The organism is Arthrobacter sp. TJ-254, assembly GCF_058269175.1.
This window is the reverse complement of sequence record NZ_JBZCNF010000001.1, coordinates 1-55,946: the sequence shown is the minus strand read 5'-3', so window position 1 is coordinate 55,946 and position 55,946 is coordinate 1. Positions and strand designations below refer to the sequence as shown.

Annotated in this window: 59 protein-coding genes (1 of these 59 running past the window's edge); 45 read left to right on the top strand and 14 right to left on the bottom strand. The window is 63.5% G+C overall.

Going from position 1 to position 55,946, the window contains the following annotated elements; all coding sequences use genetic code 11:
* Positions 1-502: the 5' portion of a LysR family transcriptional regulator gene (locus AC4D14_RS00295; protein ID WP_490899574.1), read on the bottom strand. It extends 392 nt beyond the left edge of the window; 502 of the gene's 894 nt are visible here — the first part of the coding sequence; its start codon is at positions 500-502; the stop codon falls past the left edge of the window.
* 207 nt (positions 503-709) lie between these two features.
* Between AC4D14_RS00295 and AC4D14_RS00290 the strand changes: the two genes are divergently transcribed.
* The 5 genes from AC4D14_RS00290 to AC4D14_RS00270 all read left to right on the top strand — a co-directional run bounded on the left by AC4D14_RS00290 (position 710) and on the right by AC4D14_RS00270 (position 4,214).
* Positions 710-1,447: a LysE family translocator gene (locus AC4D14_RS00290; RefSeq protein ID WP_490899573.1), complete on the top strand. Its 738-nt coding sequence runs from the start codon at positions 710-712 to the stop codon at positions 1,445-1,447.
* A gap of 372 nt (positions 1,448-1,819) precedes the next feature.
* The gene (locus AC4D14_RS00285; protein ID WP_490899572.1) at positions 1,820-2,305 is read left to right on the top strand and encodes a hypothetical protein; all 486 of its coding nucleotides are present in this window, start codon (positions 1,820-1,822) and stop codon (positions 2,303-2,305) included.
* Between the two features lie 160 nt (positions 2,306-2,465).
* A complete protein-coding gene (locus AC4D14_RS00280; RefSeq protein ID WP_490899571.1) occupies positions 2,466-2,900 on the top strand; it encodes a hypothetical protein in 435 nt (144 codons plus the stop codon).
* 116 nt (positions 2,901-3,016) lie between these two features.
* Positions 3,017-3,508, top strand: a complete 492-nt coding sequence (locus AC4D14_RS00275) for a hypothetical protein (RefSeq protein ID WP_490899570.1) — start codon at positions 3,017-3,019, stop codon at positions 3,506-3,508.
* A 262-nt stretch (positions 3,509-3,770) separates the two neighbouring features.
* Positions 3,771-4,214, top strand: coding sequence for a DoxX family protein (locus tag AC4D14_RS00270; protein WP_490899569.1), 444 nt, complete (start codon positions 3,771-3,773; stop codon positions 4,212-4,214).
* Positions 4,215-4,508: 294 nt separating this feature from the next.
* On the opposite strand, the gene AC4D14_RS00265 is transcribed toward AC4D14_RS00270, so the two are convergent.
* Positions 4,509-5,714, bottom strand: coding sequence for a low temperature requirement protein A (locus AC4D14_RS00265; RefSeq protein ID WP_490899568.1), 1,206 nt, complete (start codon positions 5,712-5,714; stop codon positions 4,509-4,511).
* Positions 5,715-6,709: 995 nt separating this feature from the next.
* On the opposite strand from AC4D14_RS00265, the gene AC4D14_RS00260 reads away from it, so the two are divergent.
* Together AC4D14_RS00260 and AC4D14_RS00255 are read left to right on the top strand one after the other, a co-directional pair.
* Positions 6,710-7,981, top strand: coding sequence for an aspartate aminotransferase family protein (locus tag AC4D14_RS00260; RefSeq protein ID WP_490899567.1), 1,272 nt, complete (start codon positions 6,710-6,712; stop codon positions 7,979-7,981).
* 107 nt (positions 7,982-8,088) lie between these two features.
* A complete protein-coding gene (locus tag AC4D14_RS00255; RefSeq protein WP_490899566.1) occupies positions 8,089-9,579 on the top strand; it encodes an NAD-dependent succinate-semialdehyde dehydrogenase in 1,491 nt (496 codons plus the stop codon).
* A gap of 285 nt (positions 9,580-9,864) precedes the next feature.
* Here the strand turns inward: AC4D14_RS00255 and AC4D14_RS00250 are convergent, their stop codons facing one another.
* Positions 9,865-10,518 carry a GntR family transcriptional regulator gene (locus AC4D14_RS00250; RefSeq protein WP_490900458.1) on the bottom strand — a complete coding sequence of 218 codons (654 nt, stop codon included), beginning with the start codon at positions 10,516-10,518 and terminating at the stop codon, positions 9,865-9,867.
* Between the two features lie 598 nt (positions 10,519-11,116).
* Here AC4D14_RS00250 and torT point away from each other — a divergent pair.
* From torT to AC4D14_RS00200, 10 genes are all read left to right on the top strand, one after another.
* Positions 11,117-12,370 carry a TMAO reductase system periplasmic protein TorT gene (gene torT / locus AC4D14_RS00245; protein WP_490899565.1) on the top strand — a complete coding sequence of 418 codons (1,254 nt, stop codon included), beginning with the start codon at positions 11,117-11,119 and terminating at the stop codon, positions 12,368-12,370.
* A gap of 67 nt (positions 12,371-12,437) precedes the next feature.
* The gene (locus tag AC4D14_RS00240) at positions 12,438-13,952 is read left to right on the top strand and encodes a sugar ABC transporter ATP-binding protein (protein ID WP_490899564.1); all 1,515 of its coding nucleotides are present in this window, start codon (positions 12,438-12,440) and stop codon (positions 13,950-13,952) included.
* A gap of 7 nt (positions 13,953-13,959) precedes the next feature.
* Positions 13,960-15,018 carry an ABC transporter permease gene (locus tag AC4D14_RS00235; protein ID WP_490899563.1) on the top strand — a complete coding sequence of 353 codons (1,059 nt, stop codon included), beginning with the start codon at positions 13,960-13,962 and terminating at the stop codon, positions 15,016-15,018.
* Entirely contained in the window at positions 15,015-16,421 is a 1,407-nt protein-coding gene (locus AC4D14_RS00230; protein WP_490899562.1) for an acetyl-CoA carboxylase biotin carboxylase subunit, read from the top strand. The genes AC4D14_RS00235 and AC4D14_RS00230 overlap by 4 nt, the downstream gene beginning before the upstream one ends.
* Positions 16,418-17,434 carry a carboxyltransferase domain-containing protein gene (locus AC4D14_RS00225; RefSeq protein ID WP_490899561.1) on the top strand — a complete coding sequence of 339 codons (1,017 nt, stop codon included), beginning with the start codon at positions 16,418-16,420 and terminating at the stop codon, positions 17,432-17,434. Before AC4D14_RS00230 ends, AC4D14_RS00225 begins: the two co-directional genes overlap by 4 nt.
* A gap of 10 nt (positions 17,435-17,444) precedes the next feature.
* Entirely contained in the window at positions 17,445-18,413 is a 969-nt protein-coding gene (locus AC4D14_RS00220; protein WP_490899560.1) for a 5-oxoprolinase/urea amidolyase family protein, read from the top strand.
* Complete coding sequence (locus AC4D14_RS00215; RefSeq protein ID WP_490899559.1) at positions 18,413-19,195, top strand: LamB/YcsF family protein; 783 nt, start codon at positions 18,413-18,415, stop codon at positions 19,193-19,195. The genes AC4D14_RS00220 and AC4D14_RS00215 overlap by 1 nt, the downstream gene beginning before the upstream one ends.
* Positions 19,196-19,241: 46 nt before the next feature.
* On the top strand, positions 19,242-19,955 hold the full coding sequence (locus tag AC4D14_RS00210; RefSeq protein ID WP_490899558.1) for a GntR family transcriptional regulator: 714 nt from the start codon (positions 19,242-19,244) through the stop codon (positions 19,953-19,955).
* A gap of 1 nt (position 19,956) precedes the next feature.
* Positions 19,957-20,160: a biotin/lipoyl-binding carrier protein gene (locus AC4D14_RS00205; RefSeq protein ID WP_490900457.1), complete on the top strand. Its 204-nt coding sequence runs from the start codon at positions 19,957-19,959 to the stop codon at positions 20,158-20,160.
* Positions 20,161-20,338: 178 nt separating this feature from the next.
* The gene (locus AC4D14_RS00200) at positions 20,339-21,643 is read left to right on the top strand and encodes an aminotransferase family protein (RefSeq protein WP_490899557.1); all 1,305 of its coding nucleotides are present in this window, start codon (positions 20,339-20,341) and stop codon (positions 21,641-21,643) included.
* A gap of 188 nt (positions 21,644-21,831) precedes the next feature.
* On the opposite strand, the gene AC4D14_RS00195 is transcribed toward AC4D14_RS00200, so the two are convergent.
* A complete protein-coding gene (locus AC4D14_RS00195; RefSeq protein WP_490899556.1) occupies positions 21,832-22,089 on the bottom strand; it encodes a hypothetical protein in 258 nt (85 codons plus the stop codon).
* A gap of 221 nt (positions 22,090-22,310) precedes the next feature.
* Positions 22,311-22,919 carry a TetR/AcrR family transcriptional regulator gene (locus AC4D14_RS00190; RefSeq protein ID WP_490899555.1) on the bottom strand — a complete coding sequence of 203 codons (609 nt, stop codon included), beginning with the start codon at positions 22,917-22,919 and terminating at the stop codon, positions 22,311-22,313.
* A gap of 234 nt (positions 22,920-23,153) precedes the next feature.
* Between AC4D14_RS00190 and AC4D14_RS00185 the strand changes: the two genes are divergently transcribed.
* The 5 genes from AC4D14_RS00185 to AC4D14_RS00165 all read left to right on the top strand — a co-directional run bounded on the left by AC4D14_RS00185 (position 23,154) and on the right by AC4D14_RS00165 (position 26,793).
* On the top strand, positions 23,154-24,176 hold the full coding sequence (locus AC4D14_RS00185; protein ID WP_490899554.1) for an aldo/keto reductase: 1,023 nt from the start codon (positions 23,154-23,156) through the stop codon (positions 24,174-24,176).
* A 102-nt stretch (positions 24,177-24,278) separates the two neighbouring features.
* Positions 24,279-25,133: an alpha/beta fold hydrolase gene (locus AC4D14_RS00180; RefSeq protein WP_490899553.1), complete on the top strand. Its 855-nt coding sequence runs from the start codon at positions 24,279-24,281 to the stop codon at positions 25,131-25,133.
* A complete protein-coding gene (locus tag AC4D14_RS00175) occupies positions 25,126-25,740 on the top strand; it encodes a TetR-like C-terminal domain-containing protein (protein ID WP_490899552.1) in 615 nt (204 codons plus the stop codon). The genes AC4D14_RS00180 and AC4D14_RS00175 overlap by 8 nt, the downstream gene beginning before the upstream one ends.
* A gap of 19 nt (positions 25,741-25,759) precedes the next feature.
* On the top strand, positions 25,760-26,155 hold the full coding sequence (locus AC4D14_RS00170; RefSeq protein WP_490899551.1) for a hypothetical protein: 396 nt from the start codon (positions 25,760-25,762) through the stop codon (positions 26,153-26,155).
* Positions 26,156-26,535: 380 nt separating this feature from the next.
* Positions 26,536-26,793, top strand: coding sequence for a hypothetical protein (locus AC4D14_RS00165; RefSeq protein WP_490899550.1), 258 nt, complete (start codon positions 26,536-26,538; stop codon positions 26,791-26,793).
* 48 nt (positions 26,794-26,841) lie between these two features.
* On the opposite strand, the gene AC4D14_RS00160 is transcribed toward AC4D14_RS00165, so the two are convergent.
* Positions 26,842-27,732, bottom strand: a complete 891-nt coding sequence (locus tag AC4D14_RS00160) for an enoyl-CoA hydratase/isomerase family protein (protein ID WP_490899549.1) — start codon at positions 27,730-27,732, stop codon at positions 26,842-26,844.
* Between the two features lie 119 nt (positions 27,733-27,851).
* Between AC4D14_RS00160 and AC4D14_RS00155 the strand changes: the two genes are divergently transcribed.
* From AC4D14_RS00155 to AC4D14_RS00145, 3 genes are all read left to right on the top strand, one after another.
* Positions 27,852-28,247 carry a winged helix-turn-helix transcriptional regulator gene (locus AC4D14_RS00155; protein ID WP_490899548.1) on the top strand — a complete coding sequence of 132 codons (396 nt, stop codon included), beginning with the start codon at positions 27,852-27,854 and terminating at the stop codon, positions 28,245-28,247.
* 474 nt (positions 28,248-28,721) lie between these two features.
* Positions 28,722-29,687 (top strand): ABC transporter ATP-binding protein, encoded by a 966-nt coding sequence (locus tag AC4D14_RS00150; protein WP_490899547.1) that lies wholly within the window; start codon positions 28,722-28,724, stop codon positions 29,685-29,687.
* A complete protein-coding gene (locus AC4D14_RS00145) occupies positions 29,684-30,523 on the top strand; it encodes an ABC transporter permease (RefSeq protein ID WP_490899546.1) in 840 nt (279 codons plus the stop codon). Before AC4D14_RS00150 ends, AC4D14_RS00145 begins: the two co-directional genes overlap by 4 nt.
* 160 nt (positions 30,524-30,683) lie before the next feature.
* Here the strand turns inward: AC4D14_RS00145 and AC4D14_RS00140 are convergent, their stop codons facing one another.
* Positions 30,684-31,361: a TetR/AcrR family transcriptional regulator gene (locus AC4D14_RS00140; protein WP_490899545.1), complete on the bottom strand. Its 678-nt coding sequence runs from the start codon at positions 31,359-31,361 to the stop codon at positions 30,684-30,686.
* A gap of 373 nt (positions 31,362-31,734) precedes the next feature.
* Between AC4D14_RS00140 and AC4D14_RS00135 the strand changes: the two genes are divergently transcribed.
* A complete protein-coding gene (locus tag AC4D14_RS00135) occupies positions 31,735-32,712 on the top strand; it encodes a CPBP family intramembrane glutamic endopeptidase (protein WP_490899544.1) in 978 nt (325 codons plus the stop codon).
* A gap of 185 nt (positions 32,713-32,897) precedes the next feature.
* On the opposite strand, the gene AC4D14_RS00130 is transcribed toward AC4D14_RS00135, so the two are convergent.
* On the bottom strand, positions 32,898-33,314 hold the full coding sequence (locus AC4D14_RS00130) for a nuclear transport factor 2 family protein (protein WP_490899543.1): 417 nt from the start codon (positions 33,312-33,314) through the stop codon (positions 32,898-32,900).
* Positions 33,315-33,836: 522 nt separating this feature from the next.
* Between AC4D14_RS00130 and AC4D14_RS00125 the strand changes: the two genes are divergently transcribed.
* Entirely contained in the window at positions 33,837-34,343 is a 507-nt protein-coding gene (locus tag AC4D14_RS00125; protein WP_490899542.1) for a MarR family winged helix-turn-helix transcriptional regulator, read from the top strand.
* Between the two features lie 88 nt (positions 34,344-34,431).
* Here the strand turns inward: AC4D14_RS00125 and AC4D14_RS00120 are convergent, their stop codons facing one another.
* The 3 genes from AC4D14_RS00120 to AC4D14_RS00110 form a co-directional block, all read right to left on the bottom strand.
* A complete protein-coding gene (locus tag AC4D14_RS00120) occupies positions 34,432-35,382 on the bottom strand; it encodes an NmrA/HSCARG family protein (RefSeq protein ID WP_490899541.1) in 951 nt (316 codons plus the stop codon).
* Between the two features lie 171 nt (positions 35,383-35,553).
* Positions 35,554-35,832: a DsbA family oxidoreductase gene (locus AC4D14_RS00115; protein ID WP_490900456.1), complete on the bottom strand. Its 279-nt coding sequence runs from the start codon at positions 35,830-35,832 to the stop codon at positions 35,554-35,556.
* 143 nt (positions 35,833-35,975) lie between these two features.
* Positions 35,976-36,506 carry a CGNR zinc finger domain-containing protein gene (locus AC4D14_RS00110; RefSeq protein ID WP_490899540.1) on the bottom strand — a complete coding sequence of 177 codons (531 nt, stop codon included), beginning with the start codon at positions 36,504-36,506 and terminating at the stop codon, positions 35,976-35,978.
* Between the two features lie 90 nt (positions 36,507-36,596).
* Between AC4D14_RS00110 and AC4D14_RS00105 the strand changes: the two genes are divergently transcribed.
* From AC4D14_RS00105 to AC4D14_RS00075, 7 genes are all read left to right on the top strand, one after another.
* The gene (locus AC4D14_RS00105) at positions 36,597-37,457 is read left to right on the top strand and encodes an alpha/beta fold hydrolase (RefSeq protein WP_490899539.1); all 861 of its coding nucleotides are present in this window, start codon (positions 36,597-36,599) and stop codon (positions 37,455-37,457) included.
* A 286-nt stretch (positions 37,458-37,743) separates the two neighbouring features.
* Complete coding sequence (locus tag AC4D14_RS00100) at positions 37,744-38,301, top strand: small multidrug efflux protein (protein ID WP_490899538.1); 558 nt, start codon at positions 37,744-37,746, stop codon at positions 38,299-38,301.
* A gap of 46 nt (positions 38,302-38,347) precedes the next feature.
* The gene (locus AC4D14_RS00095) at positions 38,348-39,010 is read left to right on the top strand and encodes an NAD(P)H-binding protein (RefSeq protein ID WP_490899537.1); all 663 of its coding nucleotides are present in this window, start codon (positions 38,348-38,350) and stop codon (positions 39,008-39,010) included.
* A gap of 103 nt (positions 39,011-39,113) precedes the next feature.
* Positions 39,114-39,899, top strand: a complete 786-nt coding sequence (locus AC4D14_RS00090) for a MerR family transcriptional regulator (protein WP_490899536.1) — start codon at positions 39,114-39,116, stop codon at positions 39,897-39,899.
* Between the two features lie 60 nt (positions 39,900-39,959).
* The gene (locus AC4D14_RS00085) at positions 39,960-40,922 is read left to right on the top strand and encodes a DUF5996 family protein (RefSeq protein WP_490900455.1); all 963 of its coding nucleotides are present in this window, start codon (positions 39,960-39,962) and stop codon (positions 40,920-40,922) included.
* A 212-nt stretch (positions 40,923-41,134) separates the two neighbouring features.
* Entirely contained in the window at positions 41,135-41,284 is a 150-nt protein-coding gene (locus tag AC4D14_RS00080; protein ID WP_490899535.1) for an SDR family oxidoreductase, read from the top strand.
* A gap of 287 nt (positions 41,285-41,571) precedes the next feature.
* Positions 41,572-42,156 (top strand): DapH/DapD/GlmU-related protein, encoded by a 585-nt coding sequence (locus tag AC4D14_RS00075; RefSeq protein WP_490899534.1) that lies wholly within the window; start codon positions 41,572-41,574, stop codon positions 42,154-42,156.
* Positions 42,157-42,303: 147 nt separating this feature from the next.
* On the opposite strand, the gene AC4D14_RS00070 is transcribed toward AC4D14_RS00075, so the two are convergent.
* Positions 42,304-42,873 (bottom strand): TetR/AcrR family transcriptional regulator, encoded by a 570-nt coding sequence (locus AC4D14_RS00070; protein WP_490899533.1) that lies wholly within the window; start codon positions 42,871-42,873, stop codon positions 42,304-42,306.
* A 55-nt stretch (positions 42,874-42,928) separates the two neighbouring features.
* On the opposite strand from AC4D14_RS00070, the gene AC4D14_RS00065 reads away from it, so the two are divergent.
* The 5 genes from AC4D14_RS00065 (at position 42,929) to AC4D14_RS00045 (ending at position 49,368) form a co-directional block, all read left to right on the top strand.
* Positions 42,929-43,432 (top strand): DUF4188 domain-containing protein, encoded by a 504-nt coding sequence (locus AC4D14_RS00065; RefSeq protein WP_490899532.1) that lies wholly within the window; start codon positions 42,929-42,931, stop codon positions 43,430-43,432.
* 471 nt (positions 43,433-43,903) lie between these two features.
* Positions 43,904-45,088 carry a sensor histidine kinase gene (locus AC4D14_RS00060; RefSeq protein ID WP_490899531.1) on the top strand — a complete coding sequence of 395 codons (1,185 nt, stop codon included), beginning with the start codon at positions 43,904-43,906 and terminating at the stop codon, positions 45,086-45,088.
* Positions 45,089-45,147: 59 nt separating this feature from the next.
* A complete protein-coding gene (locus AC4D14_RS00055; protein WP_490899530.1) occupies positions 45,148-45,891 on the top strand; it encodes a response regulator in 744 nt (247 codons plus the stop codon).
* 125 nt (positions 45,892-46,016) lie between these two features.
* Positions 46,017-46,796, top strand: a complete 780-nt coding sequence (locus tag AC4D14_RS00050; protein ID WP_490899529.1) for an ABC transporter ATP-binding protein — start codon at positions 46,017-46,019, stop codon at positions 46,794-46,796.
* Between the two features lies 1 nt (position 46,797).
* The gene (locus AC4D14_RS00045; RefSeq protein WP_490899528.1) at positions 46,798-49,368 is read left to right on the top strand and encodes an ABC transporter permease; all 2,571 of its coding nucleotides are present in this window, start codon (positions 46,798-46,800) and stop codon (positions 49,366-49,368) included.
* A 233-nt stretch (positions 49,369-49,601) separates the two neighbouring features.
* Here AC4D14_RS00045 and AC4D14_RS00040 read toward each other — a convergent pair whose 3' ends face one another.
* Entirely contained in the window at positions 49,602-50,267 is a 666-nt protein-coding gene (locus AC4D14_RS00040) for a response regulator (protein ID WP_490899527.1), read from the bottom strand.
* On the bottom strand, positions 50,264-51,481 hold the full coding sequence (locus AC4D14_RS00035; protein WP_490899526.1) for a sensor histidine kinase: 1,218 nt from the start codon (positions 51,479-51,481) through the stop codon (positions 50,264-50,266). The genes AC4D14_RS00040 and AC4D14_RS00035 overlap by 4 nt, the downstream gene beginning before the upstream one ends.
* Before the next feature lie 291 nt (positions 51,482-51,772).
* Here AC4D14_RS00035 and AC4D14_RS00030 point away from each other — a divergent pair, with 291 nt between their 5' ends.
* The 6 genes from AC4D14_RS00030 to AC4D14_RS00005 all read left to right on the top strand — a co-directional run.
* A complete protein-coding gene (locus AC4D14_RS00030; RefSeq protein ID WP_490899525.1) occupies positions 51,773-51,952 on the top strand; it encodes a hypothetical protein in 180 nt (59 codons plus the stop codon).
* Positions 51,953-52,174: 222 nt separating this feature from the next.
* On the top strand, positions 52,175-53,353 hold the full coding sequence (locus AC4D14_RS00025; protein ID WP_490899524.1) for an AI-2E family transporter: 1,179 nt from the start codon (positions 52,175-52,177) through the stop codon (positions 53,351-53,353).
* Between the two features lie 213 nt (positions 53,354-53,566).
* Complete coding sequence (locus AC4D14_RS00020; RefSeq protein ID WP_490899523.1) at positions 53,567-54,328, top strand: ABC transporter ATP-binding protein; 762 nt, start codon at positions 53,567-53,569, stop codon at positions 54,326-54,328.
* Positions 54,315-55,118 (top strand): hypothetical protein, encoded by an 804-nt coding sequence (locus AC4D14_RS00015; protein WP_490899522.1) that lies wholly within the window; start codon positions 54,315-54,317, stop codon positions 55,116-55,118. Before AC4D14_RS00020 ends, AC4D14_RS00015 begins: the two co-directional genes overlap by 14 nt.
* A gap of 71 nt (positions 55,119-55,189) precedes the next feature.
* Positions 55,190-55,426, top strand: coding sequence for a hypothetical protein (locus AC4D14_RS00010; RefSeq protein WP_490899521.1), 237 nt, complete (start codon positions 55,190-55,192; stop codon positions 55,424-55,426).
* Position 55,427: 1 nt separating this feature from the next.
* Positions 55,428-55,946: serine hydrolase domain-containing protein (locus tag AC4D14_RS00005; protein ID WP_490899519.1), on the top strand; the 519-nt coding region annotated here is incomplete at its 3' end.

Here is a 55,946-nt window from a genome sequence, read left to right as displayed (position 1 = left end):
GTTCTTCCTCGGCCAATACATGCCGCTGGTAGCCCTCGACAGTGAGGGGATCCGCATCGAGTGCTTCGTTGCGGATCTCGATGTCCGGCTGTCGGCGCCCACCGCCCGGGTGCAGTTCGTTGATGCTGATCTCCACCACGGTCCCGGGTGAGACGGTCCGCAGGACGCCGACGACATGCGGCATCCACGCCTGAGCGACCGATGCGAAGCATGAGAATGTAATCCGCTCCGCCCTTCCAACCCGAAGGTCTGCCACCGTCCGCTCAAGGCGCTCCAGATCAGCAAGCGCCCGGCTGCTTTCCTCCGCCAGATGAAGCGCGGCCGGCGTGGCCTCGATGCCACGGCCGCTCTTCTCGAAGAGAACCAGCCCGGTCTGCCGGGCCAAGACGCGCAGGTGCTGGCTCACCGTCGCGGGTGTGAGATGCAACCCTGCCGCAGCACCATGGACAGAGCCGGCAGATATAACGGCGCGGAGAATGACGAGCTTATGAGGATCCAGCATTCATTTATCGTACGGCGATAACTACCAATCCAAAGGGATTACTTGCTTGTGCCACACATTGTGGGCCTGTCATGGTGGACATGAGGGTGCGGCTACCGTACGTCTCCACACCCCCTTCTTCCGCACTAAACACCTCTGCTCGAGAGGCAGAATGGCGTCATCGTCGCCGGCATGCTTGCTCGACGCTGCCCCCGAAAGGCCGCTCCCGTGAACGCATCGAACTACCTCGCCCTTCTCGGCGTAGCCGTCATCCTCGCCATCACCCCAGGACCGGACACCCTGCTGACCCTGCAGCACGCCCTGCGTAGGCGGAGCGCTGGACTTTTTGCAGCCCTTGGTACCGCATCAGGAATCTTCGTGTGGGCAGCCCTGGTCGCTGCCGGTGTCGCAGCCTTCCTCCAGGACTCGCCCGTGACCTTCCACATCCTTCGCGTACTCGGAGGTGCCTACCTCTTCTACCTCGGCTACCGCGCCCTCACGGCGCACATCCGCACCCGGACCACAGCCACGACGCCGGCAACGGCAACGACAGGCATCGCTATCGGAGCGCAGGGACCACGCACCAATACCCTCATTGCGGAAGACCCCGCTGACACCCCTGCCGCTGACCTTCAGCCACGGGGCGCCATGCCGACCGGCTGGTCAGCCTTCAGTGCAGGAGTGTTGTGCTGCCTCACCAATCCAAAAACAGGGCTGTTCTTCCTCGCCCTCATACCGCAGTTCACACCCACCAGCGCGGGCCCCCTCTACGTTGTGGCAGTGATCGGCGGCACCGTAGCAGCAGTTATCGGCGGGTACCTCGTCATCGTCGCCCTAGGGGCACACACCGCCGGTACCTGGCTCAACCGCCCCACCGTCACCCAAGGGATCCAGCGCGTCTCCGGCCTGGTCTTCATCGCACTCGGGCTCATGACCACCATTCCCGTCCTTACCGCACTGCTTTAACCGACCATGATGTTCGCTTCAACCGACAACGATGTTCGCGCGGACGGCAGACACTCGCCCCAAGAGAGACCTCCCATGCTGTCCCTTGTGGCACGCTGACTGGCTTGGCCGATAACCGTCGATGTGCTGAGCACGGTCAACCCGCTGCGCGAGCAAGGCGTCGTGCGGTCTGTCTCGGACGAGATTGACCGGTGACGGCGACTGGTTTCAGCATGCCGACAGGCGCGGTATGGAGCCTGCACGCCTGCTGTGCAGTTTCTGGATGGAGCCTTTGAATGGTGTTGCGGTCAGGTCTCGCCCATTCCCCTGCTGGCCCGGACCTGCATACGGTCGAAGGACGTAAGCGGAACCGAAAGTCCTCGAGGAGCAGCCGTGCACCCCATCTCGAACCCACCTGACCGACCGCCCACTCGGCCCCGTCGACCCCGCGCCGCCGTGCTGGCAGGGGTCCTCGCCGGTGCAGCACTCGCACTCACTGCCTGTGCCACCGGGGGCGAGGACAACTGGAACTCGACGGCGGTGGGTGATGACAAGAGCGTGGGAGCGGTGGACCTGCGCAGCGTCCTTCTCGTCACCGCCGCAGAGGGTGGCCCCGCCCGGATCCTGGGCACCTTGGAGAACAACTCAGAGACGCCGGTTGAGGTCACCATCAGCGACGCAGACGAGCAAAGGATCGTCGTCGTGCCGGGGCAGGGCAGCCTTCCCTTGGATACGAACCCGACGCTGCTGCACAGCGCCGGGGACGCCCCGGGTGCACGGACGACGCTGACCGCCGAAACCAGTGAAGGTACGGTCGACCTCCTCGTGCCGGTGGTCGATGGCACCCTGGACCCGTATCGGCCCTATCTGCCGGAGTGAGGCCGCCGGCTCACCGGTGGACGCTGCTGGGTTCCGTACTGCCCATGAAGCACCCCTGCCGGAACCGTGAAAGCCCCGGTTGAGAAAGCGGCTTTCAAACGGAAAGCCGCACATGGGCGTAGCGCCGGGACAGGCTCCTTGGAGTGTGCGACAGTGATTCATGACTGCCCTTCTTCGCGCGTTGCCCGGCCTGATCGCCCTGGTGCTGTCGTTCCTCTGCGGATACCTCTGGACTCAGTTCGGACAGCTGAACCTGTTCACGGTCTCGCATATCGGTTCGGCCGTCGTATGCGTGAGCGTCCCGATCGCCTTCGTCTTGGCGGGCCGGAAAACAAGGTGCCGACCCACGCAGCTGAAACTCGGCGCCATCCTCCTTGGGATCGCCGGAGTGCCAATGCTCATAGCCAACGGAATCTACCTCTTCTCATTCCGCACTCCACAGGCAGCCGTTGCAGATATCGGCGGCTTCCTCCTCATGCTGCTGGGCTTGGCAGGTCTCCTCGCCACCTCACTGGCCTTCACCATCGCGCTGCCCCTCACACGTCCAATCAATGCGGTTCGGCCCGCGAACAAACAGGTGGCCTCCAGCCTGTGAACCCTGCGGCCCTGCGGGGCAGTGGGGCGTCCGCCACGTCGGCTGGCAACGCAACGTTACGGGAACGAATTCCAGCCGTAGGGGAACTTCGCGCAACCGGCACCCACAATGGGGTCATGAAGTTCCCTTCGAGGTATTCCGTCAGAACGGTCGAGGGGCGGTTCGTGGGTGCCTTCATGGTGGGGTCTGCGCTGTTCGCCGCCGCCAGTGGATGCTCCTCCGATTTGTTCGCTGAACCGCCATGCTTCCCGCCCGAGTACTCTGTCACTCCCACCACGGCCGGTCCGGGAGATCTGGTCACGGTCGAGGCGCCCGGGGCCGACTGCAACCCCCGCTACGGAGAGAACGCCCAGATCCAGGTGATCGTCACCGATGAGCAAGGTGCGGAGGTGATCAACACGACGGCGCCCATGACCGATGCCGGCGCATTCACCTACACCTTCCCTGTCCCGGCCCAGATGGCGGCTGGAGAAGCTGCCGTTACCGCGATGCCGCACGATGTTGACTGGTGCGACGACACCGGCAGGAACAACCGCGCACAAGGAACCGTGAAACTGGAACGGGCATCCTGCGCAGAGCCGGTCAAGCCGCTCACCATCACGCGCTAACCCGTCCAACTCTGCGCGTCAGGGCACCGTCCGTTCATACCGGCCGCTGGCTGGCCCGGGCCGGTCCTGCTGACGGCGGCGTTCCGAGCAATCAAGGCCCACCGGCGGTGGTCAGGCCACCATGCGCTGGGGACCTTCGCCCACATGAGTCGGTCCCGGCTGGGCTCCAGAAGCACCCGAGCGGAACGCCTTCACATGATGTATCTCACGGGATGACACGATCAGTAAAAGGTTCAACTATTTCGTTGTTAGGGTCATTAGTATGGTTTTCTCTCCCCTCCCCAAATCTTCAGCTGCCCTCGGGCAAATCATCCTCCGCGTCGTCCTTGGCCTTACCTTCGCTCTGCACGGCTGGCAGAAGGTCAATGAGTGGACCATCGCCGGCACCCAGGCGGCCTTCTCCGAGATGGGCATCCCGCTGGCCGTCATCGCCGCCCCTTTCGCCGCCGCCGTCGAACTCGTTGGCGGTATTCTGCTCATCGTCGGCCTGGGGACCCGCGTTGTCGCCGCCCTTCAGGTGCTCATTGCACTCGGCGCCCTCGTACTCGTTCACCTCTCTGCCGGCTTTTTCGTCGCCGAGGGCGGCATCGAACTCGTGCTGCTGCTTGGGGCGGCCGCTCTGTTCTTTGCCCTGGCCGGGGCCGGCCCTCTGTCGGCGGACCGCGCCATCGCCACGCGGAACACCCGCGTGAAGGTGTCCGCCTGAACCGTCCCTGAACCACATTGAAGGAGCCGGGAGATTTTTCCCGGCTCCTTCAATGTCCAGCCGCCTAAGGAGGCCGGCATGTCTCCGAAAACCCGGCTGTATGGAGCAGGAGTTGTCGAGCAGCCGCTTCGTGGTGCCGGCCGGGTTGTTGAGGAGGTCCGCCGCCAGTTACGACGGCGGAATAATGGCTTTGAAAGCCCCAGCGCCGGGAATCGGGAATGCCTTGCGGGCGGCCGCGAAGACCTCTCGAGACTCCTCTTAATCACCCGCATTCCCCAAGTCCGGCCGAGACGTCTAGTCGATGGTGGCGGAGTCGTCTTGGTTCTCATGCCTGTTGCTCTCGCCGCGGGACCGGGTGCGGTAGTCCCACACGATGACTGCCAGCAGCACGGCGTTGCTGGCCCAATTCATGGCCAGCGGCGTAAGGGCGTTCGAGGCGGCGAAGAGGCCGGCGAGCGCGAGGATTCCGGCGATATGGGATGCCAACCACGGCCTGCCGATGGCTCGTTTGAACAGGAGGTTGCCGAGCAGATAGACGGATGATGCCGTCCAAATCAGCAGGTTCGTCGGGATGTACTGGTCCTCAGTTCCTATGTTGTCGCCGGGATGAAGCAGGACGAGTTCATCTGCGACTGCAGTGAGGACTAGACCGAGCACGAGGACCACGGGGGCATAGGTGTAAGCCGATCGGGCGACCATGCCCGAGTTCCGGGACGCGTTGATGAAGCGCCGGCCCCGGCTCTCGTCGTGGGCGAAGTACAGCAGCCACATCAGGACAGTACTTGCGAAAGCCGAGAGGAAGGCGCTCACCTGCGTCGGATTGCCCTCGAGCTCGCCGAATGCAGTGCCCGTGACGATGATCGATTCCCCCAGGACCACAATGATGAAAAGTCCCGTGCGTTCGGCCATGTACTCCCCGGAGACGGTCCATGCGGACGGCGCTGTCGATCCCAGAACCGGCAGCCCGTAGCGGAGCAGGGGTGCCAGCAGGTCGATCGCGATTGCCGCGGCCCAGAAGTACAGGCGTTCCTCGGATGGAGCGAGGCCGCCGAGGATCCAGAACACGCCCGACATTGCGAACCAGATCGACGTTCGGATGTAGTTGAGGCTCACCACCGCATCATGATGACGTAATGCGGCAGCCACAAAGATTGCGCGGCCGAGTTGCAGGCATACGTAGCCCAGCGCGAAGATCAGCCCCTGACCTTCGTCGAATGCCTCCGGTATGGCGCTGGACATCAGCAGGACTATCAGCATCGCGGCGATGAGCACCACCCGGATCAGCGACCGCTCAGGACTCAACCAGTTCATCGACCAGGTCGTGTATACCCACACCCACCACATGGCCATCGTCAGCACGAGGGTCCGGGCGAATGTTCCGCCGTCTGGGTGGTCGATGAGCCCGTGGGCGATCTGTGTGATGGCGAAGACGAAGACGAGGTCGAAGAACAACTCGACAAATGACACCCGGTGCGACTCAGCGTTCGAGCGTGAACGCATGAGGGAGGGTCTGGGCGTGGAGGACGGCATTGGAGTCCTAGGTATGCGATGGTCGGACGGGCAGCATGCCATTCCACAGTAGGATCCGGCAGGCGAAGTGCAAAACCCTCGTGCCAATCAGCGAATGCCGCTACGCGACAACCATTCCCCGGGTTCACCACAGTCACAGATCGCAGGTGTCACCGGTCAGAGCAGTGCGTGGACAAAACCGCCGCGCGAACCATAGAAGAAGGAACGAGGCCGGTGGAACTCCTGTTACCGCTCAGCGTGCTGCTCGACCATAACGACGGCCTAACCGTTCAAGGGCGCAGGGCATCACTGTGACCCGCGTGCTGACGGAGCAGTTGAACACCATGACCAAAATCTCAGCTCAACCACCCGCGAGTCACGCGCCACATCAGGGGTTACGCAAGGAGCCACGGGGACGCTCTCACGGCAGTCCGAAGGACGATCCCCTTAGTGGACGATTCGAACTTTATGACGACGGGGTCTTGGTGGCGTTCGTGCCATACATGCAGCGCGGTTACGACATCGTCCTCTTGCCGAGCACCGTGCGGATTTGGTCCACGGAATTTTTAGCCGACGTCGAAGCGGTGACGGACAGGGCCCCTATGACCTCCCCTTGGTACACCATCTCGTCCGCTGCCGCCGCTGAGGTGCTCGATGTAGACCCGGCTTACGTCCTGCCCAGCGCAAAGGTCAGTGAGCGGATTGGCGAGCGACGGTAAAGGCTTCTCGCAACAGTCCGGATTCCTTGGAGTCGATCCGTACCGGACATCCCACCGCCGGAGCAGATCACCCCCTGGCCCGACAGCGAGCGCGTTCCCGTCCCCCGAAACCTCGAGGACGTCATCGCCTGGTCCCGGCCGCTGGAATGAAGGGCCGAAGTCCTGGCCGGGGTCTGCCCCGAACTGCGAACTGCGGCGTCAAAGACGCGCCGCTTCACACCATGCAATTGTTGACAATAAGATAATCGGGCCCGCACCATGGGACACATGACTTCCCTTAGCCCACTTCTGAAGCAAGCGACCCCACTGGTGGTTGATCACGCCCTCGGCAGCTGGCTACACGCTACTGATGGAAAGTCGTATCTTGATTTCACGACCGGCATCGGTGTGACGAGCACGGGTCATTGCCATCCGCGGGTAGTGGAGGCTGCCCGCGATCAGGTCGGGAAGATCATCCACGCGCAGTACACCACGGTGATGCACAAGCCTTTGCTGGCGCTGACCGAGAAGCTTGGTGAGGTACTGCCCGAAGACATGGATTCGTTGTTCTACGCCAATTCCGGATCAGAGGCGGTTGAGGCTGCGATGCGTTTGGCCAGGATGGCCACGGGTCGGCCAAACATTGTAGTGTTCCAGGGCGGTTTCCATGGTCGGACGGTTGCGGCGGCGTCGCTGACCACTGCCGGAACGAAGTTCTCCGCAGGGTTCTCCCCGCTGATGTCGGGGGTGCACATGTCAGTCTTCCCGTATGCCTACCGGTACGGCTGGGATGAGGGGGCAGCAGTGGAATTCGCCTTGAAGGAACTGGACTACCTGCTCCAGACCCGCACCGCGCCCGACGATACTGCAGCATTCCTGATCGAACCGGCCCTCGGTGAGGGTGGGTACCTGCCCACCCCGGCAGCTTTCCAGGAGGGACTGCGCGAACGGGCCGACCGGCACGGCATCCAGCTGATCTTCGATGAAGTCCAGACAGGCGTGGGCCGCATGGGCAAGTTCTGGGGACACCAGTACTCCACCGCCACCCCGGACATCCTGATCACCGCCAAGGGTATCGCCTCCGGTTTTCCGATTTCCGCAATCGCCGCCTCCTCCGAACTGATGTCCAAGGGCTGGCCCGGGTCCCAGGGCGGAACCTACGGCGGGAATGCGGTCGCTGCCGCCGCTGGCGTCGCCACCCTCGACGTCATCCGTGACGAAGGGTTGGTGGAGAACTCACGGATCCGCGGCGAGCAGCTCCAGGCCGGACTCAAAGAAACTCAAGCCCGCTTCCCCGTCATTGGCGACGTCCGCGGCAAGGGCCTGATGCAAGGCATTGAATTCACCACCGAAGACGGCCGCCCCGACGCCGCCACCGCAGCAGCAGTCCAACAGGCCACCACGAACCACGGCCTGCTCACCCTCACGTGCGGCCCCGCAGGCAACGTCGTCCGTCTCATCCCCGCCCTTATCGTCACCGCCGAAGAAATCTCCACCGGCCTCAAACGCTTCGAAGACGCCATCGCCACCGTCACGGCGGCCGTTTCCGCGAAATATTGAGTTCACCATGACGGATGCTGTTCGCTCCCCTGCAGGCCCAGCAACGGGCACCCGCCGAACAGGCGCACCGGATGCCGGTCCCCTTCCAAACAAGAAAAGGATCACCCATGAGCATTCAGCCAGCCTCCTCCCGAACTTCGCAAGAGGCGCTCAAAGCCGTCGCAAACGTCAGCAAGAACCTCTACATTGACGGAGAGTGGACCGAAGCATCTTCCGGTGCCCGGTTCGATGTCATTAATCCTGCCACCGAGGAAGTCATTGCCAGCGTGGCTGACGGGGGCCCCGAAGACGCACGCCGTGCGATCGAAACCGCCGGCCGGGTCCAGAAACAGTGGGCTAAAACCCCTCCCCGGGAGCGCAGCGAAATCCTGCGTCGCGCCTTCGACCTGATCATGGCCCGCCAAGACGAACTGGCTTTGATTATGACAACGGAGATGGGCAAGCCCTTTGCCGAGTCCAAAGGCGAGGTGGCGTACGCCGCCGAGTTCTTCCGCTGGTTTTCAGAGGAAGCCGTCCGCATCGACGGAGACCTGACCACCACCGGCGACGGCAAGAACCGCATCCTCGTCTCGAAGGAACCCGTTGGGCCCTGCGTCTTGGTGACGCCGTGGAACTTTCCGCTGGCAATGGGCACCCGGAAAATCGGCCCTGCCATAGCGGCCGGCTGCACCATGGTCTTCAAGCCTGCCAACCTCACTCCACTGTCTTCGCTGGCACTGGCGGACGTCCTGGCAGAGGCTGGCCTGCCGAAGGGTGTTCTGAACGTGATCACGACCTCCAAAGCCTCCGACGTGGTTACCCCATGGATGGAAAGCGGCATTGCCCGAAAGGTTAGCTTCACCGGGTCTACCGGCGTCGGCATCCGCTTATTGGAACAGGCTGCCAAAAACGTCATGCGTTCTTCAATGGAATTGGGCGGGAACGCTCCTCTGATTGTTTTTGAGGACGCGGACTTGGACCGCGCCGTTGAGGGCGCCTTCGCTGCGAAGATGCGGAACATGGGTGAAGCCTGCACGGCCGCCAACCGAATTTTCGTCCAACGCTCCGTGGCCGCTGACTTCTCCGTCCGTCTCGCACAGCGACTGAGCGCCCTGAAGGTCGGTGACGGCGCAGTGAGCGGCACGGATGTCGGCCCCCTCGTGGAGGAAAAGGCGCTTAACAAGGTCCAGGAGCTCGTAGATGACGCCGTCTCCAAGGGCGCCAATGTGGTTTGCGGCGGCTCCCGCCCGGAGGGCAGCGGCTACTTCTACTCCCCAACAGTGCTTTCCGAGGTCAGCCCCGACGCCGCGCTGATGAGCGAAGAAATCTTCGGTCCGGTGGCGCCCGTCATCCCCTTCGACACCGAAGAGGAGGTGGTGCGGCTGGCGAACGATACCCCTTGGGGCCTTGCCAGCTATGTGTTCACCCAGGACCTGGACCGTGCCTTCCGCGTCGGCGAGGATCTGGAGTCGGGCATGGTTGGCCTTAACACAGGCATCGTTTCCAACCCAGCGGCGCCGTTCGGTGGCATCAAGGCCTCCGGACTGGGCCGCGAAGGCGGACGCGTGGGCTTGGATGAATTCTTGGAGATCAAGTACATGGCCATCCCGCGGGTCTAGGGATTGAGCCTTCCCCTACCTTCCGTTATTTTCCGCGCACCAACCTACTCTCACCACGCCACTCCAGCTAATGGCTTCCTCACTTTCCCGCAGGATATCTGGAAAGTGAGGGAGCGCTGGCGTAAACGTGAGGAAGACTCACACTCCCACGCCGGTTCGACGCCGGGTGGAACTACCTTCTGCTCCAGCGTGCATCTCCTCCGGCGGGCAGGTTTTTGTGCCTCAAAGACGACACGGCTCGAGGCTTGGCGGCCCTCGCAGGAATCGTCAGGAAGCCCAGGGAAACTAAGGAATCAGCCGCATCAGTGCGTCTTCCATGTGCTCGGCCATAAGCTTCTCGGCGAGGTCTGAATCTCTCTTGGAGATGGCTTCAGCGATGCCTTTATGCTCGGCGATGCGCTTGTCAGCCGTAGCGTACGTACTTTTGAGGGCGTTGAGGCACATCCGCGTCTCCGTCAGGAGAGTGTCGTGCATCTTCTTCAGCCGCGGGCTGCCGGCGAGCTCAACCAAGAGGGCATGGAAGCTCATGTCCGCTTCGGTCATAGCTTCGCCGTTGGGGCTTTCCGCCGCATCCTCCATGGCATGCACGGCTTTCATTAGCTGGGCCGCGTTGCCCTCCGGGTTTGTGCTGGCCACACGGCGGATGGCGGCTGCTTCGACCGCGGTTCGGGCCAAGTACACATCCCGGAAGTCGTCCTCGTCCATGCTGACGACAAAGAGACCCCTGTTCCGGTAACTGATGAGGAGCCCTTCCTGGGTGAGCCGCTGCATGGCCTCCCGCAGGGGCCCCCGGCTGACTCCCAGTTCTTTAGCAAGCTCGGCTTCGCCGAGTTGGATGCCCGGAGCGAAATCACCTCGGGCAATTGCATCACGGATCCGACGGGCGATAATGGCCGGCGTAGACTCCTGCACAATCGGGTCCAGCACTCCCCTTTTCATCCTGTTTCCACCCTTGCTGCAATGAGCTTCACCAACAATTGCTGGTTGAGCTGAGTAACCTGCGCTGTCCATGTCATATGTCTTAAGTCGACAATTTCACAGTTTACTCCGTGGCTGGTAGCCCAAAACTGGCGTGGGACGGGGCGCCAAGGGAGCCGGTTCCTGGTGCGGTGCGCAAGGGGCTTCCCACTCGCACAGCAGTCGGTGGCCATCTTCCCGACGGCACACCCGTAGGAATATCGCGCGGGAACACCATCCCCAGTATGGGATCCTAGGAGATGATTCGTTTCCCCGTTCGTGTCGACGTTCCCGCATGGGATAAAAATCGCGGCCTGGCGCGCCTTCCGGGGACACCGCCCCGTGACCAGGATGTGACGTTGGCAGGCCCTGCAGAACCGGTCATACCCATCACCGACTCACCGTCAACAGCGAACTCATCCGCATACTTGCTACAGCAGCTACATGGTCACCCCGACCCGGGCCGCTTCTCGGTGCACCTGACCCCGATCCGGCTAGGCGACACGCTCTGATGGGCACCGCACTGCTGTACCTACTGAGGCCAAAAAGAGACGCGCAAGCAGCATAGAAAAATGTTGATGTGACCCAACTCACGGGCTATGCTGACAGCACCGCTGCAGATTGTGTACAAAAGGCAATCGACCGGATGGCATCTGCGGCGCGGCCTTCGGCTAACTGGGAGAGACACATGAAGCTGAATAGGAAAGCCAATACCATTGGAGCGCTTGCGCTGGCGGCGACCTTAGCGGCAACCGGATGCGGGGCAATGGGAGGCTCCGAGAACGGCCAGACTAGCGAGACCACTGACGCCGGGTCGGCACAGGATTGGACCGCGCCGGCCATCCACACTGCCGCGGACGGCCAGACTACCGAATCGGAATACACTCCCATTGCACGAGACAAGGTTTCCGAGCAATGGAAGCTCTGCGTGCTGTTCCCGCATATGAAGGACTCATACTGGGCCGCAACGAACTACGGAACGCTGATCGAAGCGCAGAGGGATAACCTCGAATACAGCATGTTTGAAGCCGGAGGTTACACCAACCTCGACAGGCAGTTAAGCCAGATGCAGGACTGTATTAACGGTGGTTATGACGCCATTATTCTAGGCGCCATCAACGCTACGGGTGTTTGCCCTCAAGTTGCCGCCGCCCTAGAGAAGAAGATTCCCGTCGTGGATTTCATCAATGGAACCGATTGCCCGGAGTCCGAGGAAAACCCGCTCTTTTCCCACGCACTGGTGAGCTTCCATGATCTTGCGGTGACGACGGCCGAGTACATCATCGAGGACACTGCGGGGTCGCCCGCAAGCGTAGGCTTCTTCCCTGGACCCGAGGGCGCCGGATGGTCGGACGCCGCGGTTAAGGGTTTCGAGGACACGATCGAAGGAACCAAAGTGGAGATCGCGGAGATGCGCCGCGCTGATCCCGGCTTGGAAATCCAGCAGAACTTGATCGAGGACACCCTCAAAATTCACCCGGATATCACCCACATCGTGGGAGTGGACATTGCGGCCGAAGCGGGCGTGAATGCCGTCCGCAACGCCAACAAGACGGGAGAAATCGATGTCTACGCCTTCGATATCATCCCGCCTGTTTACGACGCTGTTGTGGCTGGCGACGCCGTAGGGTCCCCGACGGATTACACAACAATTCAGGGGCGTATGGCGGTCGATCAAGCAGTCCGCATGCTTGAAGGTGAGGAGCTGCAGGCGCCCACCTCCGGACCGGTGCCCATGATGATCACCCAGGAGAATGCCGCCGACGTGCCGTACACCGAGATGTTTGCGCCCCGGGACTTTAAGACGGTGACGAGCTGGACACCCGAGAGCTGATGCGGCGGCGAAGCTAAGCTGCAGTGCCCTCGGTGGACCGCCGGCATGGGAAGAAAGTGAGGCAGGTTTGGAACAGGAACCGGTCGTTTCCCTCAAGGACATCGTCAAGACGTTCGGAGCCGTAAAGGCGCTTACCGGCATGTCCCTCGACCTCTACCCCGGCGAAGTCCACATCCTGCTGGGCGAAAATGGCGCGGGGAAATCGACTCTCGTCAACATTCTCCTTGGCAACTACCAACCCGACAGTGGGACGATCACGGTTCGGGGTACCGAAGTTGTCCACCATTCGCCGGCCCGTGCCCGGAAACTCGGCATCAACGTCGTCCTGCAGGATTTCAGCTTAGCTCCAACGCTGTCGGTGACCGAGAATCTGTTCCTTGGCCGCGAGCTGAAAAAGCTCGGTCTCGTCGACAACGCAAAAATGAGGGCCATCGCCCGGGAAAAAATCGGACAGCTCGGGGGCACGATAGATCCGGAGGTGGAGTGTGGTTCGCTGCCCAGGGCCGAGCAGCAGCTTGTTGAGATCACGAAAGGACTCCTGGGAACTCCCGGCATCCTCCTTCTCGATGAGCCCACTGCTGCGATTAGTGAGCGGGAAGCCGACAGGCTGTTCAAGATCATTGACCGGCTCCGGGACGAGGGGTGGGCGCTTCTCTATATCACCCACCGGATGGAGGAAGTCCGGCGCCTGGGTGACCGGGTGACGGTAATGCGGGACGGCCGGTTCATCTCGACCAATACTCTCGACGAGTTTTCCGAGGAGAGGCTGATAAATGACATGGTCGGCCGTGAACTGGCAGCTGTTTACCCGGATAAGGCGGAAACGAACGGCCCACCGCTGCTGGAGGTCGAAGATCTGTCGACAGCCGACGGCAAGGTCGCTCACGCATCCCTGCGGGTCTGCCAGGGCGAAATTGTCGCTGTGGCCGGCCTCGTGGGCTCGGGGAAAAGCGAACTCGCCAAGGCCATCCTCGGCCTACTGCCCCTTTCAAGCGGGCACGTATTGGTTGGAGGCAAAAAATATACCCGACCGAATCCTCGAGACATGATTCAGTCGGGTATCGGTTTCATGCCGGAGGACCGCAGGCGGGAAGCTCTCGCGCTCGATCTCAGCGTCCAGGAAAACATTGCGCTTGAAGTCAACCGAGCGAAGAAGTACAGCACTCTTGGGTTGATTTACGGATCAAGAATCCGGGTCCTGGCCCAGGCTTTGGCCAAGCGGCTGGACATCCGGCCGCGGTCCGTCACAGCAGAGGTCCGGGCTCTGTCGGGCGGCAATCAACAAAAGGTCGTTCTGGCCCGTGCCCTGACCCGAGAGCGCAAGGTTTTCGTAGTAGCCGAACCTACATCCGGGGTGGATGTGGGGGCCCGCCAGGAGATTTACGCCAACCTGCGCCAACTGTGCCGCGATGGCGCCGGCGTCCTGATGATCTCTTCTGATCTCGAGGAGGTCGTAGGACTCGCCGACCGGGTCTATGTGATGAACGGAGGGCGGGTGCAGATCGAGCTCGTTGGGAACCAGATCACGAACGAAGCCGTAGTTGCTGGTGCCTTCGGGCATGCAGCAGGCGCGGCAGCATAGGACTGTCATGTCAACAACCGAAGTCAAAAGCTCTGCGGCCGCCGCAGGCGCGGGGCAGAAGGAGAACCGCCAGTACTGGCTCAGGTTCTTCAGCAACGTCGGCCCGTTGCCGCCGTTGCTACTCGTAATGGTGGTCGTCTTTGCCCTGGCAAATGACCGTTTTCTGCAGCCCGATAATCTACTCTCCGTATCCCAGCAATCCGTGGCCCTGCTGCTGATCTCTCTAGGACAGATGTTGGTACTCGTCACCGGTGGGTTTGATTTGTCAGTGGGAGCAACCGTTGCCCTGTCGTCAGTCGTTTCCGCCACAATGATGAAACTGGTTTACGGCGGCGTACCTGAATTTGCGGGTCAGTCCATGGTCATGGGATTTGTCGTATGCCTCGCCGTCGGCGTCGTAGTGGGGCTGGCAAACGGGCTCGGAGTGGCTTTCCTCAAGGTCAATCCGTTCATTGTCACACTTGCCACTGCCACGATCGTTGCGGGCGTCACCATGGTCTTCAGCGGGGGAGCAACGGTTTCCGGTCTACCGCGAGAGTACATTGTCGGCCTCGGGGCCGGGTTCACCTTAGGCATTCCAAACCTGGTACTCCTTGCTCTTCCGGTCCTGATCCTTGTCTTCGTCGTATTGAAATGGACAACTTTCGGCCGTCACCTGTACGCGATTGGCGGCAACGCCCTGGCGGCCAAGACCGCGGGGATCCAGGTGCGGCGGAACTTGATCACCACGTACGTGATCTGCGCGGTTCTGGCCTCCCTAGCCGCTTTCCTCCTGACCGCCCGCAGCGGTTCGGGACAACCGACTTTCGGCGGTGCTTTTGCGCTTCAATCCATAACGGCGGCCGTCATTGGAGGAGCGTCCCTGCAGGGCGGCAGAGGCGGCGTTGGCGGTACGGTCCTGGGGGTCATTTTCATCATGTTGCTCGGTAACGGTATGAACTTCATGCGGCTCGATACCAACATGCAAAGCATCGCCCTGGGTTTGGCTCTCATTCTCGCGGTCGTGGCAGACCGTTTCCGGGCTTCAGCCAAGGCCCGCCTCATTGCTAGAGGTGTCACGTCATGACGGAGCCGGTCTTCGAATCGCTGATGGTCGCCAACCGGGGCGAGATTGCCCGGCGGATCATCCGGACGGCGAACGCCCTCGGCATCAGGACAATAGCGGTCTGCTCGGACGTCGACGTGGAGCTTCCCTTTGTGAAGGAAGCCTCCGAATTTGTCCCCCTGGGTGCGGCCAATCCTGCCGAATCCTACCTGAATGTCGACAAACTGATAGACGCAGCCCGGGCTGTCCGGGCTTCGGCCATCCATCCGGGCTACGGTTTCCTCGCCGAAAATCCCGGCTTCGCACGGCGGGTTATCGAAAGCGGCATCGCGTGGGTCGGGCCTTCGCCGGAATCGATGGAAATGGTGGCGGACAAGATCAACGCCCGAAACCTGATGCAGGCCGCCGGCGTGCCGGTGGCGACAGGATCCGCCGAAGCGGTAAGCGACCCCGCAGAGGCAGTCGTGATCGCCAACTCTGTCGGCTATCCGGTCATCGTCAAACCATCCGGAGGCGGAGGCGGCATCGGAATGATAGTTGCCGACAATGACGAAAACCTGCGGGCAGCTTTCGATACTGCACGGTCGCGTGCAGAGCGCTTCTTCGGTGACTCGCGGATCCTCATTGAACAGTTCATTCAGCAAGCCCGCCACGTGGAGGTCCAGATCCTCGGGCTCCCCGACGGCAGGGTCATAGCGCTCGGGGAGCGAGACTGCTCGGTCCAGCGCCGCCACCAGAAGGTCGCCGAGGAGTCTCCGTCTCCCGGAATCACACCCGAACTCAGATCCCGGATGCTGGATGCTGCGGTAAGAGCGGGGACTGCTGTCGGCTACCGCAATGCCGGTACCGTCGAATGCCTGGTCGATCCCGTGCGGCAGACCTTCGTTTTCCTGGAAATGAACACCCGACTGCAAGTGGAGCACCCTGTCACCGAAGCCGTGTTTTCCATTGACCTTGTCGAGGAACAACTCCGCGTCGCCGCCGGCCGGGACGTTGGGTTCGACACCGACAACCTCCAACCATCAGGCCATGCCATAGAGATGCGCATCTATGCCGAAGACCCTAAACGCTTCCTGCCATCGCCCGGGCACATCAGTGAGTGGACGGAACCAACAGGAGAAGGTGTCCGCGTCGACAGCGGCTATGCAGCCGGCAATACCGTGACCACCGCCTACGATCCGCTCTTGGCAAAACTCATCGTCCGGGGGCAGGACCGGGAAGAAGCACTCGCACGTGCCGGGTCCGCCGTCGCAGCCTTCCAAGTATCGGGGCTAAAAACCAATCTCCCCTTCTTTCGGATGCTTTTGAACGATCCGGCATTCAAGTCAGGCCGCTACAGCACCGGCATCGTGGCCGACGTGCAGAAGCGGGCTGCGGAGTCGATAGCAAAAGGCGAGACCGATCAGGAGGAGTACGCACGATGAAGCCCCACGAGGTTTCCAACCAGTACATCTCTGAACAGTGGGCAGGGGTGCCATCCGCACTTTACGAGCAACATGCGGCCACTGACGGCAAACCTGCTGTCACGTACCGGATCGCCGGCGACAGTTATCTCCTCGTTGAATTCGGTGGCATGCATTTTGACCTGAACCTCAACTTCTTTGTCCACAACATCAACACCGAGGTCAACCAGTCTCGCCCTCCGGGACTGGTCGAAACATCCCCCGGTTTCCGTTCCATACTGCTCTCGTATGACCCGGCGGAAACAAACGTCGCGAACCTGGTTCTGGCACTGGATGAGGCCTATGACAATGCAGCCGGTACGGAAAATCTGGTCCTCCCCAGCCGAAGAGTGAATCTTCCCGCTGCGTTTCACGATTCGACGTCCAAGGCAGCTGTTGCCCGTTATGTTCGCAGCATCCGTTCTGATGCCCCCAACTGCGTGAATGACAACAACGTCGATTACACGATCGCCTACAACGGGCTTCGGGACGTTGACGAGCTGATTGAAGTCATAACAGGGACGGACCTCTGGGTTGGATTCATCGGGTTCTTCCCCGGACTACCCTTCACTTTCCCGTTGGATCCGAGGAAGGTCCTCTTCGCTCCCAAATACAACCCCACACGTACCTGGACAGCGGAAGGAGCCATCGGTCTGGGCGGACCGTGCTACTCGATCTACCCCGTGGAATCGCCGGGCGGTTACCAACTGCTCGGCAGAACGCTGCCCGTGTACGACATCCAACAGCGCAATCCTGCTTTTGCCCAGTCGCCTTTGCTGCTGCGCCCATGTGACCGCATTAGATTCCATGCCGTCTCCGAGCAGGAACTAGCGGATTACTTCGAAACCGTCCACCGGGGCGAATACGTCTATGACATACAGGACGAGGACTTTGACGTCGGCACCTATAACGCTTGGTGCGCCTCGCTCGTGGCCGAAGCCGCAGACTTCACCGCCAAGCGGGACACCGCTGCCGCGGCAACCGCCGTCCCGTGAGGAGTCACACATGTCCATTGAAGTTCTTCAATCCGGCATCCAGACAACCGTCCAAGACTGGCCTGGACGAATCGGAATGCTGTCACGCGGGTATTTTCCCGCGGGTCCGATGGATGATTTCGCCTTCCGGCTCGGCAATGTCGCCGTCGGCAACAGCCCTGACGCTGCCGGTCTGGAAATCACACTAGGCAAGACCAAATTCCGGTTCCGGTCCCCCGCCACCGTGGCAGTAACCGGCGCCGCCGGCGAAGTGACAGTCGATGGTAGCCCGGTGCCACAGTGGGCCGCTGTCAACGTTTCCGCAGGTGCCGAATTGAAAATCGGCCTGGCGGTATCCGGGTTCAGGTTTTATCTGGCGGTCAGAGGAGGAATCGATGTCCCCCAAGTCCTCGGTTCCCGGTCCACCTACACCATGGGTTCGCTTGGAGGCGTTGAAGGGCGCGCGCTCGTCAAGGGAGATGTCCTGGAGATCGGAAGTTCGGATACCTCACCAATAGCGGAACTGCCGCAGGAAAGGATCCCCGAGTACCGGCACGACTGGGAACTGGAAGTCGTGCCAGGGCCATTTGCTACGCCTGAATTCGTCACGGAAGCGGACGTCGAGAACTTCTTTTCACGCTCATGGACCGTTGACCAAAATTCAAACCGTACCGGTATCAGGCTGGACCCGGCGAGGCTGCAGTGGGCCCGGTCCGACGGCGGTATTGCCGGCGGGCACCCATCCAACATCCTCGACACCGGCTACCCTCTCGGCGGGATCAACCTCAATGGCGACACTCCCGTGATCCTCGGACCTGACGGGCCAACTTCTGGCGGCTTTGTCGTATTCGGAGTCGTACCCAAGGCGAGCCTATGGAAGACCGGCCAGATGCGGCCGGGGACAGATACGATCCGGTTCAAGCCAATTTCCATCGACGACGCCTACGCATTGGACGAGGAACGATCCATGCTCATGTCTGCAGCAGGAGGGACCGAATAATGGACACAGCCATCGAAATCAACTGCGACATGGGAGAAGGCTACGGCCGCTGGCGCTTCGCGCCGGACGAAGAATTCATGCCCTATATCAGCGCCGCTAACATCGCCTGCGGCTTCCACGCCGGGGATCCGAGAATCATGCGCCACACGGTCCGTGCGGCAGTCGGCCAGGGCCTGCAGATCGGAGCGCACGTCTCGCTGCCGGACCTTCTGGGCTTCGGACGACGACGAATAGCGGTCTCAGCGGAAGAGCTCCGAGACTACACGCTGTATCAAATAGGCGCCCTAAAGGGTTTCGTTGAGGCCGAAGGGTCGAGACTTTCCCACGTGAAACCGCATGGGGTCATGTACCTGATGTCGCTGGAGGACGAAGAGTTGGCCGAAGCTGTCATCGCTGCGGTAGCCGAAATTGACAGCTCGCTCCCTCTCTACTGTTTCGACAAGCGCCACTCGGAGCTCGCCGCCCGTTACGGCGTCCGGCTAGTCCAGGAAGGATTTGTCGACCTCGGCTATGACGACGCCGGCAACCTGATGATCGAGCGGGAGAAGCAGGCTTGGGACCCTGCACTCGTTTCCTCACGTGCGATCAGGCTCGTGAGGGAAGGGAAAGTAGCCACAGTGTCGGGGCGGGATCTCGACATCTCCCCGGAAAGCATCTGTCTGCACGGGGACGCACCGAACTCGGTGGAGGTTATCCGCACGGTCTGGCAGTTCCTGCGGGATGCGGGCATATCAGTGCGTCCGTTGACCGAAGCCGAAAACGTGGCGACGGAACCGGGTTGATCCGGGTGCGCATCTACCTGACCCCCGCAAGGATAGGAGCGACCAGGTGAGTGAACCGGTACTGGAGCCGATCCTCATCGACGGAACAGTGGACACCATTGTTAACCGGCTGCGGGGCGCTATCGAAAAGGGCGCCTACTCGCCCGGACAACAGCTTCGGGAAACCAGTCTTGCCCGGCAGCTGAACGTCAGCCGCTCGCCGGTGCGCGAAGCAATGCAGCGGCTCATCCAGGAAGGTCTCCTGCACCGGGTACGCAACCGTGGGGTTTTTGTCTTGGAATTATCCGAGGCGGATATGGATGACATATCTGTCGCACGTCAGTCTGTTGAAAAGACAGCAGCGGAGGAGCTTGCAAAAAATCCAAGAAAACAAATCTTCGATGAGCTTCACCGCATCATTGTCGACATGACGACAGCCTCGGAAAGCGGACGCCCCTGGTCTGACTTGGTCGACTTGGACCTGGCATTCCACACGGTCTTGGTCGGGAGCCTCGGCAACAAACGTCTGACGGTCTTCTACCAAACCCTCCTCACCGAAACGCGCCTGTCGCTAATGATGCTGGAGAAGTCGTATCCCGATCCAAAAGAGATAGCGGCCGAACACCAGGAGCTCCTGGCAAACATGAAAGGAGGAAACATCGCGGACCTAGACGAGCAAATCAAACAACACATGGACCACACGGGCCAGCGCCGCAGGTCCATGACGAACACAGCATCTTATTGTCCCGGTTTTTCGAGGAGAGGAACGCAAATTGAGTGAAGTGCGGTCGGACCTGGCAGCGAATGTCTGGAAAATTCTCGTGACGCCGGGAGCGTCGGTGGAGGAAGACGAAACGATAATGATCCTTGAGTCCATGAAGATGGAGATTCCGGTTGAAGCGCCCGAATCCGGCGTCGTCACGGACATATCCGTGTCCGAAGGGGATGCAGTCGCGGAAGGACAACTACTCGCCGTTCTCGACTAACCGTTGCGGGCACACCCCAACCCCGGAATGCCCACGTCCAACTTCGCCCGTATAAATGCCGAATCCGCTCATCACGCCCGCAGCGGCGCGCAAATGGGGACCAGCCCAGGAGGCATAGGGCAGTCTGGCGGCGGCTGCACATGGAACTGCTCTATTGGCCTGCCTAGGAGAACAAACAATGGCTACCGAAGCAACCGTTTTCAACCCGGCAAACCGTCCCAAGCACGTGGGCGAGTCGCTATGGAGCGCCCAGGCGCACATGCCCTCGGTCCTGCAACGCCGCGTCGTCATTACCGAAGGGCGCGGCCCGTACCTCACGACCTCGGACGGACGCCGCCTGCTCGACGCCACCGCCGGACTGTGGCATGCAAACATCGGGCATGGCAGGGAATCAGTGGCGAAAGCGGCTTATGACCAGATGTGCAAACTGGAGACTTACCACGTTTTCGGCCGGTTCTCGAACGACGTGGCTCTCTCCCTCGCGGACCGGCTCGTGGCCATGGGTCCGATCCCGGACGCCAAAATAATCTTCAACAGTGGCGGGTCGGACTCCGTCGACCTGGCCTGCAAGATTGCACGACGCCACTGGCAGCTTGAAGGCATGCCAGACAAAAAAACCGTCCTCAGTCGTACGTACTCTTACCACGGGCTCCATGCCTTTGGTACCAGTGTCGCCGGGCTTGACTTCAATCGGGACGGCTACGGCTCCGATTCCCTCGTTCCCGAGACCGCTTTGGTTCCCACAAACGATATTGAAGGCGTCCGGGCGGTCGTAGACGAAATCGGCCCCGAGAATATTGCCGCCATCATGACCGAACCAATCATAGGCACCGGGGGGGTGATTCCGCCTGCCACCGGATATCTTGAAGGTTTGCAGGAAATCGCCCGGAAAAATGACATTCTTCTGATCGTTGACGAGGTCATCACCGGATTCGGCCGGACAGGCTTCATGTTCGCCTCCCAACGGTTCCATCTCGAGCCCGACATGATTCTGTTAGCCAAAGGAATAACATCCGGCTACGCCCCGCTGGGCGGCGTCCTCGTCTCCGACCGGATCTGGGGACGGTTCTATCGAGGACACGACGCCCCCGTCCTGAGACACGGCATGACGTACTCGGGTCATGCCACAGCTTGCGCCGTTGCACACGCGAACCTCGACATCCTCGAGAACGAACGACTCGTTCTACGGGCCCTGGAACTTGAATCCGTCCTCGATAAGGCCCTGGCCCCTCTTGCCTCCCATCCTCTCGTGCAGGAAATCCGCAGCGGCGTCGGGTTTCTCGCCGGCGTCCAGCTCGCACCCGAGGCAGACGCCGAGGCCGTGGCCAACTCATGCATTGACGACGGCGTCGTCGTACGGCCCCTGCGCGGCAACACCCTCCAGATCAGCCCCCCGTTCGTAGTGGGAGACGAGGACGTTGACCTGATCGCAAAGACTATCTCGCGGGTCCTCGACCGGGCAGATCCTCTACGCGGGCAGTAGTACTCCCCCACCGGCATCATGAAAGCACGCAGGAACATGAATTCCCTGGAAACCACCTCCCCTGCGGAAAGAATACTCACATCGCCGTTGCCTCCGATCCGGACTTCGCGATGCTAGTCCCGGTGCCCGACGAGTCTCGCTCGAGTCCTTGCTCTTGCGGCAGTCACCCGGTCGAGCGTCTACCGACACTAATTCCGGACGGGCACGGTTTCCCGACTGTCCACCAGGGCCGCGGTATAGGTGATGGTAGCGCGGACGCCCTGACCTACGGAGACCTGCACGTGGTTGTCGCCGCAGTCGTTGACGTTATGATTCAGCAACTTGCCGACGACGCCGACGGTCTCGCCGCCGCTGTCGAGGAGTTGAATCTTGTCCCATCGGCTCAAGGGGTAGCGATTTGCCAGCAGCTGATCGAGATAACGTAAAACGTCAGCGAGAAGGTGCAATCAAGATCACCTCGGCCAATGGATGCCAGCCGCTCACGCTGAGTCCTGATGGACCTACCCGACAGAGACCACACCCGAGAACAAGACACCGGACCAAAATTTCAACTACACGTTGAATCTGAACTCCACCAACACGTTTCGCAGCTAAGTAATCCCTGACCAAGGTCAAGGGCCAACTACGAGCTGATGGGGCCTGCCCGGTTCCTGCCTTCCGGTTCCCGTTAGCCGCCGGTCTCCGGACGGGCGGGTCGAGCCAGCCCCCTAATTAGCAGTTGGACCAGCCGCTCGGCGTCGTACCGCGGATCCTTGACGTCGCCCGCGCACAGATTTCCGACTCCGCGCATGAGCTCATAAGCGCCTATGTCCGGGTCGATATCTCCTGCTGCCACAGCGGCTTGGAGCAGATGTGCGCACACCGGCACCAGCCGATCAACGAAGTACGTGTGCAGGGCGCCAAAGCCATCCCTGTCGTTTTGCAGTGCAGCGGCGAGGCCGTGCTTGGTGACCAGGAATTCGACGAATAGATCAATCCACTGGCCCAGAGCGGAATGTGGCGACTCCGCGTGGGCCAGTAGGACCGGACCGGCCTCGGCGCAGGCCTCAACCTGGTGCCGGTACACGGCGATGATGAGGTCGGCCCGGGTCGGGAAGTGACGATAGATCGTGCCGACCCCCACTCCGGCCTGGGCTGCAATCTCCCGTACCGGTGCGTCCACGCCGGAGGCGACAAAGACAGCGGCGGCAGCGGCAAGGAGCACCTGTTCATTGCGCCGGGAGTCCGCGCGCTTCCGCTGCGCCCCTTGCCCTGCTTGCCCGGCATCCAGACTCATATCCCTGATCCTCTTTCACCCTTATTGCTAAGTGGAACAGCGTTCCGTATAGTCAAACGGAGCGGCGTTCCTCTTGCAAAGTATGTCAGACCCGTTGCTCTGTAACCCACCAACCCAAACTGGGGCGCGACCGTCGCGGCGCTTGACGAAGACCCCACTCCGCCCGGCCGGGTCGTCTGCAAATAACCCCCATACCCCGATGCACCCGCACTCTGAACGGAAAAGGACATCCTCATGCAGTACAACACCCTCGGCCGCACCGGCCTGCAGGTCAGCTCGCTCGCACTGGGCGCCATGAACTTCGGGAAGATCGGCCGGACAACACAGGACGAATCAACCGCTCTGGTGGACACCGCCCTCGAGGCCGGCATCAGCCTGATCGACACCGCTGACGTGTACAGCGGCGGCCAGTCCGAGGAGATGGTTGGCAAGGCAGTCGCCGGCCGCCGCGACGACGTCGTCCTCGCCACCAAAGCGGGCCTTCCCATGGATAACGGGCGCAACCACCAGGGCAGCTCCCGGCGCTGGCTGATGACCCAGTTGGAGGCGAGCCTGCGCCGGCTCAACGTCGAGCACATCGACCTCTACCAGATCCACCGCTGGGACCCCAGGACCAGCGACGAAGAAACCCTCTCCGCCCTGACCGATCTGCAGCGCGCCGGCAAGATCCGCCACTTCGGCTCCTCAACTTTCCCGGCGTACCGCATCGTCCAGGCCCAGTGGGCCGCCAGCTCCCACCGCCTGAGCCGTTACGTCACGGAGCAGCCCAGCTACTCGATCCTGCAGCGCGGCATCGAGACCCAGGTACTCCCCGCCACCCAGGAATACGGCATGGGTGTCCTGGCGTGGAGCCCCCTCGCCTCGGGATGGCTCTCAGGGGCCATCCGCGAGGGCCAGGAGATAAGCACGAACCGCTCGGGCTTCATGCAGCACAGATTCGACGTCTCCATCCCCGTCAACCGGGCAAAGCTTGACGCCGTTGAACAGCTGGCCAAGGTGGCCGACGGCGCAGGCCTCACCATGATTCAGCTCGCGCTCGGCTTCGTCACAGCGCATCCCGCAATCACCAGCGCACTGATCGGACCGCGCACCATCGATCACCTGCACTCCCAGATCGCCGCCGCCGACACTGTCCTGTCCTCGGACATCCTTGACGCGATCGATGCCATCGTGCCACCCGGCACCGACCTTGCACCACAGGAGAAGAACGACGCCCCGCCGGCCCTGCTCGACCCTTCCCAGCGCCGGCGCGGCTGACACCACTTCTCCGACCACCACATGGTGGCGATATGGGAATTTGACCGACTTGGCTAAACAGTTTAGCTTTAAGCTATGCTTATTAGCCACTTGGAGGCTGTCATGACTGCGTATCTGAACACCCCTGAGGGGACCATCGCCTACGAGCTGAGCGGCGAGGGTCCCCTCGTGGTCCTCACCCATGGCATGGGCGACAGTCGGCACTCCTACCGCTTTGTCGCCCCAGCCCTGGTGGCCGCCGGCTACCGGGTCGCCAACGTCGATATCCGCGGCTGCGGGGAATCCAGCACCGGATGGAAGGGCTACAGCCGCACCGACATCGCCGGTGACCTTGTCGCCCTCGTGCGTGCGCTCGGCGGCCCGGCGGTCATTGTGGGCCACTCGATCAGCGGGGGCGCGGCCACCATCGCTGCCGCCGCGGATCCCGGGCTGGTCGCCGGCGTCGTGGAACTTGCCCCTTTCACCCGCAGACAGTCGGTCAGCCTTGGCGGCCTGTTCCGCCGGAAGAACTACCGGACCGGCACGGTCCAGCTCGCCAAGGTCATGCTCAGCGGGAGCGTGAAGGCGTGGCTGGCCTATCTGGACCTGGCGGTCCCGGCCAAACCCGCCGACTGGGACCACGAGTCCGCCCGCATCCGGACCACCATGAGCCGGCCCGAGCGGATGGCGGTCCTGCGCGCCATGATGAAGACATCCCCGGCCGATGCCGGCGCCCGGCTGCCCGACGTCCGGCGGCCGGTCCTGATCGTCGAGGGCAGTGCCGACCCCGACTGGACCGACCCCCGCGCCGAAGGTGAACGTATCATCGCCGACCTTCCCGACGGCGTCGGCGAACTTGCCGTCATCGAAGGCGCCGGGCATTACCCGCACACCCAGACCCCGGACGAGCTGCTCGCCCTGCTGCTGCCGTTCCTGGGCAGGACGCTGACATCCACAACGGGCGTGGACCATGCCTAGGGCCGGATTGGATGCCGCGGCCGTCACCGAAGCCGGCGCCGCCCTCGCCGACGAGATTGGCTTTGCCCAGCTCAGCATGAGCCTCGTCGCCGAACGTCTCGGCGTGCGGACTCCCTCGCTGTATAAGCACATCGACGGGCTTGCCGACCTCACCCGCCGCATCTGCGTCCTCGCTGTCACTGAACTGAGCGAGGCAGTGCGTGATGCCACGCAAGGCAGGGCACGCAGGGATGCCCTCGAAGGGGCGGCCCAGGCGCTCCGCGGCTATGTGAAGCAACATCCCGGCCGCTACGCCGCGACCCTCGGGGTCCGGCCCACAGGCCCGGACGATCCCCTCGCCACGGCGCTGGAACGCGCACTCACCCCCCTTTCCGCCGTGCTGCTCGGCTACCGCCTTGATCCTAAGGAGGAAACCCACGCGGTGCGGATGCTGCGCAGCATGCTTCACGGTTTCGCAACACTCGAGATCTCGGACGGCTTCCAGATGCCCACCAGCGTCAACACCAGCTTCACCTGGATGATCGACTTCATTGACCAAGGTCTGAGGTCGGCAGCGGCTAATGCCGCTTTTGGGCGTGAGGCGTCCCCACAGAGCCCGCAGCTGTGATCGACAGCCGGGCGGCAGCATGAAAACCAGGCCTGCAGGACCCGGCACCCGGGCACCCGGCCACGGTCCCGTCGCCGGCGTCCTGCGCTTCACGGCCGAGCTCATCGCCTGGGTCGGCTCTGCCTGGGCGCTGTGGCCGCACTCGATTCCACTGGCCGTCGGAGCCGTGGTGCTGCTGATCGGACTTCCCGCCGTCTTCAGCACCCCGGGCGACCGCCCCGGCGGGGATGGGCCTGTCACCGTTCCTGGCGTCGTCACCATCCTCATCCTGATGACTCAGCTCTCGGCAGCAACGATGGCCGCCTGGACACTCTGGCCCGGATGGATCGCCGCCGCGGTGACTGTGCTGTGTTTTGTCGTGCCCATCACCGACCAGCCCCGCTGGCGCGCGCTCACCGGCACCACACACGGGTAACCACGAAGGTTGCAAGGCGTGTATGGCACCCACCTCGGTCGTGGCAGGGTCATGACAGGACCATGACGCCGTGCCTGCCTCAGGGCTCACGTCGCGGATCCCGGAGTTGTGGGCTGTGGAGACCGGCAATACAAGGGTGCGGCGAAGGAGATCCGGACGGAGAGGTGTACGCCAGGCTCTATCACGATGGCATCAACACCGCACGATCGAAGGTTCCGGCGGTCTTTCCCGTCACCAGCGGTCGGATAGAGGTCGCTACCAGCGCTCACGGACTCAGGCGTTGTCATTACGTGACGTACGACGGGACACAACGACAGCTCATTCCCGATCCCGCATCGGCTGAGGGGCGACGAGCACGCCTTGAACGAACCCATCCGGCGTTGAGCCGCACCATGGGCGCGGCGTCCGTCGTCGTGCTCCTCCTCGCCCTCGCGCTCGGCCTGCCCCAGATCATCGAGCAGCTCACATCGATCCCGCTGATAGCGGGGAGCGTCGGTACGCTGAACAGCCCCGTCCACCTGCCCCAGGGGGTGAACGTCGTACTGGTCGTGGCGGCGATCGCTGCCAGCACCGAACGCGCGCTGCGCCTGCGATACAGCCGGATCCTCGACGGCGGGATTCTCGACGGGGACGCCTGACGCGTTCCGGCCGGCGCGACGGCGAGTCAATCGTCACGCTGTTGAATGTCAGGGTTGCTGTTCGCTTGAGTCATGAGGCTGTGATTCTTTGCTCATCCCTCGGAGGAGGCCCTCGAGGTCCCGTTCGCCTTCGACAGTCTGGGCACCGCGCCCGAGGCTGTCGCCGATCAGGTGCCGGGCTGCAGGAAGCCCGAACAACGCACCCCACTCTGTTTCTTCCTGCTCGTAACCCCTGAGCGGTGTCATGGGAGCGAAAATCCGCTTGGCTGCGGCGAGTACCCCCTCGGGCAGGTTGGCGATGTTGTGGGCGAGCCGGTCGACAAACGCATCAAGATCATTGGCAGGGATAGCGCGGTTGATCCACCCATAGGACGCAGCGACATCCGCCTCGACAGCATCGCCAGTCAGAACGAGTTCCAGGGCGCGGTTCCGGCCGACTCGTTCAAGGAGGTACTGGGTGCCGCCTCCGGAGGGGATGATGCCCATCAATGCTTCGATCTGCCCGATGCGGGCGGTTTCGCGAGCTGCGAAAGTCATGTCGGCTGCGGCGATGAATTCGGCGCCGCCTCCGCGGGCGATGCCCTTGAGCTTGACCACCGTGACCTGTGGTTGCTGTCGGAGGAGCTCACCCACAGCCTGAAAGACATTAACTCCCTCCGGCGCCTTGGAGGCAAGCTGTCCCAGGATGTCCATCTGATCGCCGATGTTCATGTCGACGTGCGCGATGAAGAATTCCGGGTTCGCGCTGTCGAAGACGATCACTGCGACCGAATCATCCTCGCGGAGTGCCAGCATCAGGTCCCGAAATTCACGCATCATGACAACGCTGAGCGCGTTCACGGGCGGGTTGTTCAGGGTGATGTACAGGACACGACCGTCCTGCTCAGTCTGAAAGGTCGTGAAGTGGGCGGCGTTCGCTGTCAGCCTTGATTCGGCCACGCTGATCTCCTAGGTATTCAAAAGGCATGTCGGTTTACAATGCATACCTAGTCTTGGAGCTGATGTGAGGCTCGTCAAGAACGCACTTTAAGCATCCTAGGGATACAGGAACACACCGAATGCAGCGTTTCAGCAACATTGTGGACACCACCGCGGAGGTCTTCAGCCCTGACTGTGAGAGTCGCCCCATCCTCGATCAGATAGCCAACAAGTGGTCGATGATGTGCATGGCGGTACTCGACGAACCCAGGAGATACAACGAGATCAAACGACGGCTCGGAGGCGTCACGCAGCGTGTGCTGACGCAGACGCTCCGCAAATTGGAGCGTGACGGTCTCATCGAACGACGGGTGCTGCCGACCTCACCGGTGGGTGTCGAATACGCCATCACCCCTCTCGGGGAATCACTGCGCGAACCATTCGGGCAGCTCTACGACTGGACTGTGACCAACGCCCCGTCGATCCGCCGCAACCAGATCGCCTATGACCAGCGCAAAGAATCCGGCGCACCCTGACTCCTCCGCTGGAAGGCCCCGACCGAAACCGATCAATCTGCCGCACGGTTCCCACGAACCACTCTCCTGGCCCCCGCCCACCACGATGCCACGGGGACGGGTAGGCGAGTGGTGATCTACCGATACAGCGTACTAGTACACTGTGATAGCATGGATCGAGAGGTTGCCCAGCGTCGCCACGGCATCCTGCAGGGCCCAGTGCAATATCAGTGAGCACCAGGCATCCTCCCCTACTCCCGGGGTGGAACCTGTCGGTGCCGGGCATTCCAAGTTGACCCTGTGGTGTGAACACAGTTTCTAATGATCGGCGGGAATCGAAACGCCACGATTCCTCTCCGTTGCCGAAGACATGACGACCCGTCGTGCCCACGTATCCGAGGGCGACGATGTGACGGACGGACCTGCAGGTGGGGACACGCGGTGCTCAGGCGTGCAGAAAAAAATTTCACTTGTATATCGATTTGAAGGATTCTCATGATTGAAGCTCAGACCCTTACGAAGCGCTATGGCGCGAAGACGGCGGTGGATTCCATATCATTCACCGTCCAACCGGGGAAGGTGACCGGATTCCTGGGCCCGAACGGTGCGGGGAAGTCCACCACGATGCGCATGATCATGGGACTGGATAATCCCAGCGGCGGACAGGTGATTGTCAACGGCCGGCCCTACGCGAAGCACAAGGCTCCCCTGCACGAAGTCGGGGCGCTGCTCGATGCCAAGGCAGTCCACACCAAGCGCTCGGCGTATAACCACCTCCGGGCGATGGCGGCCACCCACGGCATCCCGAACTCCCGGGTCAACGAGGTCATCGAGCTCACCGGGCTCGGCGCGGTTGCGAAGAAGCGTGTGGGCGGGTTCTCCCTGGGCATGGGCCAGCGCCTGGGCATCGCGGTGGCCCTGCTGGGGGATCCCCAGACGGTGATTTTTGACGAGCCGGTCAACGGTCTCGATCCCGAGGGCGTGCAGTGGGTCCGCCACCTCGCCAGGGACCTGGCCGCCGAGGGCCGGACGGTGTTCCTGTCCTCGCACCTGATGTCCGAGATGGCCCTGACGGCCGATCACCTGATCGTGATCGGGCGTGGACGGATCATCGCCGACGCCCCGATCCAGGACATCATCGATGGTCAAAGCAAGGCCCGCGTCCGAGTCCGCGCAGACCGGCCGCAGGATCTGCTCGGCCCCCTCGTCGGCGACGGCGTCAGCTCACAGCTCCTGGAACCCGAACTGATCGAGATCACCGGCGTCAACCCGCGCCGGATCGCCGAGACCGCCCAGCGGACCGGCGTCCTGGTCTACGAACTGACCCCCCTGCAGCTGTCCCTTGAGGACGCCTACATGCAGCTCACCCAGGCCGAGGTCGAATACCAGTCACACAGCCTCTCCCCCACCGCCCCGGACAACACCCAGCTCACCATCCCCGTGGAAGGACGCCGACCATGAGCACACAGACAACCGCATCGCCCTCACCGACCAGGCACGCCCCCCAGCCCGGTTCGGGCATCACATTTTCCCGGGTGCTTCGATCCGAATGGATCAAGGTCACCACGGTCCGCTCGACCGTCGTCCTGATCGCCTCCACCGTCCTGGTCATGGTCGGTCTCGCCGCGCTGGCCGCCTTTTCAACCGCGCAGACAATGCCAGCAAGCGGCGACCCGGCCCTTGCTGCTGCTGCGCTCACCACGCCATCGTCCGGATTGATCTTCGGGCAACTGCTCATCGCCTCCCTGGCGGTGGTCCTGATCGCCTCCGAGTGGGCGACGGGAATGATCCGCTCCACCATGGTCGCGGTTCCCAGGCGCACCATGGCGCTGCTGGCGAAAACAGGCGTGGTCGCGGCCGTCGCCTTCCTCGTGGGCCTGCTCAGCGCCCTGGTGTCCTACCTGATCGTCCAGCCCATCCTTGAAGGCCAAAACCTTGATTTCGCCCTCACCGAAGACGGCGTCCTGGCGAGCATCATCAACACCGGGACCGTCCTGGCCCTCGTAACGGTCATCTCCATGTCCCTGGGAACCCTGCTGCGCTACACCGCCGGCGGCGTGGTCACCGCCGTCGGAATCTTCTTCGTCCTGCCGATCATCATGCAACTGCTGTCGGGCCTGGCCGCCTGGGTCCCCGACGCCGCACGTTTCCTGCCCGCGGAGGCAGGCAACAAAATGGTTGCCGTGACCGCGGCCGAGGGCGCCCTGACCCAACTCCAGGGCGGACTCGTCATGGGCGCCTGGGCCCTGGCATTCCTCGCCGCCGCCCTCATCGTCACCAAGAAGCGCGACGTCTAAGGGACCACCCCATCCCTGGCCCGTGTCTGGGCCCCAGAATCCTCGGTGAGGGCTCCACAGAGCGAACGCTGTGGGGCCCTCACCGAGTCTGCCGCACGCTCCCGGCACGCTGACCGCCCGAGGTGCCGGTTGCTGTGCGGCGGACCGAGACAGCACGGACCTAGGGGGCACTACCGGCCTCGCCGGCGTGTTGCCCGGTCGGAGCTCCCGCCGCTGCTGGCGCTTCATCGATGCGATCGGTTCCGAGCACCGCATCAACAGCGAGGTAAAGCGTGGCGGTTTCGGACTGCAGGAGCGACCCGCTCGAGGGCAGGGCCCGCTCGTACAAGAGTCCGTTGAGGACGGTGAGGAGAAACCGCGCCTTCGGTATGTGATCGGCCCGTTCGAGGGCGCCCTCATCGGCGAGGAGAGTGAGCCAGTAGGTGACGCGACGCAGAGATTCCCGCTCGATCCCCGCGTAGGCCGAGCGGAGTTCAGGGGTCTGTTCGGGCTTGATGAAGGTCGTATATACCGCTTCCCAGGCTTTGCGGGCTTCGGCTCCCACTCCGGAGGGAGCGAGGATCTGCCGAAGGCAGGCCACCAGACGATCCCGGGCGGACGACGCAGGATCGCGGATCGGGTCCTCGGGGAAAAAGTGGTCGTAGATCCGCGCCAGCAGGGCATCCTGAAGGGCCTCTTGGGTGGGGAAGTGGAACCTCAGCGATCCGACACTCACCCCGGCACGCGACGAGACCGCGCGCACGCTCAGGTTCGCCGCGGGGTTCTCGGCCATCATCGCTGCCGCGGCAGCAAGGACCTTTTCGCGTGAGCTGACGTTTCCGCCGTCGTGTGTCTCCATGTGTGCCTCCTGTCCCATGTTAGCGATACATCGTGCGAGCCAGCGCGTCCAATGTGCGCACCAAAGGATGAGCCACTGAATACCTATCAATAGATGCACAACACTCGACTATCACGCCGTACTAGTACGGCGTGATAGTGTGCCGTGACAGTCGCGTTTAGCGAGAACCCGGTGCTTCGTTGAAGCACTTTCGACCTGCGGTTCGGTGATGTCGGCCGACGCTATTTTGAGAGGAACACATGATGGTTCTACGGGTGGACGAGCTTCTCGTCGGGGATCCCGGCTCTGCTCCGAGCCGGAGGTTGCAGTTCAGTCACATGGGGGGATTCTTCCCCGGTCTGCCGTGCGCGGGTGCGGCGGGGTCGGTGGTCCTGTGAGCAGCGGCGCCTTCCCTCAGGACCGGCCACGCTCCCTGCAGGAGCAGAGCGGCAAGAAGGCCTCGGCCCCGATCCCCGCCCGGCCCTTTGGCGTGCATATCCGGATGCAGCGGTGGAAGTCCCTGATCATCTTCATCGCGGCGCCCGTGACCTTGCTCGTTGCGCAGATCCTGATTTTCCAGGTTGTGACACTGATCGAAGGTCCCACCGATCCGCTGAAACCGGTGCTTACTCCACTGACGATCCTCGCGGTCGGCCTGGGCACCGCCCTTGCCGGGCTGATCACCACAGCGCTCATGGCCCGGTTGGCACATATCCCATGGCGAAGCCTGTTCAGCCATAACCGGTCCTTCGACTGGCGCCGCCTGCGCCTTTATCTCCTCGGCGCAGCCGTGCTGGTCGCATTAGGCCTTTTCGTTATGAATCTGATCGCACCCGAGGCGACCGGCAGGGGTTCCGTAGAAATCGGGACCACCACCCTCCTCCTCCTTCTCGTGGCTCTGCTAGCGACACCGTTGCAGTCCGCAGGCGAAGAGGTGTTGTTCCGGGGAGCGGTCGTCCCGGCGGCCGGGGCCTGGTTCCGTGGGGTGCGCCCCACGATCGCTGTCGGCATTATCGTCTCGGGGGCCTTGTTTGCCCTGGTTCATGTGTCCGTGGAGCCGTGGTTTGTCAGTTATCTTTTTGTCTTCTCCGCCTGCACAGTGATCATGGGGCTCATCAGTGGAGGGCTTGAAGCGGCGATTGCGTTCCATGTCGCCAATAACGTCGTCGCAGGTATCGTCAACGCCGTGTTCTCCGACAATGGCACGACCGCGCTCGACCGGGGCGTTGATTCCGGTCCCGGGCCGGCCATGATCATTCTGATGCTCATGAACGTCGCAGTGGTGATCATGGTATGGCTGATGGAACGGGCGAAACGTTCCCCGGACCGATCCGACTCCCCTGCCGGCGGGTCAAACCAGGCCTCCCAATGACTGGACTGACTTCACGAGTGCCATGACCTTCAGCGATGGTCGCTCCGCCTTTATGAGCTAGGTCCACCGCGCTTCGGTGTTCCTCAGGCTTGGTGTCGTAGGGACGGGCTCGTAGGTCGGCAACGCGGACGCGGCATGCGCCGTCAGGGCTTCGGGTCAGGTTTCTAGCGGTCAATTGCCACCCATCAGAAGCCCTGGCCGTCCAGGGCTGCGAGGAAGACCTGCGGGTTCCAGTACTCGCGGTAGGTCGCGATCTCACCGGCGCGGAACGTCACGAAGGTCGCATAGCGCATTGCGTAGGGGTTGCCTGTCCTCACGACCGTTCCTGCCACGCTCCACTCCATGACAACGAGGTCGGGGTCGCCGGTCGTGTACATCGTCGTGGTGGGGAGCTCGCGGACGTCAATCGTCTCGGGGTAGCCACGCAGGTACTCGTAAAGCGCTGCCCGGCCCTCGATGACCGACGGGCTGCCTTCGGGTGCGAAGGGAAACTCGGCGACGACGTCCTCCGTGCACAAGTCGGTCCAGGCCTTCACGTCCTTCGACAGGAAGAGGTCGAGGCCGTGCTGCAAACGCTGCACGTTGGTCAGGTCATCGCTCATGACTTTTCTCCGCTCGGTCTTCTCTCCTACATGTGCTCGGAACGATACCGTTCCAAGCACATGTAGGAGGCAATATGTCGACCATGCGTACAGCGCGTGAAGTGGCACAGGAGTCACTACGGCTTCTCCTGACAAGGATATAAAGGGCTACACCACCCGCTGGTCCGACGACGGAGTTTTCCAGTTTCCCTTCGCCGCTCCGCGCCAGGAAAGGCCGGCTGTGGTCCTCAACGGCGATGCGGTGGCGCCGGCTCTCACGGGCAGAGCGGGCCGTGCGTCCAGGACACTGCGGGATGCGCTAAACAGCGGGGTGGGACCCGGCCGTGATGTGAGAAGTCGTCCACGGCATCGATCTCACCCACCCGACAATTTTGGCCTGGACAGTAGACCGGCCAACCGGCCCGCTGCGACCAACTGGGCTCGGCAAGCTCCGCGCGACCCTGTACCTGCTGGGCAGTGCCGGGTTCTGGCGGCGAATTGGCGGGGCTGGAAGAAATGGCGGCTCGGACTAGGATAGTTGACATGTCAAAATCATCTTCAGACCGCGCTCTCGAAGGCCTGGGCGCTGAGAGCAGTCGTCGCTCACCAACGGCAAGTGAACTGCGTGCTTGGCGGGTGTTCATGGAGACATCGGAGGCTGCGAAGCAGTCCGTCGCACTGCGCCTTCAGGAGGAGTCGGGTCTGTCCACGGGGGATTACGCCGTCATGGTCGCGCTGTACGACCAGCCCGGGCACGGCATGCGTTCGTCACAGCTTGCGGAAACCATCAGTTGGGAAAGAAGCCGGCTCTCTCATCATCTTGGCCGTATGGAGCGGCGCGGCCTGATCAGTCGGCAGGCCGCGGCTGATGATCACCGTGGGGCTGAAATTTTGTTGACTGCGGAGGGTGCGCATCTCTACAGAAAGGCATCGTCTCCGCATCTACACGCAATACGCGAGATATTTGTCACCCCCCTTAGCGCCGCGCAGCTGAGTCTCCTCGAAGACGCAATGCGCAGCCTCGCAGCGCACCTTGCGTCCCTGAGGTGACTTGGAATACAGGAACACTCACGGCACCGTAAAGGGGGCACCACCTAGCTTGGGTGATGCCCCCTTAATCACTGTCTGCGCCGGGTGGCTATGCCACCTTCAGCGCCTGCGCGTTCTCTGCCGCCCAGGTGCGGAAGTCCTTTAGGCCAGGAATGAACCGGCGAAGCCATTCCAGGTCTCGGGCGCCGGTGAACTCGGTGTCGAAGTCCCCGTAGTACTGGAACATGTTGCCCATCTCATCCGCACCGGGGAAGCCGAGTCCCCGGAAGGTGTCGTAGGGCACCGACTGATAACGCACGGGCTCGCCGAGGGCATCTCCGAGCTGGCTGGCGTACTCGGGGCCGGTGAGGTGATCCCCTGCGAGGCTGACAGTCTTGCCGATGTACTCCCCGCCAGCGGCGAAGATGGAGAACACAGCGCGGCCGATGTCCGCAACGTCGACCCCCGAAAGGAGCCGGCCTTCTTCGAAGGCAAGCGATAGCGTGAGGGCGCCATCGTCCTCTCTGCGAGGCGTAAAAACTTCAATAAAGTTCTGGAAGTAGAAGGTTGTGTTCAGGTAGGTCGTCGGCACTCCGGCTTCAGCAAAAAGCGCGTTGCCCTCGCCCTTGGCGTCGAAGTGCGGCACGTTGTAGTGATCCTGCAGCACCGGCATGCGCGGGTCATCGAGGGGAAGCAGTTTGCGGGTGTCCTCGAGGGTTGACCAGACGACATGCTCCACCTCGGCCGCTGCGGCTGCACGGGCGAGAACGGCAGTCTCCTCAAGCTCCCGGCGTGCGGAACCATGCGCCCAGAAGTTAGTTACCAGGAACGCCCCGTATGCGCCCGTGAGTGCTGCAACGACGCTCTGCTCATCCTCGAAGTCCGCGCGGACCACCTCCGCGCCAAGCTGGCGCAGGGCCTCCGCTGATGCAGAAGCGGTGTCACGGGTCAGGGCACGAACTGCGAAGCGCTTCTGCGGATCGGCCAGAAGTGCGCGGACGACCCCACCTCCCTGGGACCCGGTCGCTCCGGCCACTGCAATGATTTTCTGATCACTCATAATTCGCTACCCATCACTAGATTGTTGAGGTGCTGATCGAACCGCTAACTACTTGACATGTCAACCACAATGACGGGCGTTCTATTCCGGACCCTCATTGCGCATCCCAGGCCATTGACCAGGAGCATCAGCTACGCGCGGCCGGCGACAGCCTGGTCCGAACGCACCGCCTCAAGGGTGTTCTTCGGCACGCAGGGCACGCACGGCACGCACGGCACGCACGGCATCGTGACGATCGAGCCCAAACCCCTCGGCGATCTGCCCGAGCTGTTCAAGATCGGAGACGTTTCGGCCTTCGGTGAAGTAAGCGGCGAAGACTGCTTCCTCCGCTTCCAGTTGCTTGCCGTGCGTCTTGCTGTAGTGAATGAGCTGGTGGGCGCGTGAGGTGTTCATGAGCAGGGCGGTGTTGAAGTTCAGATCGAGGCCAGGACCCCGGCCCCTTTCGGTGATCCGCCCCAGCAGGGTCGCACCTGTGGGGCCATTGTGGCGAGGGCGATGTGTATTGCTACCGGGTGCATTCGCTGGTGACTGATCGGATCAGCCGTCGAGGCGGCGTCCCGCTCCGACCTGGCGGCCGCCATCCGGACCCCGCGTCAGTGGGCGTCCGTGGCCCGGCTGGTCCGCTGGCGGCTGGCATGCGCGCGGGCTTTCAATCGGTTCCCACACGTGGTCATCGAGCACCACCTACCGGTCCCCGGTCGACTGCGATCGATGAAGAACAGGTTGCAGTCGCTGTTCGCGCACGCCTTGAGCCGACCCGGCGTCGACTCAGCGGAGAGGGACCACGCCATGGCCGCACGTGCTGCGAGCCGTTTCGGCGGATCCGCCTCCAGCCGCCACTGGATACCTGCAGGAGAGGGCTCCGGCACGAGAGAGATGTCGGAGAGCAATTCGGTCAGGCGCACGGTCGCCCCTTCGGCCCCCCGAATGACGTCTTGAAGTACCTGCCTCATGAGCCGCAGGTGCTGCAGCTCGGCATCGGAGCCGATGCCGCCGAACCTCACCGCAAATTCTCCGGCTGCTCGCGCATCGAGCTCCTCCGTGATCCGGCCGCCCACGGCGGGGGCGCTGTTCAGCAAGGCCAGGAGAAGGTCTTCGTCCGGGCCCGCACTCTGCAAAGCCATCCTTACCCTTTCGCGTTGCTCACCTGTGAAGGGTGTCGACCTTCGTGCTAAATTTCCACTAACCAGTATAGGTTATTTTAGGAGTTAGTTATGGTTGCAGTTCATCACCGGGTCGCCACAGTCAACGGTCTCAGCATTTTCTACCGGGAAGCTGGGCCGGTGGGCGCGCCCGTGCTGCTTCTCCTGCACGGATATCCGACCAGTTCCCACATGTTCCGGCACCTCATCCCCGCCCTGGCGGACGAATATCACGTGATCGCGCCCGACCACATCGGGTTTGGACGCTCTTCGGCGCCGTCGGTGGATGAGTTTGACTACACCTTCGACTCACTTGCGGACATAACGGCCGAGCTGTTGGCGGGCCTTGGCGTCACAAAGTACACCGTGTACACCCAGGACTACGGAGCGCCGATCGCATGGCGGCTCGCGTTGGCCAACCCGGGGTCGATTGAAGGGGTCATTTCCCAGAATGGCAACGCCTATGAGGAAGGCTTCGTGCCGGACTTCTGGGCTCCCATCTGGGCGTATGGCGCCGACCCGTCCCCCGCGAATGAGCTCGCTCTGCGGCCGGCGCTCGAACGGGAAGCCGTGGAATGGCAGTACAAGCACGGGGTTCCCGATGTGACCACGATTGATCCGGACGCATGGGAGCATGACCTCGCCCTTCTGGACCGGGCAGGGATGGACCGGGTGCAGCTGGCCCTGTTCGGTGATTACCACACGAACCGTACGCTGTACCCGGCGGTTCATCAGTGGCTGCGTGAATCGCAGGTGCCTGTCCTGGCGGTTTGGGGCAGGAACGACGAGATCTTCGGCCCGGACGGTGCCAGAGCGTTCCTGAAGGACTCCCCTCACGCCCAGGTGCGGCTGCTTGACGGAGGGCACTTCCTGCTGGAATCGAACCTCGACGAGGTCGCCCAACTCATCCGCGGCTGGCGCGCTGAATTCTAGCGGCGTCGGCAGCCTGACACCGACATACCGTGGCGGGCTCTGCGGTACCGGTCGGCTGCCTCATCGATCCGTCCATCTGCGCTGCGCGGGGTGATCATAGTGGAGGGACTTCCGGAGTCCAACACCGGCCACCGCTCCTGCAACGTGGGTTTGCTCACATCCCCTTGACTGTGTTGTTGGCACAGGGTCTTCAATGACGACGTCAACACATTCAGGGCCTTCACACGACGGCCCGGCCAGGCCGGCGGCGGGGGAACTCCCGGCCGGAAACGTAAAGGAGATAAGCATGACTAGTCGATCTGAAGGCCTCCAGGACTTCGTGAACCAGGTCCCGGAGGTCCTGCAGCCCCTGGGTGTGGGCCTTGTCGGGATGATCCCCTATGTCGAGGGCGAAGGCTCGGCGGCCCTGGGCATCATCGCGGGAGTCAACCCGATCGTTGCAGGGATCGCCGGCGCGGTGGGCAATTTCCTGAGCGTCCTGGTGGTGGTGCTGCTGAGCTCGGGCCTCCGCCAGAGCGTCATCGCGCGGCGGGCAGGCCGCAGCGGACTCGGCGGCACCGTCCAGACGCTCGAGGCCCCGGGATCGACCCCGGGATCGACCCCGCGGTCGGCCCGGCAGGCCAAGGGCCAAACCCGCCTGCGGGGATGGCTGACCAGGTTCGGTGTGCCGGGGGCAAGTCTGCTGGCGCCGCTGGCCCTTCCCACGCAACTGACCGCAGCGTTCTTCGTCGCCTCAGGGGTAAGCAAGCAGCGGGTGCTGCTGTGGCAGGCAATCGCCATCATCGTGTGGACCGCCGCCGTCGCCGCGGCCGCGACCGGAGTACTGGGCCTGCTGGGCTGGTAAGGCGTCCGACGGCCGGAGTCCGATATCTACGTTAGGGAGTGAGCCTGTGAAAGTCTTCATTATTGGTATCAGCGGTGCCGTGGGTGGGCTCCTTGCGGAACGTCTGCTTGAGAGGGGCAGCCAGGTATCCGGGCTGGTGCGCACCGAAGACCAGCAATGCCGATTGGAGGTACGCGGCGTCTCCACATATATCGGTGACCTGGCTGCCATGGACGCGGCGGCGTTGGCACCCCTCCTGGACGGCATGGATGTGCTGGTGTTCGCCGCGGGTTCGAATGGCGGCACGAAAGAGCAGACGGACGCAATCGACAGTGTCGCGGTCGACAACAGCCTGGCCGCGGCAGATCGTGCCGGCATCAAACGATTCGCCCTCGTTTCGGTGTTTCCAGAAGCCTGGCGCGAGCGGGACCTCAGCGACGACGAGGAATACTACTTCGCGGTCAAGAAGCTCGTCGATATCAGGGTCAGCCAAAGCGACCTTGACTGGCTGATCCTCCGGCCATCCCTCCTGCAGGACCGCCCGGGCCAGGGGACGGTCTTCCTTGGCCCCGCGGCCATGCATGAGGATATTTCGCGCGAGGATGTGGCAGAGGTTCTGACCGAACTCCTCCATCAGCCGGAGGTGACCCGGCAGATTCTGGAACTCACCAGCGGCCGGACGCCGATCGTCGATGCGGTCCGATCGATCATCCCGAACCGGTCAATGTGAGGGGAATCCCTCCCTTGAGCGCATGGTGAGAACATGGTGTTCAATCGATCGGAGGCCGGATGACGAACCCGCGGTGGCGCGCATCGACATCTAACTGCCGAAAATGATTCCGAAAGTAGGGACAGGGATGGGTTGGAGCACACGGGAAATCGCCGATCTAGCGGGGACGACCGTGAATACTGTGCGTCACTATCACCAGACCGGTCTTCTTGAGCAGCCGGACCGGATGTCCAATGGCTACAAGCAATACCAGGTCAGACACCTCGTTCGCCTCCTGAGGATTCGACGCCTGCGCGACCTCGGCGTCCCGCTCGACCAGATCGATCAGGTAGCCGTCGACGGCGACTCGTCCTCGGAGGCCCTGCGCGCGATCGACAGCGACCTGCGGGTGAGCATCGAACGACTGCAGCGCGCCAGGGCCGAGATCCAGGCAATCCTTCACGGATCGTCGGTGACGGACGTTCCCCCCGGATTCGAGGACGTTGGAGCCGGAATGTCGGAGGCGGACCGGTCCTTGGTGCTGATCTACTCCCAGCTCTACAGCGAAGAGGCGATGAGTGACCTGCGCCACATGGTTGAAGCGGACACCGATAAGGCAAGCGCGGACCTCGACGCGCTGGCACCGGACGCGGACGAGAGTGTGCGCCAGGACCTCGCCGAACGCTACGCACCCACGCTGGCCAAGTTACTCAACGACTACCCCTGGCTGAGCGACCCGAAAGGCCACGTGACCAAAAGCGCTGAAGTAACCCAGCACACCGTTGTCGAGGCAATCCAGGCACTCTACAATCCCGCCCAGCGGGATGTTATCGCCCGTGCCAGCATCATCGCCAACGGCCTTCTGCACGGCGCAGATCCCCCTGCAGAGGGCGAAGGACCCACGCCCTAAGACCGAAACGCTTATCTACGAACGACGGGAACCAGGATGCACAACGACATAACGAAACCTATGCCGCACACCGGTGAGGCGGGTCCTGCGACAAGTTCTACGGCCGAGGGATGGCCTTCGCTGCGTGTGGCCGATTGGCAGGACACGCAGTCTACTTTGCACATGTGGCTGCAGGTTGTCGGCAAGATCCGGATGGCGCATGCCCCGCTCGTCAACCACTGGTGGCAGGTGCCGCTGTACGTGACGCCACGAGGCCTCGGCACGTCGTCGATACCGTATGGAAACGGCATGTTCGACATCGAGTTCGACGTCGTCGCGCACCGCCTGCTGGTCCGCAGCAGCTCCGGTGCGGACCGCAGCGTGCCCCTCGAGCCGCAGTCCGTCGCCCGGTTCCACGAACGGACCATGACGGCGCTGTCGGAGCTCGGGATCGAGGCGCCGATCCGGCCCGTCCCCACCGAGGTGGATCCCGCCGTCCCGTTCGCCGAGGACCACGCCAACACCTCCTACGACGCGGAGGCCGTCACCGCCTACTGGCGCCAGCTGATCCAGGCCGAGCGCGTCATCACCCGTTTCAGAACCGAGTTCCTCGGGAAGGTCAGCCCGGTGCACTACTTCTGGGGCGCCATGGACCTGGCCTGCACGCGCTTCTCGGGCAGGCCCGCGCCCACGCACCCGGGCGGCGCCCCGAACTGCCCCGACTGGGTCATGGAGGAGGGATACTCCCACGAACTCTCGAGCTGCGGCTTCTGGGCCGGCGGCGGCGAGGAAGGAGCTTTCTACTCCTACGCCTATCCCGAGCCAGAGGGGTACCGGGACGCACCCATCGCCGTCGAAGGGGCGTTCTACAGCGACGAATTCCGCCAGTTCCTGCTGCCCTACGAGGCCGTGCGGACGGCGGCGGACCCCGACGCCACCCTGCTCGAGTTCCTGCGCGCCACCTACCGTGCCGCGGCGACCACCGGGGCCTGGGAGGAGGAACTCCTCGTCAATCCGCACCGGCTCGACAGGCACACCCAATAGGAACAGTAGTCCGACATCCCCCAGCACAACGCTGATTTGGTTTCCAAGAGGGGGGTGGCTCCTAGTGGATACCCTCCTTAGCTTCCGCTCGCTTTCGAGTGCAGGGTCCGAACTCAAGGACCGTGGCATCCGGGTAAACGTGGTGTCGCCGGCGTGGATTGAGACTCTGGGGGGGTACCGCAGCTTTCGGTGATGAGGATTCCGCTCGGACCATGAAGGAGCACGTCGCCGCGACGTTTCCCACGGGCCGCATGGGTCAGCCGGAGGAGGCCGCCGCCGTCGTATCATTCGTGGCCTCGGACCAGAGCAGCTACGTCGTCGGCTCGAACATCCACGTCGCCGGAGGCACGACCCAAATCTGAGAAGGTACCGCACGGAGAGCGGCACCCAACCTGAACCTGCTCATCCCAAGGGTCCCTTCTCTCAGCTTCGAGTTTCGTATTGCTTCGTCCAGCGCTCGACACGCGGGATGACTCTTGCAGAGTCATCCCGCGTTTGCGCGTGTGCCCTACGTTCAGGAGGCGCGAGACTTTCTGACGCCTTGGCGGGAGCGCAGGCTGAGCGACGACTAGGAGCACTACTGCGCCGTAAAGAAAGCAGCTGACGTTGGGTGCTCGGGTGCGGCCGTGGGCACGATACCGTTGGGGACATGGCCGACATTGAAGGTCTCGACGAATTGCTCACCGCACTGGATGCCGGGGAGACAATCCCCGGAGGTTCACCACACCATGAGGCTATGCGCGCCGCGAGCCAGGAGTCGCTGCGTATCACCGCCGAGCTCAACGGGCGGTATCACTCCCCCGGCGAGGTGCGGGCCCTGATGAGCGAGCTGACCGGGCGCGAGGTCCCCGAGTCGTTCCAGCTCTTCCCGCCGTTCAGCGCGGACTTCGGCAGGAATATCCGCTTCGGCGCGGATGTGTTCGTCAACAGCGGCTGCCGGTTTCAGGACCAGGGCGGCATCGACATCGGTGATGGGTCACTCATCGGCCACAACGCCGTCATTACGACCTTGGACCACGACATGGTGCCGAGCCGACGGGCCGACATGCACCCGGCCCGCGTTGTGATCGGCAAAGGCGTGTGGTTCGGGGCCAACGTGACGGTGTTGCCAGGGGTGATGATCGGCGATGGGGCCGTAGTGGGCGCGGGCGCGGTCGTCACGAAGGACGTTCCCGCGGGGGCAGTGGTTGTTGGTGTGCCGGCAAAGCAGGTGGGCACGGTTCCGGAAGGCTGATTCCCTGACCAGGATGTAAACAAACAACCCGTTGCGGAACAGGCGCGTTACGCTGACGAACATACTGGCCGACCGTCACGAGATCCGGATTTTAGACGGGTCCTCGCCGAGGCTGTGGTCCACCGGATCCTTGAGGACTGACCTTCCCTAGCGCCCCAGCGAGCGGCCAATCTGCCGGATGGCGGCATCATAGGCCGCATCCCAGGTCCAGCCATTCGCCGGCGCACCGGCCAGCTCCAGTGACACCAGCCCGTGGACTTGGCCCCACACAACGCCGACCATCGAGGCGATCTCACCATCCGTTGCTCCGGGCAGCGCCGCGGCGACCGCGCCGAACAGCGGCGCGATCGATGGCTCAGCGGCACCCGGCGTCGGCTGGCACGGCACCTGGCCGGCCAGTGAGCCGCCGAACATCAGGCCGTAGAGGATCGGATGCTCCAGCGCCCAGGTTCGGTAGGCCCGGCCCAATGATTCGAGGCCGGCAGCGGCTGCCTCTTGTTGGGAGGCGGCAAATGAAGCGAAGCCGTCGTCGAGCACGGCAGTCAACAGTTCCGCCTTACCCCCGAAGAGTGAATATACCGCCGTCGTCGACGTCCCAGCGGTGGCGGCGATAGTGCGCAACGATACGGAGGCGGCGCCGCCGCGGGCGATTAGGAAGGCTGCGGTGTCGAGCAGCCTGCGACGCAGGGTCTCATCGTGAACTATGGGTCTTGCCATAGGACCAGTATTGCATAACACTGTTCTGTAACAGTGTTACTAAAAGGAGAAGCGCATGTCGAAACAAGTGCACGCGGGACGTTTCACTGCCGATCCCGGGGATGGCCCGGTGACTGTATTCCTGATCGGGATGCGCGCCAACCGGTGGTGGAAGTATGGCAAGGTGGCACGGGTGGGGGCGGCCATGCCCAAGATGCTTGCCCACCTAGCCAAGACGCCGGAGGCCGGATTGCTGAGCTACCAGCAATGGTTTGGGCGGACGACCATCATGGTCAGCTACTGGAAGAGCCCGGAGCATCTGCAGCGGTTCGCGGCCGACCGGTCGGCGCCGCACCTTGAGCCCTGGCGTCGGTTCATGCGCGAATCCGCCGGCACCGGCGACGTCGGCGTATGGCACGAAACTTACGAGACGATGCCGGGTGGCAGGGAAAGCGTGTATAGCGACATGCCGGTCTTCGGGCTCGCAGCGGCCACCGGCCACGTACCGGTGGGAGCGGGGCTGAACACCGCACGCCAGCGTTTGGCGGCGGACGAGGTCAGTCGGCATCTGCCCGGATGAGCCGTCTTGGCTAAGACGCGCGGACTCGCCCAGCACAGGAAACATCCGACGCCGGCGCTGTGCACGACCGGGCCAAGCGTCAGCGTCATCGGCGGATCGCCCTCCTAGCGTTGTACAGTGCGCTTCATCGTCTGTGCCATCACCGCTCGAGGCCCGGCACAGCACGCCCCTGGGTCAGGGAATGGAGGCAGGGGTGCTGACAGGCTCTCACGCCTATGAAGACTTTCTAATGGGCGCTGATACGGATCTCCTTCTGACGGTGGTATGGCCAGGGCGGCCCTTTCGGGTGCAACCTGGCCTGTCGACAAGCGACCTCCTTCGACCGATAGTTGGTCACCTCCGCTCGATCCTGATCAGCGCCTCACCGTTCACACTGCCGGATCCGGTTGCGCCTGGCTGGTTGGCTAATCCCGGGAAGGTCCTCCCTGGGTCGGATGTGGACGCGGCGGTGTCACCCTTAGAGTGATTCTCATGAATCTCCTTCTCCGGATCGCGCGCTGGGCGCGCGCGCATCCGGGCACGGTCGACACCGGCCTCGCTTTGATCCTCCTTGTCGTTTTGGCCGCCCCGTTCGCAGTGGCCGGGCATCTCCTGGTCGTGCCTCTGACGGTGGCCCTGGTGGTTCCGCTGGCCTGGCGCCGCTCCCGGATGCTTCTTTCCGCGGGCATGATCGCCGGGGTTTCGGCGCTGCAGCTGATTGCGGGGATTCCGCCGGTACCGGCGCAGGTTGTCATCCTGATCACTGTCTACACTTTGGCCGCCTACGCCCCCCGGTGGGCGGGCCTGGCCGGGCTGGGGTCCGCCCTGGTGGGGTCCGCCCTGGGGTTCTGGTTGTCATACGGGCCGCTCTTTGGGCCCTATTACGCAGGGCCGGTGCCGACGGTCCCGCCCGTGTTCCTCATCGGATCCGTCGTCTTGCTGGCCTGGACGATGGGGGTTCTCGCCCGGTCTCGGCGCCTGACATACCAGGCGTTGGAGGATAGGGCCCGGCGCCTTGAGGTCGAGCGCCAGCAGGAGCGCGACCTGGCGGCCGCGGATGAACGCAGCCATATCGCCCGCGAGATGCACGACATCGTCGCCCATTCCCTGTCGGTGATCATCACCCAGGCCGACGGTGCGCGCTATGCCAGTGTGCAGGCACCGGACGTCGCGGCGAAGACGCTGGGCACTATCGCCGACACGGGGCGTGGCTCCCTCCGCGAGATGAGGCGCCTGCTCGGGGTCCTCCGCGGTGACGAGAACGCCTCAACGCGCCCGCTTCCCACGCTCGACGACATCGATGCCCTCGTTCACTCGGTCGGTCGGGCAGGAGTCAGTGTCTCCTACCGCCGCATCGGAGCGCCCCGCCGGCCGCTTCCCCTCGGTGCGGAACTGACCGCCTACCGGGTGGTCCAGGAAGCCCTCACCAATGTGCTCAAGCATGCGGGGGCCAACACGACCACCGGGGTCACCCTCGAGTACGGTCCGCGGGGGCTCACCATCACCGTCGACGACGACGGCCGGGGAGCGGCATCCGACCCGTCCACCGCAGGAGCCGGACTGGGCATCACCGGCATGACCGAACGCGTGCGCCTTTACGACGGCACCGTGTCAGCGGCACCACGCTCCGGCGGGGGCTACCGGGTGGAGGCTTTTATCCCGTACACCCAGGCCTGAGCTGTCTCCGATGCCCGGACAACATCCAGGACAACCGATCCAAGGAAAGCAGAACCACAGTGGACACCACCGCAGGGACAATCCCGCTAGAGGTCGGCCCGGCGGCCGAACCCATCCGGGTCGCCATCGTCGATGACCAGCATCTGGTGCGCAGCGGATTCGCCATGCTCATTAACTCCCAGCCTGACCTCGAGGTGGTCGGCGAGGCTGCCAACGGGCAGGAGGCGCTTCGGACACGTGCCGTGACCGGTGCCGATGTCATCATGATGGACGTACGCATGCCCGGCATGGACGGTATTGAAGCCACCCGGCGCATCCTGGCGGACTCCGGCACCGCTGCCGGCGCGGCCAGCGGTGCTGTCCTGCCCCGCATTGTGGTGCTGACCACGTTCGACCTCGATGAATACGCGCTCTCGGCGATCCAGGCCGGTGCCAGCGGTTTCCTGCTCAAGGACGCTCCGCCGGAGGAGCTGCTCGAGGCGATCCGGACGGTGCACCGGGGCGACGCGGTCATTGCACCCTCGACCACGCGCCGCCTGCTCGATCACGTGGCACCGCTGCTGCGCAGGCCCTCACCGGCCCAGGATGTGCACGCCGCCGCGGTGGCCCGGCTGACCCCCCGGGAGCATGAGGTCTTCGAGCTGATCGCCCAGGGGCTTTCCAATCCGGAGATCGCCCTGAAGCTCTTCCTTTCGGAGGCTACGGTGAAGACGCACGTGGGCCGGATCCTTGCGAAACTCGAAGCACGCGACCGCGTGCAGGCCGTGGTCATCGCCTACGAAACCGGCATCGTCCGCCCCTGACCGGGGCCGGTTCCCGGCAGGTCACGGTCGGCGCCGGCCCTGTCATCCCCTGGTATGACCGTCGGCGCCGGAAACTGCGACCTGGCGCTGATTCGCCCCGGAATCATTGCCCCTAGCGTGGAAGCATGACCATTTCCACGAATACACCAGATGCCCGCTCGGGTGCTGCCTCGCCTACTCCTGCTAGTGCCGTCGTAGCCCGGGGCGTGTCCAAAAGCTACGGGCACGGCGGGACGGCCGTCCATGCCCTCCGTGATGTCTCCCTCGACTTCGGCAGGGAACGCTTCACCGCCATCATGGGCCCATCGGGATCGGGCAAGTCGACCCTCATGCACTGCCTAGCCGGTCTTGACAGCATCGACGCCGGGCAGCTGTGGATCGGAGGGACCGAGATCACCGGACTCGCCGATGCGGAACTCACCCGGCTGCGCCGGGAGCGGGTCGGTTTCGTGTTCCAGGCCTTCAACCTGGTACCGACTCTGACTGCCGAGCAGAACATCACCCTGCCGGTGGCCCTGGCCGGAGGGGTAGTGGACCGGGTTTGGCTGCAGCAGATCGCCTCTTCTCTGGGGTTGACCGACCGTCTCTCCCACCGTCCGCACGAGCTCTCCGGAGGTCAGCAGCAGCGAGTTGCCGTGGCACGGGCCCTGCTGACCCGCCCCGACGTCATCTTCGGAGATGAACCGACGGGAAACCTCGATACTGCCACGGGCGCCGAGGTGCTGTCCCTGCTGCGCCGCAGCTCCCGGGAAATGGGCCGAAGCATCATCATGGTCACCCACGACCCGGTCGCGGCATCCTACGCAGACCGGGTCGTCCTCATGAAGGACGGCGCACTGGTCGGCGAACTCGAGAAGTCAACGCCGGATGCCATCCTCGGTGCCCTCGCGAAGCTGGGGGCCTGACATGCTGCAGGTAGCCCTCGCCCAACTGCGCGTTCATGCACGCCGTTTCATCGCCGTCGGACTCGCCGTCATGCTCGGCGTCGCTTTCCTGTCCACGACACTCATGGTCAGCGCAACCACCAAAGCGAGCCTCGCCCAAAGCATCGGAGCGTCCTACGCAAGGGCCGACCTCGTCATTACCGGGACCGACGCCGATATCCCTACGGACGCCGTCGATGACCTGACCGCCGTACCGGGGGTCGAGTCAGTCCATCCGCTCGAGCGCGTCTTCGCCAAGCTCACCACGGGTTCGCAGACCTCCCTCGCCGTCCTCACCTACGCCGCGCCAAAACAGCTGGAGACTGCGGTGATCGACCGTGGGTCCTATCCCTCGGGGGAGCAGGAAATCGCCCTCGACGCGGCGTCAGCGGCGCGGCTCAATGTCGCGCCGGGTGACACGGTCGCCGTCGATTCCGGGGCACCCTCCACCTCACCGTTGAACGCCTTGACCGTCACGGGCCTCATCGAGCCCAGTGACGATCCCGCAGTGGCCGACGCCGTCCAGGTCCTCGCGTCACCGGCGGTGATGCGGGAACTCACCGGCGACACCGCGGGTTTCCAGAGGGTCCAGCTCGCGCTCTCCCCCGGTGCCGATGCCGCCGCCGTCACCGGCGACGTGACCGCCGCGCTCGGCGCTTCCCCGGACGGAGCGGGACCGGTCGTGAGGACGGCTGCCGACCAGACGGTGAGCGACGTCGCGGATTTGTCCGACGGCACGGACCGGCTCACCGGCATCCTGCTGGCCTTCGCCGGTGTTGCCGTGATCGTCGCCGGGCTCGTCATCTCGAACACGTTCTCCGTCCTGGTTTCCCAGCGCACACGGGAGCTGGCCCTGTTGCGCACCATCGGGGCGGACCAGCGGCAGGTGCGAACCTCGGTGCTCGTTGAAGCGGCCATCGTCGGACTGGTATCCGCCGTGCTCGGCGTCCTCCTGGCGGTCGGGGTCATGGCGATCCTCGTTGGCCTGGCACAGGGAACCGGCGCCGGTTCCTTCGCCGTGCTCGCGGTACCCGCGTCAGCGGTCCTGATCGGGATGGCCGTGGGCGTCGTGATGACGCTCATCGCAGCGGTCGCCCCTGCGCGGGCGGCCACGCGGGTCGCCCCGCTTGCCGCGCTCCGTCCCACCGATCCAACGCCGGTGAAGAGCAGGAGCGGCAGGACACGGCTGGCCGGCGGGGCCGCGCTGATCGCCGCCGGGGGTGCCCTGCTCCTCTTCGGCTCCCTGCAGGCCAGCATCATCCCCGCGGTTGCCGGTGGCGCGTTCTCATTCCTCGGCATCGTCCTCCTCGCACCCTTCTTCATCCCCCGGAGCGTCGCCGTGGTAGGGCGTATCGCCCGGCCCCTTGGCGTGGCAGGCACGCTCGCGTCGGTCAACGTGCTGCGGAATCCCGCACGGACGACCGCCTCTTCGGTGGCCCTGATGGTCGGGGTGACCCTCGTAACCATGATGATGGTCGGCGCCCAAACCGCCCGGACGGCGTTCGAGCGCGAACTGGACGGGAACTACGCCGTCGACCTCGCGGTGGCAGGGCCGTCCGGTGCGGCCGCACCGGACGGCCCGGCCGTGGCACCGGAACGCCTTGACGCCCCGTCACTCCTGCGGGTGGACGGCGTGCAGAGCGTTGTCGAGCTCACCCCTGTGATGCTGACCGGCTCCGACGACGGCGGGCAAGTGGTGTACGCAGCCGACGCCGAGGTGGTCTCTGCCGTCCTCCGCTCCACCGGCGTGGCCCTGACCGATGGCATGGTCCTCGCCCCGCAGACCTGGAAGCAGACCGAGGTGACCCTTGACGGAGGCGGCGGGCCGTCAACCCTGCCCGTCACACCGACCGACGCCGCCCTCTTCCTGCCGCTCATCACCACAGAGACAGCCGAGCAGCTCGGCGGGACACCACCGGACGCACTCCTGAACTATGCCGGTGCCACGGGAGACCCGGCATTCGAGCAAAGCCTCACCGGACAGGATCTCGCTGCCTACGTGGGGAAGACCTTCTGGCTCAAGCTCGACGACAGTCTGGACACCGCGTCGATCGTCGAGGTTCAGTCGCGGATCGTCGACGCCACCGGAGTGACTGAGTACCAGGTCACGGGAGCGGCGGTCGAACGGGCCGCCTATAACCAGATCATCGACTTCATGCTCCTGATCGTGACCGCTCTGCTCGCCGTGGCCGTGCTCATCGCACTGATCGGTGTCGCCAACACGCTGTCCCTGTCGGTGCTCGAGCGGCGCCGGGAGAACTCACTGCTGCGGGCCCTTGGCCTCACCCGGAGCCAGCTGCGGGGAACGCTCGCCATCGAGGCGGCACTCATCGCGGGCGTCGCCGCCCTGCTCGGATCGGTTCTCGGGATCGTCTATGGCTGGCTGGGCGCCCGGTCGGCGCTCGGCGCTATTGCCACTGTCAGTCCCTCCATCCCGGTCGGGCAGCTCCTGGCTGTCCTCGCGGCCGCCGTGGCCGCCGGCCTGCTGGCCTCGGTCCTCCCGGCCCGGCGGGCGGCCCGCCTCTCCCCCGTGGAAGGTCTCGCGGTGGAATAACCCCTGCCCCTGCAAGGGGTCCTGGCCGGGCGCTGCTGACACCAACCGGCGTGGCAGCAGCGCCCGGAGGGGGAAGCTGACGCCCACACGGTCATCCCTGTGCCAGAGCGCCGTCACCGCCAGTTCTGCACCTTCCACTCGCCTTACTTGTTCCAGGTCGAACAGCGTGTCGGTGCGCGTCGACTCGCAGCACGCCCACATGTTGGGGACGACAGTGGAGGCCGGCTCGCCTGTTACTCGACGGTGACGGTTCCTGTGCGTATGCCCCAGAGGACAATCTGGAGGCGGTCGCGGGACCCGGTTTTCTCGAGCAGATGGGTGAGATGGTATTTGACGGTGGATTGTTCAACGAAGAGTTGTTTAGCGATTTCGGCGTTTGAGAGGCCCTGCGCAAGGAGTTGCAGGACGTCGATTTCACGGTCGGTGAGCGGCGAAGGAAGCGGCTTGTGAACCCCGGCTGGTGGTGTCGGTGGGCGGCGCTGCACGAACTCCTGCAGGATTCGCCGTGTCAGCCGCTGGTCGAGGGTGCCGTCACCCTGGGCGACCGAGCGGATGGCGCTGAGCAGCGTGTCCTCGTCGGCGCCTTTGAGAAGAAAGCCCGCGGCCCCTGCTTCGAGAGCGGAGAAAATGTCATCGTCAATGTCGAAGGTGGTGAGGATCAGGATCTCGCTGTTCAGGGTGGCGTCGGCGGAGATGATGCGTGTCGCGGCGACGCCGTCCATGACGGGCATGCGGATGTCCATACACACGACGTCGGGGCGAAGCTCCGTGGTCAGCCGGATAGCTTCCCGACCGTTTTCGGCTTCCCCGACGACGGTGATGTCGGCGGCTGAGTCGAGCAGGATCGACAGTCCGGCCCGAACGATGACCTGGTCGTCGGCGATCAGGACACGGATCATTGTGGTTCTCCTTGGACGAGGTTCGGGATTCGTAACCGGTTGCTCCAGCCGCCGGTTTCCGTACGCCCGGTGGTGAGTTCGGCTCCGATAAGCTTCGCCCGCTCGTGCATGCCGACGAGCCCGTATCCATGGTTTGCCCGGTCGTGAACCGGTGTCGGCTGAGCGTAGATGATATCCCGGTAGTGGACGGTCGACGTGTTTTCCGCGGTCAGGACAGTGGCCTCGGGCAGGTACTCGATCGTCACCATGCACTTAGTCCCTGGAGCGTGGCGTGCGGCGTTGGCCAGCGATTCCTGCACCACCCGGTAGATGGTCGCCTGGGCGACCGGCCCGAGATGGGATGCTTTCCCTGTCGATTCGAAAGTGACGCTTTGACCGCGGCGCACGGCGGCATCGATCAGCTCCGGCAGATCATCCAGTCCCGGGGTGCCGATGGACGCCCGGATATCAGGGGTGGCACCTTCGGTTTCCGGGTCCGGGCGGAGTAGACCGACAGTCCTGCGCAGATCGATCATCATCGCCCGGGCCTCTCCTTCGAGTTCACGGAGCATGGCCCGTGTGCGCAGCGGATCCTTCTCGATCAGTGTTCCTGCCGCCTGCGCCGTCACGATAATGCCGGAGAGGTGGTGTCCTGAGATGTCGTGCAGCTCCCTGGCGAGGGCGGTCTGCTCGGCCCGCCGGCGCTGAGCCTCATCCCGTACCTGTTCACGGCGGATCATCTCGTCCCGCTCACGCGCAGCAGTGGCAAGGTAAGCGCGGTTGCGGACGAGTTCAGCGGCCAGGGCCGGTGCCGCAAACTCGAAGAACAGACGCCCGGCGATCAGGGCGAAGACGAGCAGCGGGGGTTGGGTTCCGCCCAGTGCCACCCCAAGGACGACGGCGCTGCTCGTGAGCGCAAGTGCCATCAGGACGTACCACGCCCGGGGCCGTGGTGCCCACCGGATGAGGTAGAAGGCGGAAACCACGACCGCCAGGGTCCCGAGCCCCAGGTCCGCCCCGCCGGTGACGAGGAGAACCGTCTGCAGCATCACGACGATCGCGAACACTGGCGCTGGGGCACGGTAGCGAAAGAGAAGTGCAGCGGCCTGCCCGGCTACGAGAGCCGCCTGCAGCGCCGTCAGAAGCAGTGGCTGAGGCGGCACCGAGGGATCGATGCTTGTGATGATGAGGTTGGCGATCGCGACCGCGAGGACGACGGCGGGGAGGGCAACCACGCGTTGGAGTGAGCGTGGATGGCCGGACCCCGACGTTGTGCCGGACGCGCTGTCTCGGGCCCCTCGCCGGGTTCGCATGGACTTCACGGGATAAGTCAACCACGAACGCACCGGCATACCCGGACGCCCCGTCAAGGCCGGGGAAGGTCCCACCAATCGGACGGCTGCAGACTGTCCTTTTGGCTAGTGAAGGACTGTCCGTTTGGCTAGTGCAGGACTTGTCCTTTTGGCTAGTGAAGGACTGGTCCTGGGGCTGGGGTGCGGAGGGTGCGCAGCTGGCATCTTGGAAGTATGAACAAGCAAGAGAGTGAACCCCTCCTCGTAGAGCACCTTTCGAAGTCCTTCCGCGGTGTCCGCCGGGTCGAGGATGTTAGCTTCACCGTCGGCGCAGCCGCTACCGGAGCCCTCACCGTCCTGACCGCGCTTCTTCTGACTGGCGCCGCCCTCACCCTCAAACGCCGCAGCCTCTAACGGCCGCATCTACCTTATGGATCGAGGGAGGGTCCGCGCATTCGGTACACATCAGGAACTGCTGGCGACCGATTCGCAGTACTGGAACCTCCTCGACGCCCTCAGCATCCCTGCAAACCAACCCGACAACTCAGATTCGTTCATCACGAACCTGCACCGGCCAAGGGAAGAGTCATTCGGCATTGAAAAAGGAAAAGCATGTCTAAGCAGCAAAATCAGGTGATGGAGGACGACAAGGATGTGACGCCAGCTGCGTCCACGAAATCGCTGCCAATACGACGGATCCGCAGCGGAGCGTTACTCTCCGCACTGACAGCTGCAGCGGCAATTTTGGGCAGAGCACTCATCCTCGCAACCGCGGTCATCGGGGTCTGTTACTTGCTATCGAAGGTGTGGGTGGTGGTTCTCCCACTCATTCTCGCGTTGCTGCTGACCTCGGTCCTCTGGCCGGTCACGCGGTTCTTACGTCGCGCTATGCCAGCGGCCGCAGCGGCGGCCATCACCATTGTCGCGTTGGCGGGTGCTGCGGCCGGGATCGGTTGGGCTACCGCGGCGTTGTCCGCGAACGGGGTGCGACAGCTGTCAACGCAGATGGCCGCGAACCTTCAGAACCTTGAGGCTTTCGCTGAGTCTTTGTCCTTCTCGAAAGCGGACCTCAACGAAGTCCTGAAGCCAGCGGTTACCTGGCTGCAGGAGAACGCGGGTCAGGTCCTGACGCAGGTTTCGATCGGCTTGGAAACAGTCGGTTCCCTCACCGTGACCTTCTTGCTGTCGTTGATTCTCACCTTCTTCTGCTTGAAGGACGGAGACCGGTTTTCGGGGTGGCTTCTGCGGTGGACAACAGGTACGGCTCTCCTTCATACCGCGGAAGTGACATCGAGGAGTTGGCGGACATTATCGGCCTACATATCCTCACAGGCAGCAGTAGCACTTGTTGACGCCGTCTTCATCGGGATCGGTCTCTGGCTCCTCGGCGTTCCGCTCGCTCTACCCCTTGCGGTGTTAATCTTCTTCGGCGGATTCCTTCCGATTATTGGGGCAGTAGCCACCGGGCTCCTCGCTTCGATCGTGGCACTCCTTACGGAAGGATGGATCACAGCCTTGATCGTGCTGGGCCTGGTCCTGCTTGTGCAGCAGCTTGAGAGCAACGTACTTCAACCACTGCTGGTCGGACGATCTTTGAAGCTTCATCCTGCAGTGGTTCTCACGGGTGTAGCAGCCGGCGCATCCCTGTTCGGAATCGAAGGGGCCTTCCTCGCCACACCCACTATCGCCGTAGTGATGATTACATTCCAGTACGCCAGGGAGCAGATGCTCGAACCCGTAAGCAGGTTTCCACTGCTCACGACTGAAGAGACCCCCGGGCCGGCTAGCGGAAGTCTTTCATCGGTATCAACATGAGATGCCGCGAAGTATCCCATCGTGGTGACGGCACTGTTGTCCTATATTCCTGGGCGAAGTCAACGAAGTAGGGCATCGGGGGCACCACAGCGGGTGCGTGGCTCGGACGGCGGCGGACTGTCCTTTTGGCTAGTGAAGGACTGTCCCTGGGGCTAGTGAAGGACTGGTCCTGGGGCTGGGGTGCTGGGGGCGCGCAGCTGGCATCTTGGAAGTATGAACACGCAAGAGATTGAACCCCTCCTCGTAGAGCACCTCTCGAAGTCCTTCCGCGGTGTCCGCCGGGTCGAGGATGTTAGCTTCAGCGTCGGCGCCGGCCGCATCACGGGCCTGCTTGGGCCCAACGGCGCAGGGAAGACCACCACGATCCGTATGCTGCTGGGTTTGATCGCCCCCGATGCCGGGAAGGCGCTGGTGTTCGGGAAACCTTTCCGCGACCTGTCCGATCCCACCCGGGTCGTCGGGGCGGTCCTGGATGCGGGTGGTCTGCACCCCGGGCGCACCGCACGCCAGCACCTGCGGATCGCCGCCGCCCAGGGCTACCACGCGGCGGCCCGCGTGGAGGAGGTGCTCACGATTGTGGGCCTGAGCGCCGACGCCGACCGCCGGATCCGGGATTACTCCCTGGGCATGCGCCAGCGTGTTGCCATCGCCGCGGCGATCCTGGGCGACCCGAAGATCCTGGTGCTCGACGAGCCGGCCAACGGCCTGGATCCTGCCGGCATTTACTGGCTCAAGCACTACCTGCGCTCCTTCGCCGACCATGGCGGCAGTGTCCTGCTGTCCTCCCACATCCTCGGCGATGTCGCGGCGATCGCCGATGACATTGTGGCCATCGCCGATGGGCAGGTCCGCTCAGCGACCACCCTCACCGAAGCCCTCGCCGCCTCCGAGGGCGACCTCGAGGACTTCTACCTCTCCATGATCAGCTCTTCGGAGATCAGCTCTTTCGAACGGACCACCCTTGCTGCGCACTGAAATCCTCAAACTCACCACCATCCCCACACCGCGGATCGCGGTCCTCATCGCGGCCCTTGGCCTGTTGGCCACCCAGCTCATGGCCACCGTCCTGAATCCTTACCTCGCCCAGAGCGGAGCCTCGGGCCCGGAAGTCGCCGGCGAACTGCCGGTCATCGATATGACGCTGGCCTCCGAGCAGCTGGCAGCCCTGAACCTCCTCGGAGGCAGTGGTTCCCTCGGGGTCGTCCACATCGCGGTCATCCTCCTGGGCGTCCTGGCCGGGATCAGCGATTTCCGCTTCGGCGGCATGGTCGGCACGGCACTGGCCCAACCGCGCCGTGAGCGCATCGTCCTGGCCAAGACCGGGGCCACCGCACTGATCGGCGCCGCAACAGGACTGATCCTCGCCGCCGTGTCCGTCATCACTTTGCTCCTGGCGCTGGTCCTTGACGGCACCGCCCTGACCGCGGCCCTGCCCGACATTCTGGGCTCCCTGGGCCGCGGCGTCCTGGCCATCACGTTCCTGAGCCTGATCGGACTGGCCGTCGGTCTGCTGCTGCGGAACCAGCTCACCGCGGTCCTGGTCACCCTCGCCGTCCTGGTCCTGGAACCGATCCTGCTGGGAATCATCCAGCTCACCACCGGCACCCTTCCGATCTGGGCCCAGCTGATGCCCGTGACCTTGTCCCATGCCCTGATCAGCGCACCCAGCGCATTCACCGGCGCGGGCTCTCTCGGAGCCCTCACCGTCCTGACCGGGCTCCTGCTCACCGGCGCCGCCCTCACCCTCAAACGCCGCAGCCTCTAATCCACCAACCCCCCACCCACCCTCCAAGCAACCCCACCACCAACGAGCCCTCCAACCTGAATGGTTTTCCCATGACCCACCACACCCGTGTCCACGGACAGAAACCCGGCCGCACCATCGTGCTCTGGGCGGTACTTACCGCAGCACTGGCCGCAAGCATTCTGGCCACCAACCTGGTTCCCATCCCGGGGCTCTCGGGCCCCACCGCAGCCATCGCCGTTGTCTGCGCGGTATTCCTTGTCCGGGCGCACCGGCGCCGCAGGCGCGCAGCATCAGGAACAACCCTTTACACCGCATCGGAGCACTGACATGAAACACACCCCCAAATCCGCGGTCATCACCACCGCACTGGCCGCGTCGCTCGCGTTCACCGCCTGCACCTCCTCGGCCGCACCCAAGGACGCCCCCGAGGAAGCACCGAAGGTGCTGACCAGCATCGCTGAACGACTCGTCGAGGAAGGCTACCCGGGCGCGATCATCACCCGCACCTCCCCGGACGGCACCGCCCAAACCGCCACCGCCGGCACCGCGGACCTTGCCGCCGACGCACCGGTCCCCGCAGACGGTGAAGTGCGCATTGGAAGCGCCAGCAAAACATTCACCGCGGTGGTGGCCCTGCAGCTGGTGGAAGAAGGACTCCTGGAGCTGGACCGAAGCGTCGACACCTACCTCCCCGGCCTCATCAGGGGAGAGGGGATCGACCCGAAGGCCATCACCGTGCGGCAGCTGCTCCAACACACCAGCGGCCTGCCCGAGTACACCACCGAACTCATCGTCAACGAAGCGTCCGCCGAAGGCGACATCTACCGCTCACCCCGGGACGTGCTC

Bases quoted from the DNA above. Each gene is read 5' to 3' on its own strand.
- AC4D14_RS00280 (WP_490899571.1), top strand. From the start codon at position 2,466: ATGACTGCCCTTCTTCGCGCGTTGCCCGGCCTGATCGCCCTGGTGCTG.
- AC4D14_RS00275 (WP_490899570.1), top strand. From the start codon at position 3,017: ATGAAGTTCCCTTCGAGGTATTCCGTCAGAACGGTCGAGGGGCGGTTC.
- AC4D14_RS00270 (WP_490899569.1), top strand. From the start codon at position 3,771: ATGGTTTTCTCTCCCCTCCCCAAATCTTCAGCTGCCCTCGGGCAAATC.
- AC4D14_RS00265 (WP_490899568.1), bottom strand. From the start codon at position 5,714: ATGCGTTCACGCTCGAACGCTGAGTCGCACCGGGTGTCATTTGTCGAG.
- AC4D14_RS00260 (WP_490899567.1), top strand. From the start codon at position 6,710: ATGACTTCCCTTAGCCCACTTCTGAAGCAAGCGACCCCACTGGTGGTT.
- AC4D14_RS00255 (WP_490899566.1), top strand. From the start codon at position 8,089: ATGAGCATTCAGCCAGCCTCCTCCCGAACTTCGCAAGAGGCGCTCAAA.
- AC4D14_RS00250 (WP_490900458.1), bottom strand. From the start codon at position 10,518: ATGAAAAGGGGAGTGCTGGACCCGATTGTGCAGGAGTCTACGCCGGCC.
- AC4D14_RS00235 (WP_490899563.1), top strand. From the start codon at position 13,960: ATGTCAACAACCGAAGTCAAAAGCTCTGCGGCCGCCGCAGGCGCGGGG.
- AC4D14_RS00230 (WP_490899562.1), top strand. From the start codon at position 15,015: ATGACGGAGCCGGTCTTCGAATCGCTGATGGTCGCCAACCGGGGCGAG.
- AC4D14_RS00225 (WP_490899561.1), top strand. From the start codon at position 16,418: ATGAAGCCCCACGAGGTTTCCAACCAGTACATCTCTGAACAGTGGGCA.
- AC4D14_RS00220 (WP_490899560.1), top strand. From the start codon at position 17,445: ATGTCCATTGAAGTTCTTCAATCCGGCATCCAGACAACCGTCCAAGAC.
- AC4D14_RS00215 (WP_490899559.1), top strand. From the start codon at position 18,413: ATGGACACAGCCATCGAAATCAACTGCGACATGGGAGAAGGCTACGGC.
- AC4D14_RS00200 (WP_490899557.1), top strand. From the start codon at position 20,339: ATGGCTACCGAAGCAACCGTTTTCAACCCGGCAAACCGTCCCAAGCAC.
- AC4D14_RS00190 (WP_490899555.1), bottom strand. From the start codon at position 22,919: ATGAGTCTGGATGCCGGGCAAGCAGGGCAAGGGGCGCAGCGGAAGCGC.
- AC4D14_RS00185 (WP_490899554.1), top strand. From the start codon at position 23,154: ATGCAGTACAACACCCTCGGCCGCACCGGCCTGCAGGTCAGCTCGCTC.
- AC4D14_RS00180 (WP_490899553.1), top strand. From the start codon at position 24,279: ATGACTGCGTATCTGAACACCCCTGAGGGGACCATCGCCTACGAGCTG.
- AC4D14_RS00175 (WP_490899552.1), top strand. From the start codon at position 25,126: ATGCCTAGGGCCGGATTGGATGCCGCGGCCGTCACCGAAGCCGGCGCC.
- AC4D14_RS00170 (WP_490899551.1), top strand. From the start codon at position 25,760: ATGAAAACCAGGCCTGCAGGACCCGGCACCCGGGCACCCGGCCACGGT.
- AC4D14_RS00155 (WP_490899548.1), top strand. From the start codon at position 27,852: ATGCAGCGTTTCAGCAACATTGTGGACACCACCGCGGAGGTCTTCAGC.
- AC4D14_RS00150 (WP_490899547.1), top strand. From the start codon at position 28,722: ATGATTGAAGCTCAGACCCTTACGAAGCGCTATGGCGCGAAGACGGCG.
- AC4D14_RS00145 (WP_490899546.1), top strand. From the start codon at position 29,684: ATGAGCACACAGACAACCGCATCGCCCTCACCGACCAGGCACGCCCCC.
- AC4D14_RS00140 (WP_490899545.1), bottom strand. From the start codon at position 31,361: ATGGAGACACACGACGGCGGAAACGTCAGCTCACGCGAAAAGGTCCTT.
- AC4D14_RS00130 (WP_490899543.1), bottom strand. From the start codon at position 33,314: ATGAGCGATGACCTGACCAACGTGCAGCGTTTGCAGCACGGCCTCGAC.
- AC4D14_RS00125 (WP_490899542.1), top strand. From the start codon at position 33,837: ATGTCAAAATCATCTTCAGACCGCGCTCTCGAAGGCCTGGGCGCTGAG.
- AC4D14_RS00120 (WP_490899541.1), bottom strand. From the start codon at position 35,382: ATGAGTGATCAGAAAATCATTGCAGTGGCCGGAGCGACCGGGTCCCAG.
- AC4D14_RS00110 (WP_490899540.1), bottom strand. From the start codon at position 36,506: ATGGCTTTGCAGAGTGCGGGCCCGGACGAAGACCTTCTCCTGGCCTTG.
- AC4D14_RS00105 (WP_490899539.1), top strand. From the start codon at position 36,597: ATGGTTGCAGTTCATCACCGGGTCGCCACAGTCAACGGTCTCAGCATT.
- AC4D14_RS00100 (WP_490899538.1), top strand. From the start codon at position 37,744: ATGACTAGTCGATCTGAAGGCCTCCAGGACTTCGTGAACCAGGTCCCG.
- AC4D14_RS00090 (WP_490899536.1), top strand. From the start codon at position 39,114: ATGATTCCGAAAGTAGGGACAGGGATGGGTTGGAGCACACGGGAAATC.
- AC4D14_RS00085 (WP_490900455.1), top strand. From the start codon at position 39,960: ATGCCGCACACCGGTGAGGCGGGTCCTGCGACAAGTTCTACGGCCGAG.
- AC4D14_RS00080 (WP_490899535.1), top strand. From the start codon at position 41,135: ATGAAGGAGCACGTCGCCGCGACGTTTCCCACGGGCCGCATGGGTCAG.
- AC4D14_RS00075 (WP_490899534.1), top strand. From the start codon at position 41,572: ATGGCCGACATTGAAGGTCTCGACGAATTGCTCACCGCACTGGATGCC.
- AC4D14_RS00070 (WP_490899533.1), bottom strand. From the start codon at position 42,873: ATGGCAAGACCCATAGTTCACGATGAGACCCTGCGTCGCAGGCTGCTC.
- AC4D14_RS00065 (WP_490899532.1), top strand. From the start codon at position 42,929: ATGTCGAAACAAGTGCACGCGGGACGTTTCACTGCCGATCCCGGGGAT.
- AC4D14_RS00060 (WP_490899531.1), top strand. From the start codon at position 43,904: ATGAATCTCCTTCTCCGGATCGCGCGCTGGGCGCGCGCGCATCCGGGC.
- AC4D14_RS00050 (WP_490899529.1), top strand. From the start codon at position 46,017: ATGACCATTTCCACGAATACACCAGATGCCCGCTCGGGTGCTGCCTCG.
- AC4D14_RS00045 (WP_490899528.1), top strand. From the start codon at position 46,798: ATGCTGCAGGTAGCCCTCGCCCAACTGCGCGTTCATGCACGCCGTTTC.
- AC4D14_RS00040 (WP_490899527.1), bottom strand. From the start codon at position 50,267: ATGATCCGTGTCCTGATCGCCGACGACCAGGTCATCGTTCGGGCCGGA.
- AC4D14_RS00030 (WP_490899525.1), top strand. From the start codon at position 51,773: ATGAACAAGCAAGAGAGTGAACCCCTCCTCGTAGAGCACCTTTCGAAG.
- AC4D14_RS00025 (WP_490899524.1), top strand. From the start codon at position 52,175: ATGGAGGACGACAAGGATGTGACGCCAGCTGCGTCCACGAAATCGCTG.
- AC4D14_RS00020 (WP_490899523.1), top strand. From the start codon at position 53,567: ATGAACACGCAAGAGATTGAACCCCTCCTCGTAGAGCACCTCTCGAAG.
- AC4D14_RS00010 (WP_490899521.1), top strand. From the start codon at position 55,190: ATGACCCACCACACCCGTGTCCACGGACAGAAACCCGGCCGCACCATC.